This window comes from Nocardioides sp. NPDC000445 (assembly GCF_040300245.1).
In the GTDB taxonomy this organism is placed as follows: Bacteria; Actinomycetota; Actinomycetes; order Propionibacteriales; family Nocardioidaceae; genus Nocardioides.
Map to the genome: position 1 here is coordinate 1 of NZ_JBEPDH010000032.1, position 43,126 is coordinate 43,126.

Here is a 43,126-nt window from a genome sequence, read left to right on the forward strand (position 1 = left end):
CCGGGGCGCCGGCCGGGCGGCGGGGTTGGGGTTGCCCCCCCCCCTCCCCCGGCGCCGCCCCGCCCGCCCCGCTCCCCCCCCCCCCGGGCGGCCGAGTGGGCGATCCGATGCCCACTCGGCCGACGGGAGTGACGTCTCGACGGTCAGTAGTCGGTGCGGTCCTGCTTCGCGAGCCAGGCGTCGAACGGGTCGTACGCCTGCGGGATCCGCAGCTCGTCGACGCGGGTCGGCCAGTCGTGGTGCTCGTTGGCGCGGCCGGTTCCGAACAGGTCGTAGAAGGCGCGGTCGTCGAACCCGCCCTTGGCGGCGTCGTCACGGTCGGCGGCGTAGACGACGCGGTCCAGGCGCGCCCACAGTGCGGTCGCCAGGCACATCGGGCAGGGCTCGCACGAGGTGTAGAGCGTGCAGCCGGTTAGCGAGAAGCTGTCGGCCTCCTTGCAGGCGGCACGGATCGCGACGATCTCGGCATGGGCGCTCGGGTCCAGGTCGCGGGTGACCCGGTTCTGGCCCGTGCCCAGCAGGATGCCGTCGCGCAGGATGATGGCGCCGAACGGGCCGCCGCCGTTGTTCACGTTGCGCACGGCCAGCGCTACGGCCTGCTCCAGCCACATGGTGTCCGTCATGCCCAGTCCCCCTCGCACAGGCCCGAGGATCGATGTTCCTACTGTCATTCTGCTCCTCGACATCACTCGACCTCGTGGAGCCGGTCGTAGGTGGCGCTGATGGTCGAGACGCGGTCGCGTCCGGCCCGCCCCCGCTCATGGAGTACGCCGTCGGCGAGCACGCTCGCCAGCGACATCGGCGCGGCCAGGGAGTCGAAGGCGAGAGCGCCCTGGACCGGGCACTCCAGCGCGATGTCGGCACGGACGAGGTGGACCGTTCCGGTCGGGTCGGCGATCACGATCACGGTGCTTCCGGAGGCCGCGGCGGCGTCGACGAACTCGCCGAAGCCCGGCGGCCGGCGCCGCAGCCCGACCGCGACCACCACCGATCCTTCGCCGAGCTCGGCCAGCTCCTCGCCGATGACCTGCCCGGGAGCGGGCGCGAGCGTCACCCGCTCGCGGGTCTGGGTGAGCTGCTGGCGCAGATGGAGCGCGACCGGGTAGGAGTTGCGCCAGCCCGCGACCATCACGTCGCTCGCCTTGGCGATGGCCACGATCGCCTCGGCGATGCCGGCCTGCTCCACGACCCGCGTGATCGCGGCTGCCTCACCCTCGGCGTGGGCGCTCAGGTCCGGAGCGCCCTCGACCCGTCGCGGCTCGCCGGCCGTACGCAGCCCCCGCAGGTGGTCGCGTACCTCGTCGAAGCCGTCGAATCCCAGCGAGCGGAAGAGTCGGCTCATCGTCGCCTTGGACACCTCCGCGAGCGAGGCCAGCTCGGCCGCGCGGTAGGTCGCCAGGTCGTCGAGATGCTCCAGCAGCGTGTCGGCCGCCTTGCGCTCCTGGGGCGAGAGCGTCTGGTAGTTCGCGGCGATTCGCCGGTCGATCCGCTGGTCCGCCCGAGTCGTGCTCACGGTCATGCCGATCACGCGAAGCCCGGCACCGAGGCCCAGGCGTCCGGCTCGGTCGATCCGTCGCGCTGCAGCGTCGCCTCGATGAGCCCGTAGGGCCGGTCGGCGGCGAAGAAGACCTCGTTCTGGTTGTCGAGGTCGAAGGGGGAGAGGTCGACGAGGAAGTGGTGCTTGTTGGGGCAGGAGATCTTGAACTCCGCGATCCCCTCGAAGGCCTCCATCACGGCCCTGCCCATCTCGTAGATGGTCTGCTGCAGCGCGAGCGAGTGCACCTCGGCGAAGGTGTCGAGCATGATCGCGCGGATCCGGTCGTAGGCCTCGTTCCAGTCCTCCGGATGCGTCTCCCAGCGCCACCAGGCCGTGACCGAGGTCGCCAGGATCCGGTCGGTAGTCTCGGCGAGGGTGGTGTAGTGGTCGCGCGGGAAGCCGTGGAACTCCGAACCGGTCGACTTGAGCACCACCAGGTCGGTCAGGCCCGACAGAACGAACTCTCGTTCGCCGTAGCTGTTGACCACCGCCGTACGTGTCTCCTGACCGCGCCGGGCGAACGAGAACTCGTTGGCCGGGATGCGGTCCCAGGAGTAGGACTCCGCCTTCATCACCGACCCGGTCACCCACGGCTGATCGGCCCAGTAGGCGGTGAGGTCGAGCAGGAACGCCTCCGGCGAGGTGATGCCGAGCTCCTTGGCCTTCGCGTAGACCACGTTCTTCTGGGTGTCGGTGGCGTGCACGTGCACGTTGTCACCCTCGGTGAAGGCCGTCGCGAAGTCACCCCTGAGCTGGGTGGACACGTTCAGGTCGTGGATCGTGTGCCGTGCGCCCTCCCGGTCGACCTTGACCAGGCGTACCTCCGCCTTGCCGTGCTGGTTGGGGCCAAGAGTGATCGACATCAGCTTCCTCGATAGGTCGTGTAGGAGAACGGGCTGAGCAGGAGGGCGACATGGTGGTGCTCGCCGGCGGTGACGGTGAACCCGATGGTCACCTCGGGAAAGAAGGTCTCGCGATCCTGCTCGGCGAACCACGGCCCGGTCTCGAAGGTCAGGATGTGCGGCCCGGGCGGCACTTCGCCATCGAACCGCACCCGCCCGTCGGCGTCGGTGGTCGCGGTGCGCGCGCTGTCGTCGGGAAGGGTGAGGTAGAGCGCGAGCCCGGCGGCCGGCCGGCCGAGGGCGGCGTCGAGGACGTGCGTGGAGACGGTGGTCATGCCACCAAGCCTCGCAGCCGGAGCAGCGCGATCTCGGCGAGCTGGCCCTTGGTCACCGCGATTTCGGTAGCCGGGTCGTTCTCCAGCCGCTCCTCGAGCAGCGCGAGCATCTCCTCGGCGCTGCGTCCGGCCGCGCGCACCAGGTAGATCCGCCCGAACCGCTCCTCATAGGCCGCGTTCCCCGCCCTAAGCCGCGCCTGCACCTCGGCGTCGGCGGGGTCGACCCCGGCCTGCTCACGGGCGGAGAGCGCCGCGCTCGCCCCGTCTCCGGAGTGCCGTTCCCCGATCCTTGGGTGGTCGGCCAGGGCGCCCTCGACCTCCTCGTCGGTCCAGGCCGCGGCCAGCTGCCTCGCGGCGGCGAGCAGGTCCGGGATGTCCGTATAGGGCCGTCCCGCGACCAGCCCGGCCGCCCACGAGGGGATCGCGACGCAGGGTGCGACGACGCTCTCCGCCTCGTCGGCGGGCAGGGCGTGGAACTCGGCGAGCGTCATGGTCACCAGGGCAGCCTATGAAACGAGCGTTTCGGCGTCCGCAACGCAGGTTGCCTTTGTGTAACGCCCCGGCGGCTACCCCGCGAAGCTCTGGGCCAGGGCGAGAAGGTCGCGGTCGCGGCCGGGTGCCGCGACCAGACAGAGCCCTGCCGGGAGGTTGGTGGAGGTGCGTACCGGAATCGAGACGGCGGGGAGGCCGGCGATCCCGGCGACGCAGGTGAGGCGCATGGTGTCGTCGCGCACCCCGGCGGCGTCGGCCGCCGTCGGTGCCACCGACGAGGCGCTCGGGTAGGCGAGGATGCGGTCGCCGACGACGTCGAGGATCTCCGTACGCGCCTGCGCGAGCACGGTGCGCGCCTCGGCGGCCTGCTCCCGGGTCACCGACCGGGCCATCTCGAACCGCCCGCGCACCGCCTCACCGAGCGTGTCGAGCCGGGTCTCGAGCCAGGCCCCGTGGGCCTGCCACGCCTGGTAGGCCTGCCCGGTGACGAAGGCCTGGCGCCACTCGTCCAGTCTCGCCGCCTCCCAGTCCAGCGGCTTGGCCTCGGGCAGCGCCTGGTTCACCGCGGTGGCGACGTCCTCGGCGGCGAGCCCGACCAGCGACGGCACCAGGTGGACCTCGTCCACCGAGACGGATGACGACGCCGGAGCCTCCGGCAGCAGCACGTCACCGACTGCCTGCAGCAGGAACGCCGAACGCGTCATCCACCCGACGGTGTCGAAGGCCTTGGCGAGCGGAAGCAGGCCTTCGCGCGAGACGGCCCCGTGCGACGTACGGATCCCGTAGAGGCCCTGATAGGCGGACGGGACCCGGATCGAGCCGCCGGTGTCGGTGCCGAGCCCGATCGAGGCCTGGCCGAGCGCGACCGCGGTTGCCGACCCCGATGACGAGCCGCCGGGGATACGCCCGGGAGCCTTCGGGTTCGGCGGCGCCCCGTAGTGGGCGTTGAGCCCCGACAGCGAGTAGGCGAACTCCTCGGTGCGCGCGATTCCGCGCACCGACGCCCCGGCATCGAGCAGCGCGGCGACGGCGGCGGCATGCGACGGCGCCGTCGGCGCCTGCTCCAGCCAGGCCGGGCTCCCGGCGCCGACCGCGAACCCGGCGACCGCGTAGAGGTCCTTGACCGCGACGGTCTCTCCCGAGAGCGCGCCGTCGGCGGTGTGCGAGGAGACCAGCGGGTCCCCGACGACCCGCCAGATCCGGGTGTCGAAGGCCGGCGCGGGCGTCGAGACATGGGCCGCGGTGACCTGCCAGCCGCCGTACTCGATCCGCACCGGGTCCCGGGCCCACAGCTGCGTCTGGAGCCCACGTCCGCCGCGGTCGAGCTCCGTGACGGCCACGATCAGCGCGTGGTCGTCGTCGATCACCTGCACATGGGTCTGCACGATGCGCCGCTTCGGCGCGCCGCCGCGCGACCCGCGAAAGGCGGAGATCTGCTCGTGCCCGACGAGCAGCCCGGCGGCATCGCCTCGCAGGGTGGTCGGTGAGTCGGCGAAGAGCGCGTCCAGAGCGGCGACGTCGTCGGACATCAGCGCGCTCTCGTACGCCCGGAAGGCCTGCAGCAGCCCGTGCGGGACCGGTTTGAGCTGGGCGCCGGCATGTCGAGGGGTCATAGGGCGAAGTCTGCCTTGCGGATCGTGGCGTGTACGCCTTTGACGACGTCGACGACCTGGGAGATTCGGAAGTCGGTGGCCGCCGAGAGATAGGCGTACGCAGCCTCCGGCTCCATCCCGAAACGTGCGCTGAGCAGGGCGATCGCGGCACGGACGCAGTTCTGCGTGGCCACGTCGAGGGACTCGTCGAGTCCGGTGGGAATCAGAAACTCAGAGGTCTCCGCCAGCGGCCCGGCGAGCTCACCGAACCGCGTCGCGGCCTCCTCGCGAGCGACCAGGTCGAAGCGGAGCGTCGCCCGGAGCGACGCCTCCAAGGCCGTCAGCGAGACCTCGCCGTCGCCCTGCGCGAAGTGCGGGTCGCCGACGTAGGCCAGCGCCCCGGCGACCTGGACGGGCAGGTAGAGGGTCGGCCCCGGCCGTGAGCAGCCGGATGTCGATGTTGCCGCCGTGCGACCCCGGCGGAACCGAGTGCGGCCGCTCAGACCCCGGCACGGCGACCCCCATGATCCCGAGGAACGGGTCGAGGGCGAACGACGCCGGCCCGATCACCCCACGTCCGTCGACGACGGGCGTGAAGACGCTGTGCACCGGCGAGTCGCCTCGCGGGAACTCCTCCGGCAGCGCGCCGCGCCCGTGCCGGTTCGAGACGACGCCGTAAGGCACTCGCGGCAGCGTCTCCAGCACCGTGATCGCGAGCAGGTCGCCCACCTCGGCACCCTCGACCTCTATCGGCCGCGAGACCACGTGCGGCCCGTCGACTCCGAAGGTCCGCTCGTAGCCCGACGCCGCGAGAGCGACCGCGTCGGAGAGGACCTCCGAGACGCCGTGGGCCGAGAAGAACCGCTCCGGGTCCCGCCCCTGGTCCTCGAGGATGCCCTCGTGGGAGATCGTGTCGACGGTCACCGAGGTTCCCGGCGCGACGCTCAGCACGGGGGAGTCCGTCGCGCACGGCAGCCGTCCCCACAGCACGTTGTCGACCTCGGCCGGGAGGTAGGTCGAGGAGCTGATCGGTCCGGTTCCCGGCTGCAGTGCCGTCACGGTGGGGGCAGTCATGGTCGAAACCGTATGGAACGGATGTTTCACGCTCGTGACGAGCGGATCGGCCGGGGACTCAGAAGACGAGCGCGACGCCGAGGAGCACCGCGATGAGCAGCAGCGCCCCGGCGAGGATGAACCCGGTGGAGAAGGCCGGCAGCGGGCGCCGTTCCCGCATCGCGCGCTCGACCCGTGCCCAACGGACCATCGCGAGGACCGTGCACAGGATCGCGGTGAGCACCAGCAGGGCGACCACCCCGATGCGTACGCCCTCCGAAGTGGGGATCTGGAACGAGTGCAGCGCGACCGCGCCGGCGAGCAGGCCGAGAACGGTGCGTGCCCAGGCCAGGAAGGTGCGCTCGTTGGCCAGCGTGAACCGCGGGTCCGGCTCAGAGCCGTGGTGGTAGACCCAGTGCGGGTGCCGCGGGTCCTCCTTCGATGGCGTCTCGGTCATGACCCCATCGTCCACCACATCGGGTCCCGATCTAGATTATTACCCATGGGTAATAGGGAACCGGCCGAGTTCGACCGCGACATCGCGGTCCGTCGGGTCGATCAGAAGACGTACGCGGCCGACCTCGCGCCGGGCTGGGTGGTCGGCGGCGGGGTCAACGGCGGCTACCTGCTCGCCGTGATCGCCAACGCGCTGCGGGCTCACCTGCCGAACCACCCGGACCCGATCGTGCTGAGCGCCTTCTACGCCGGCGCGAGCACCCCGGGGCCGGCGGAGGTCCGCGTCGAGACCAAGCGCGACAAGGGCTCGCTGGCCATCGCGACCGCTGAGCTGTGGCAGGGCGAAGAGCTGCGGATCACCACCACGGCGACGTACGCGGACCTCGACGGCCTCCACGCCAAGAGCAGCGGCTTCGAGCGGGTCACCGCGACCGAGCCGGAGCTGCCGCCGCTCGATGAGTGCCTCTCCTCGACCACGGCGCCCGAGGAGATGAAGAAGTTCGTGCCGATGCTGGACCGCTACGAGCTCTGCGTGCCGAAGGAGCAGTTCGTCTGGGGCGGCGCGGCGCCGACCGGCGAGGCGGTCTTCACCGGCTGGTTCCGACACCACGACCGCGAGCCCGACCCGCTCTCGCTGCTGCAGGTGCTCGACGCGCTCCCGCCGGTCACCTTCGGGCTCGAGCTGCCGGGTTGGGCGCCGACGCTCGAGCTCACCTGCCACATCCGGCACAAGCCGGCACCGGGCTGGCTCAAGGTCACCCACTTCTCCCGCAACCTCTCGGGCGGGATGTTCGAGGAGGACTGCGAGGTCTGGGACTCCGAGGGCAAGCTGGTCGCGCAGGCGCGTCAGCTGGCTCGGCTGCCGCGCGCCTGACGGGTCAGATCCGCCGACTCGGCGCCACGATGTTCACATCGGGGCGCAGCGGTCCTTCCCGCCGTACGCGTCCCAGTGCCAGGCCTCGGCCGAGTACTGCTTCAGCCCGAAGTCCAGAGCGTTCTTGTTCAGGAACCGCCACACCGCGCTGGCCGGCTCCGAGGCCCGCGTCGCGCAGGTCTTGCCGCCGGTCGCGCTGGGCTGCTCGAAGTCGATGGCGATGCCGAGCTGGTGGGAGGAGTGGCCGGGCTGCGCGGTGAGGGTGTAGTCGCCGGACGGACAGCCGCCGGTGGCGTCGTCCTGGCACAGCGCCTTCTGCTTCTTCATCGTCCGGAACGAGCTGCCCGCGACCAGGTCGACGCCCTGCTTCGAAGCCCTCTTGACCAGCGCTGCCGCGGCTCCGGAGATGCGGGCGTTGACGACGGTCAGGCCGTCGGCGCCGTCGATGTAGTAGGGGTCGCCCTTGGTGCTCTCGGTGCCCGTGTTGGGCAGCCCCTCGACCGCGCAGAGCCGCACCGGGATCAGCCTGCCCTCGTCATACCCCTCGCCCTCGCCGATGTCCTTCGTCCCCGGCGCGCACACCAGCGCGGTCGAGTCGGCGCGTACGTTGCCGACCGGCCTCGTCGGTGCCGCGACCTCGAGGAGCTTGCCCTCTGCAGCGCCGGCGGCGCGCTGCTCGGAGGCCCTGACGGCCAGCTTGGCGAGATGACCGGTGACCCCGCCGGTGTTCGCGTCGGCATCGGTCTGACCGGCGTCCGGGGCCGTCTTCGGGACGTCCTCGGGGCAGGCCGTGATCGTCTCGCTCAGCGGCTTCTGGGTCCCGGATGCGAGGGTGATGTTCGCGCACACGACCGTGGTGTGGTCGCGCTTGGCGTAGGTGTCCTGCCAGGTCCGGTAGCCCGCCACCGAGAAGCTGTTGCCTGCCTCGTCCGCCTGCAGCGTACGCAGCCTCAGGCCGTCGCCGTAGGCGCCCGGCTGCTCCAGCCAGGTGCCGATGTCCGCGGCGGTGACCTCCCAGCCGACGCTGCGCAGCGACGCCACGGCCACCGACAGGTCGCTGCCGACGCCGTTCAGGCCATCGGTCGTGGTCTGCTCCCACTTCTGCCTCTGGTCGTAGAAGTCGTACGCCCCGTAGCCGCCCACCCCGACCAGCGCGAGCAGCAGCAGACCCACGACCACCTTCGGCCACCGCCGCTTCTTCGGCGGCTCTGGCCCGAACCGGCCGGGCCCGAAACCCTGCGGGTACGCCGGTGGAGGCTGGTGTCCGTAGGGCTGCTCGGCGTAGGGCTGGTCTTGGTAGGGCTGATCCGGGTAGGGCTGCTCCGGATACGGCTGATCCGGGTAGGGCTGCTGGTTCGGATACGCCTGCTGATCCGGGTAGGGCTGCTGGCCGTAGGGCGGCTGCTCAGACGGATAGGGCTGCTGTGCCGGCGGATAGGGCTGCTGCTGACCCGGGTACGGCCGCTGCTCGGGGTAGCGCTGCCCGCCCGGGTAGGGCTGGTGCTGCCCCGGATGAGGCCGTTGCTGACCTGGGTGCGGCTGCTGCGGCCGTCCCGGCGGCGCCTGTGGTCGCTGGGGCTGCCGCGGGCCGGGGAAGGGCTGCTGCCCCCGGTAGGGCGGGCGAGGCTCGCCGGGGCGCCGCGGGGGCCACTGCTGATCGCTCATGATCGGGCCCCGGACGGGGGCAGGCAGGCGATGAGCAGAAGACGGCGAGGCACGGCGTTGGAGCGTACCCAAGAGACACCACTTTCCGGGTGTCTAGGGAACAATCTCACACGTGAACAGCCCCAAGACCGTAGTGGCCGCGGCGATCCTCAGCGCCGACGGCAAGCAGGTGCTGGCCGCGAGGCGTACGTCTCCGCCCGAGGCCGCCGGACGCTGGGAGCTCCCCGGCGGCAAGGTCGAGGAGGGGGAGACGCCGGAGGCGGCCCTCGTCCGGGAGATCGGCGAGGAGCTCGGCTGCCTGATCGAGGTGCTCGACTGGATGCAGGGCGAGGCGCCCATCGGTGAGGAGGCCCGCCTGATCGCGGCCACCGCGCGGGTGGTCGCGGGGGAGCCGAGGCCGCGCGAGCACGACCGGGTCCTCTGGCTGGCGGCCGAGGACCTCGACTCGGTCGACTGGCTCGAGCCGGACCGTCCGTTCCTCGATGCGCTCCGCCACGTACTCGGAGTGCCCAAAGGGCCCACGCTGCGCGGCATCTTCTTCGAGGAGGAGGACGCCCGTTCGGCCGCCTCGACGCTGGAGCGCGAGGGCTGGACGGCCCGGGTCACCCGGGAGCGCTACCAGGGCGAGGACGACGACGAGGACCACCCCTGGTCGGTGGAGACCGACGCCCCGGAGATGGTTCTGGAGCTGCTGGTGGACCAGTACGACGGCTGGCTCGACATCCCCGAGGACGCACCGGACGACTCGATCGCCCCCGAACCCGTCGAGCTCCCCGACAACCCCAAGCGGATAAAGCGCCCCGACCTAGGATCGAGTTCGTGACTTCACAGAAGAGCCTGCTGCTCGTGCACGCCCACCCCGACGACGAGACGATCACGACGGGGGCGACGATGGCGAAGTATCTCGCCGAGGGCGCCCGCGTGACCCTGGTGACCTGCACGGCAGGGGAGATGGGCGAGATCCTGGTGCCCGAGCTGGCCCACCTCGCCGCGGACCGGGACGACGCCCTGGGCGATCACCGCCGGGGCGAGATCGAGGACGCGATGGCGGCCCTGAAGGCGCCCGACGGCAGCCAGGTCGACCACCGCTGGCTGGGCGGATTCGGCAACTACCGTGACTCCGGGATGACCTGGAGCGACGACCGCACCCATGCGCTCCCCGACCCCGACGCCCGCGAGAACGCCTTCTGGTACGCCGACCTCAACGAGGCCGCCGACCACCTCGTCGCGATCATCCGCGAGGTGCGACCGCAGGTGCTGGTCACCTACGACGAGTTCGGCAACTACGGCCACCCCGACCACATCCAGGCCCACCGGGTCGCGACGTACGCCGCCCATCTCGCCGCCGTGCCGACCTACAAGAAGGAGCTCGGCGAGGCTCACGAGATCGACCGGATCTTCTGGACCGCGATCGCGGAGAGCTGGATCCGCGAGGGTCTGCGGGCGGCCCGCGCGGCCGGCAACGAGGACGCGCTCGGCGGGATGGACCCCGAGGGTCCGCTGCCGATGGCCACTCCCGACGTCGACATCGCCGCCGCGATCGACGGCACCGCCTTCGCCGACCAGAAGGTCGCCGCGATGCGCGCCTACCCCACCCAGATGGACATGGAGGAGGGGATCTTCGCGATGACCAACAGCCTCGGTACGACCGCGTGGTCCCACGAGCACTTCCGGATCGCCAAGGGAGACGTCGAAGGGACCACCCTGACCGACCTCTTCGCCGGGTTGTGAGGCCGCTCGGCGGTGGCCTGGCTCGTGGTGGGGCCGGTCTTCTCCTCGGTCTCGTCGTCGGGGTCGCGGCGGTCGCGGTCCACCCCTGGTGGTGGGGCCTGCTGCTCGCGTTGGCCGCGTCCTCGGCGACGCTGCTCGTGCTGCCGCGCGGGGCCTCGAGGATCGCGTACGCCGTGGCCTGGGCGATCGTGGTCGCGCTGGCCGCGACGCCGAGGCCGACGGGCGGGTATGCCGTCGCGGGCGACGTGGCGGGATACCTGATGATCTTCTGGGCCGTGCTGATGGTCGTGGTGGCCGCCGCGACCGTGTCGAGGACCGCTTCCCGGGCCGATCAGGACCTCGCCGCGAAGTGACGAACGTCCCAAGATGGGCTACGGGTTCGGCCTAGGGGGGTATAGGTCCTAGGCTCTCCCGCATGTCCCATGAGCCCGAGGCCTCCAAGGCCCCCGAGCCCGCGAAGCAAACTGACGCGGCCGGGTCCAACGCCAGCCAAGCTGGCGCGGACGATGCTGCCATCGAGACGATCATGATCCCTCAGATCGAGATCGATGCTCGTGTTGCCGAGTCGACGGGTGCTGCGCCGGTCCCGACCGATGCCGATGAGGATCCCGCCGAGGAGACCCTGCTGCGCAGCACGATGCTGCGCTCGGAGCTGCCGAAGCGCGCGCCGCTGCCGGAGGACGAGAACTTCCTCTTCGTCTCGAAGAACCGGAAGTTCGCCCCGGAGCCGGACGCGGCCGACGCCGCACCCGACCTGGCTGACGACGCGGCGACCGAGATCGCCTTCGACCGCCAGGTCCAGGACGTCCCCGACTTCGATGACGAGCCTCTCGAGGCGACCGTCATGGGGGTCGGGCCGTTCGTCGTGGACGAGCCGGCGCCCGCCGAGCCTGCTCCTTTCGAGACGGCCTTCGAGCAGCCCGACTACGCCCAGCCGGTCGCGGCCGAGAGCAAGCCGCTCGGCACCGGCACCAAGGTCGCCGTCGCGGTCGCGGGCGGCGTCGCCATCCTGGCCTTCGCCGGGTGGGCTGCCGCGTACGCCGTGGCCGGGGAGAAGATCCCCGAGGGCACCACGGTCGCGGGCGTGGACATCGGCGGCATGACGGCCGACGAGGCGACGCCGCTGCTGGACCAGAAGTTCGCCCCGGCCCACAGCCAGCCGATCAACGTGACCGCCGGCGACAGCACGACCGAGGTCAACCCGGCCGACGCGGGCCTGAGCTTCGACGCCGAGGCGACGATCGAGAAGGCCGACGCCGTACGCAGCTGGAGCCCGGTGAAGCTGTGGAAGCACTTCACCGGCGGTGGCGAGATCGAGCCCGTCATCAAGGCCGACGACAAGCTGATCGCCAAGGTCGCGGCCAAGGTGAACAAGCGCGCCGGCACCCCCTTCAAGGACGGCGACGTCGTCATCAAGAAGGGCAAGATCAAGACCACCCAGCCGGTCGCCGGCGAGGGCGTCAGCGACGAGGCGCTCCGGACCGCGCTCGCCGGTCAGCTCCTCGTCGAGGGTGACCGCAAGGCCGACGTACCTCTCGCGGAGCTCACCCCCGACGTCGACGAGGCCGACGTCCAGGAGGCGGTCGACAAGGTCGCCACGCCGGCGGTCTCCGGCCCGATCACGCTGAAGTTCGAGAAGACCCCGGTGGAGCTGTCCCCGAAGGAGTTCGGCGACGCGATCCGGTTCGACCCCAAGGACGGCGAGCTGCAGGCCTCCGTGGCGCCCAGCAAGCTCAAGAAGGTGCTCAAGAAGGCCCTCGCCGACGACGCCGCGAAGCCGGTGGACGCGACCATCAAGATGGTCAACGGCGCTCCGAAGGTCATCCCCGCCAAGCCGGGTGTCACCTTCAACCAGAAGGACCTGGAGGCGGTCTTCCTCGACGTCGTCACCGCGCCCCAGGGCGAGCGCACCGTCGAGGTGAAGTCGAAGGTCGCCAAGCCCAAGGTCACCACCGAGGAGGCCAAGTCCTGGGGAGTGAAGGAGAAGGTCTCCACCTTCACCACCAACTTCCCCTACGCCGAATACCGCAACGTCAACATCGGCCGCGCCGCCGAGCTGGTCAACGGCACCGTGCTCGCTCCGGGCGACACCTTCTCCCTCAACGGCATCGTCGGGGAACGTACGGCCGCCAACGGCTTCACCAAGGGCTGGATGATCCAGAACGGGATCTTCCGCGAGGACTACGGCGGCGGTGTCTCGCAGATGGCGACGACCACGTTCAACGCGATGTTCTTCGCCGGTCTCCAAGATGTCGAGCACAAGGCGCACTCGCTCTACATCGACCGCTACCCGATCGGCCGTGAGGCGACCGTCGCCTGGCCCTCGCTGGACCTGAAGTTCAAGAACAACACCAAGTACGGCGTCCTGATCCGCTCCTGGGTCAACCCCGCCAGCGCCAGCGGCCAGGGCTCGGTGACCGTCGAGATGTGGTCCACCAAGATCTACGACATCAAGGCCCGCACCGGCGAGCGCTACGACTTCAAGTCGCCGGGCAAGCAGAAGATCACCGACGGCAACTGCGAGAACACCGTCGGCGCCCCGGGCTTCTCGATCAACGTCTGGCGCGACTTCTACAACGCCGGATCGGGCGCGAAGGTCGACACCGAGACCTTCAAGACCACCTACATCCCGCAGGACGAGGTCGAGTGCACCGACGAGTCGGAGAAGCCGCCGCCCGCCGACCCCAACTAGCGTTCAGCGAGAGCTGAGTCGGCGCAAACGGACCGGAGCGAAGCGAGGACCGTATTGCGCCGACTCGGCGCGAGCTGTCAGGGCGTCAGGCGGTGCAGGTCACGGGGGAACAGGGTGACCTCGCGGATGTTGGCGGCCCGGACGAGCCGAGCGACCCATCGTTCGAGGCCGAGCGCAAAGCCGCCGTGGGGCGGCATCCCATGGGCGAAGGCCTGCAGATACGACGCGTACGCCGCCGGGTCCTCGCCGCGCGCCCGGATCGCCTGCTCGTAGTCGGTGAGCCGGTGCAGGCGCTGCCCGCCGGTGACCAGCTCCAGGCCCCGGAAGAGCAGGTCGAAGCTGTTGGTCCAGCGCTCGTCACCGGGCTGCGGGTGGGTGTAGAACGGCCGCTTCCCGATCGGGTAGCCCTCCACGGCCAAGAAGTCCGAGGCGTACGTCTCCCGAGCCCACGCCCCGAGCGCGCGCTCGTGCTCGGGAGCGAGGTCAAGCTCGTCCTCGGCCGCCCCGACCAGCTTCAGCGCGTCGGTGAAGTGGATGACCGGGATCTCCTCCGGCACCACGGGAAGCGCTGCGCCCAGCCGTTCGACCGCGTCTGAGGCGTACGCCGTGATCCCTTCGACCATGCCCGCCACCACCGTGCGAAGGACGGCGAGCACGTCGCGGTGGTTGCGGATGAATCCGAGCTCGACGTCGAGGCTGACGTACTCGGCCAGGTGTCGCACCGTGTCGTGCGGCTCTGCCCGGAAGACCGGCCCGACCTCGTAGACCCGTTCGAAGACGCCCACCAGCTGCTGCTTGTAGAACTGGGGCGACTGGGCGAGGTAGGCGGACCGCCCGAAGTAGTCGATCTCGAAGACGTTCGCTCCCGACTCGGTCACCGACTCCACGATCTTGGGGGAGTGGACCTCGGTGAAGCCGGCGGCGTCGAGGGTCTGCCGGAAGCCGCGAAGGGACGCCGCGGCGAGCTCCCATCGGGCCCGGACCGCGGGATGACGCCAGGTCACCGGCGCGTGGTCGAGCAGGGTCGGCAGACCGGCCGCGAGCTCGGGTCGCCAGAGCTCGACCGGTGGGGTGATCGCAGGGTCGGAGAGAGAGGTGACCACCGGCGAGGTGACCTCGATCCCTCCCGGCGCCTGCGGGTTGGCGGTGGCGATGCCGATCACCTCGACCGGCGTCTCCTCGGGTGGTGTCTGCTGCCCGTCAGCCGGCTTGATCACCACTTGGGCAAGGCCGCTGTGGTCACGCAGCACGAGGAACGTCACGGCAGCGAGCTCGCGTCGTCGGTGCACGTGTCCGCAGAGCCGAACGGTGGTGCCTGGTGTGGCCGCGGTGAGACGGGCGGCGAGCGTACGGTCTATCGGTTTCATCATTCCTCCAGGTGGCGAGGCCCTGGAGGTGTGGGCGGGGGCTAGGTCGCGGTGCCACCACACCTTCGCTGATGTCTCATCAGCCTCTCGTCGATACGCCGTACGCGCGGGTGCCGCCGTGCCGCGGGGCAGAGGGTCGTCACTCCTCGGCGGTGCCACTGACGATCGTAGATCTCGCCACAGGCCGTCCGCCAACGCGTTTTCTGGCCGTGACGCGGATCACAGCTGTTCGTTGAGCGGTCATGCGCCCGTTCCTGCTGAGTCTTCTCGCTGCTGTCGCGCTCGTTCTTTTCCCGGCCCCGCCTGCCGCTGCTGCGGGGTCGAGCCCGACCGCGATCCCGCTGCCGGGGTCGCCCTATGGCGACCCTGCCGGGTCCAATGACTGGGCGTGCGCGCCGTCGGCAGCGCGCCCGACGCCGGTGATCCTGGTTCACGGCACCTTCGGCGACCGCCGCTCGCTGCTGGACCCGATCTCGCTGGCCATGAAGCGGGCGGGGTTCTGCGTCTACTCGTTCGACTACGGCAACCGCGCGACCGGCGACATCCGGGACTCGGCCGCTCACCTGGGTGAGTTCATCGAGCGCGTACGCGAGGTCACCGACGCCGACAAGGTGTCCCTCGTCGGCCACTCCCAGGGCGGGATGATGCCGCGCTACTACATCAAGAACCTCGGTGGCGCCGCCTACGTCGAAGATCTCGTCGGCCTCGCCCCGTCCAACCACGGCACGACTGTCGTCATGGACGGGACCGCGATCGGAGCCACCGGTCTGTGCCAGTCGTGTGCCCAGCAGGCGGCCGGCTCGCCGTTCCTCGTCGACCTGAACGCCGGCGACGAGACCCCGGGCGACATCTCCTACACCCAGATCGTCACCGCCACCGACGAGGTGGTCGTGCCTCACACCTCCGGCTTCCTCGCCGAGGGCCCGAACACCACCAACGTACGCATCCAGGACGCCTGCGCCCTCGACCTCTCCGACCACCTGCTCATCCCGATGAGCACCTCCGCCATCGCCCTCACCCTCGACGCCCTCACCCGCGAAGGCCCCGCAACCCCGGGCCTGAAGACCTGCTGACCGTCGCCGGGAGAGGGATCCCCGACGACGTGGTCACCAGACGGTGTGAATGGAGTCGTACGCCTGCAGCCTGCTGTCCTTGGTCACCAGGGGAAGGTTCTCGAGCATGCTCTGAGCTGCGAGCATTCGGTCGAACGGATCGCGGTGGTCCCAGTCGAGCTCACCGGCGAGGCGTGAGTGGTTGAAGTCCATCGGCAGCCGCTCCAGGACATGAAGGCGTGTGCGGTCCTCGAAGGTGGCGGCCAGGGTGCCTCCGCCGGGGAGCTTGCTGAGCCGAGCCTTGGTGGAGATCTCCCAGAGGCTCGCCGCCGAGACGAAGACCTCGGTGTCGATGTCGATGACGGCCTCGTAGGCAGTGGTGCTGAGCCGGTCGGGGTCGCTCACCAGCCAGATGTACGCGTGGGTGTCGAGGAGGACCCGCTCATAGGTCTTCATCGAGCGAGCCCTCCCAGGCGGCGATCTCGTCGTCGGGGAGTGGGTCGAAGAACTCGTCGGGCACGCTCACGCGCAGGCCGCCGAGAATCCGTCGGGTCGGCCTTTCGATCGGCACCAGGCGGGCGATGGCACGGTCGCCTCGGGCGATGACGACCTGGCCGCCCGCCTCGACCTCGGTGAGCAGGCTCGACAAGTGTGTCTTCGCCTCCTGCACCTTCACCACATGTGCTGCATCCATACATCCACGGTAGGTTGGTCAACCAGGTTGGTCAACCCGCCGTCGTGACCCACTGAGGAGGACAGGATGCATCTGGATCTGGTGACATTCGTCGTGCCCGACTACGACGAGGCGGTGGACTTCTTCCGCGACGTCCTCGGCTTCGAAGTGACCGAGGACGCCCCTGCGACGACGAATGACGGCCGCCCGAAGCGATGGGTGGTCGTCCGCCCGCCCGGCGGCGGCAGCGGGTTCCTGCTCGCTCGGGCCGACGGACCCATGCAGGCCGCGAGGATCGGTGACCAGACCGGCAGCCGGGTCACGTTCTTCCTGCGTGTGGACGACTTCGGCGTGGCGTACGAAAAGCTGGTCGCCGCCGGGATCGAGCTCGTCGGGCCGGTGCGCGAGGAGTCCTACGGCACCCTCCAGGTCTTCAGGGACCCCTTCGGGAACCTGTGGGACCTGTTGTCGGGATGACGCGCTACGGAGTGGGCGAGGCGTAGTAGCGGCAGCGGTGGTGCTCGGTGAAGCCGAGGCCTTCGTAGAGGGCGAGGCCGGGGGCGTTGGTGGTCTCGACGTGCAGCCAGGCGGCGCGGGCGCCGCGTTCGGCGCCCCATTCGAGCAGGGTGGCGAGGGCTTTGCCGGCGAGGCCCTGGCGGCGGTGTGCCTCGGCGACCTCGAGGTCGTGGATGGCCAGCCAGTCGCGTTCCATCGTGCCCATGATCCGGGCGGTGTCGCCGAGGGTGATCAGCACCTGGGCGCCGCTCTCGCCCACGGTCTCGACGTGGGCGTCCTCGACGGGTGGCGGCAGCAGTCGCCGGGTGGCGGCGAGCCCGGCGAGCTGGAACTCGACGGTCACGTCCTCGACCCAGCCGCGCGCGAGCACGGCCTCCTCGGCCGCGGAGCCGACCTCGATCTTCACCCTCGGTCGCTTGTGGCGGGCCCGGTAGAAGCTCTCGACACGATCGATCGCCGACTCCAGGTCGACACCGGGATCGCCGATGGCCAGCGCCGAGTTGGGGCGTCGGCGGACCGAGACCTCGTGGTCGAAGAGCACCCACTCGCCCAACGCCTCCGAGGTGGTGCCGGGGAAGATCGCGGCGCTGAGCAGCTCGGCCTCGCGCACCCCGATCCGCAGGCGTACGTTCGGCCGCGGTGGCACCGGTTTGCCGGAGACGATCTCGGCGACGGGCACGCTCACCTGCTCCCCGGACTCGCGCTCGATGACCGCGATGCCGTCTGCCCAGGACGTACAGACCCCGAGGATGTCGGTGAAGGCAGGGCCGCCGGTGGGGCCGGTCTCGCCGGGCACGAGGCGACGGATGACGATCCGCTTGCCGACGACATGTGGTCCCAGGAGATGAGCAGGCACGTGGGGATACTAGGCTGTTCCCTGAAGGGCCAGTCGTGCCCCTCTGACTTTCGTGATACCCCGCTTGGAGGAGCCCCGAATGACGTACGTCATCGCCCAGCCCTGTGTTGACGTGAAGGACAAGGCTTGCGTCGACGAATGTCCGGTGGACTGCATCTACGAAGGCAAGCGGATGCTCTACATCCACCCCGACGAGTGTGTCGACTGCGGCGCCTGCGAGCCGGTGTGCCCGCCCGAGGCGATCTTCTACGAGGACGACACCCCGGAGGAGTGGAAGGAGTACTACGACGCCAACGTCAAGTTCTTCGACGACCTCGGTTCGCCCGGTGGCGCTGCCCGCATGGGTGAGATCGACAAGGACCACCCGTTCGTCGCCGCGCTGCCCCCGCAGAACCAGGACTGATGCCGGCCTCGATCCCGGTCTCGCAGCGGCTGCCTGACTTCCCCTGGGACAAGCTCGCTCCGTTCAAGGAGAAGGCGTCCGCGCACGCTGACGGGCTGGTAGACCTCTCGATCGGGACTCCGGTCGACCCGACTCCCGTCGTGGTGCAGAAGGCCCTTGCTGCTGCTGCGGACTCGCCGGGCTACCCGACCACGATCGGCACACCCGCGGTGCGTCAGGCCGCGATCGACTGGCTCGCCCGCAACCACGGCGTCGACGGCCTCGGGCTGGACAACGTGCTGCCGGTGATCGGCTCCAAAGAGCTGATCGGCTCGCTGCCGCTGCACCTCGGCGTCGGCCAGGGTGACCTGATCGCCTACCCGGAGCTCGCCTACCCGACCTACGAGGTCTCCGCGGCTCTCGTCGGCGCCGACACCGTCGCCACCGACTCGCTGGTCGCGCTGGGCCCGAAGGCGCCGAAGATCCTGTGGATCAACTCGCCCTCCAACCCGAGCGGCCGGGTGCTCCCGGTCGAGCACCTGCGCAAGACGGTCGAGTGGGCGCGCGAGCGCGGCACGCTGCTGATCTCCGACGAGTGCTACATCGAGTGCGCCTGGGACGTCGAACCGATCTCGGTGCTGCACCCCGACGTCTGCGGTGGCTCCTACGAGGGCATCCTCGCCGTCCACTCGCTCTCCAAGCGCTCCAACCTCGCGGGCTACCGTGAGGCCTTCGTCGCCGGTGACGCCTCGGTCCTCGGCGAGCTCCTCGCGGTCCGCAAGAACCTCGGCCTGATGATGCCGGGCCCGCAGCAGGCCGCCATGGTGACCGCGCTCGGCGACGACCAGCACGCCAAGGAGCAGCACGCCCGCTATGCCGCCCGGCGCACCAAGCTCAAGGCGGCGCTGGAGTCGGCCGGCTTCCGCATCGACCACTCCGAGGCTTCCCTCTACCTCTGGTCGACGCGTGACGAGGACTGCTGGGCCACTGTCGAGTGGCTCGCCGAGCGCGGCATCCTCGCCGCTCCCGGCGTCTTCTACGGCCGCGCCGGCAGCCAGCACGTACGCATCGCCTTCACCGCCACCGACGAGCGCGTCGACGCGGCCGTCGCCCGCCTCTCGGCGTAGCCGGGCGGGGTTTGCCCCATACGTGAAGATTGGTGGAGTGAGCGCACAGCCGGGGACCCCGACGGGCCCGCCGACCATCCCGCCCCCGGGTCCGCGCCCTCCCGCGCCGGGCCCTCACGGGCCGAGACTCCCCGAGCCGGCGCGCGAGGCGCTGCGGAAGTCGGCGCGGGAAGCCCGCAAGCAGCTGCGGCCGGTACGCAAGCACCTCATCGTCCTCGGCGTCGTGATCGCCGTCGCCCTGGTCTTCGCGGGCCTGCGGCTCCTCGGTGTCGGGGTCGGCGGCATCCCGGTCCTCGCCCGCGAGGCCTGCACCGTGACCTCCGAGGGCGAGACCTACGACCTCTCCTCCGAGCAGGCCGAACGTGCTTCGGCGATCGCCGCCCAGGCCGTACGCCGCGGCCTCCCCGCCCGCGCGGCCTCCGTCGTACTGGCGGTCGAGCTCGCCGACCACTCGCTCGAGCGGGATCCGGCGAAGGCGGCCGGCCTCTACGACCGGCTCTCCGGGGTCGTCGACTATCGCCAACAGTCAGTCCCGGGCGTCGCCCAGCAGATCAGCGACGGCTCGCGCGACGGCTACCGCGACGCCGAACCCGAGGCACGGGCACTGGCCTCGGCACTGACCGGCAACACGCCTGAGGCGTTCTCCTGCGTGGTCAAGGGCGGTGCCGAGGAGGTCCCGGACAGGCTCAGCGGAGCCGGTCTCACCTCGCGCGCGGAGGCGCTGCGCGAGGACGTACGCAATGTCTACGGAGGCCTCCCCGAAGGCGGCTTCCAGCCCGGCGGCGTGACGACCGGCCACATGGTCGGCTCGGCCCACTACGAGGGCCGCGCGGTCGACTACTTCTTCCGGCCCATCAACGCCCCCAACAACATCAGGGGCTGGTCCCTGGCGCAGTACCTCGTCGCCAACGCCGACCGCCTCGACATCGAGACCGTCATCTACGACGACCGCATCTGGACCAAGTTCCGCTCCGGCGCCGGCTGGCGCGACTACGAGGTCCCGCCCCGTGGCGGCGACCAGGCCATCCTCGAGCACCGCGACCACGTCCACGTCGACATCGCCGACTGACGCCGAGGCGTCACGTGCGTCGGCCGAGAGGTCGCTCGCGTCGGACGAGTGGGCACTCAGCTGCCATCTCGGCCGACCGGGGTGACGCCTCGACCGACGGGGGTGACGCCTCGGCGGGTGGGTCAGGCGAGGGTGACGACGATCTGGTCGCTGGTGACCTTGGGGGTGTCGGCCCACTCCTCGTCCTTGCCGGCGGACCAGGTGCGGCCGTCGTAGGCGATGGAGGTGGCGCCGAACTCGCTGGCCCGGGCGAGTACGTAGTGGGCGACGGCCCAGCCGTTGCGCTGGCCGGTCTCGCCGGCGTCGACGGGGATGACCACCGTGCTGCCGTCGACCCTGGCGCGGCCGACCATCTGGCCGAGCAGCTGGTTGACCTCGGTCTTGGTCGCCTGGGGCTTTCCGGAGCCGGCCTCGGGCTCGTCGATCCGGCAGGTCAGCGCGGCGGGGGAGTAGCCGCTGATCGCGGAGGCGATCGCGCGGCCCTCGCCCTCGTGGTCGGCGTACGCCTCGGGGTAGGCCGAGCGCTGCACCTCCTGCGCAGCCTCCGTGACCACCATGTCCTCGTAGCCCTCGATCTTCACCAGCGCGTCGTAGAACTTGTTGGTGGCGTAGACGGGGTCCTGGACCTGCTCCTCGGTGCCCCAGCCCATCGACGGGCGCTGCTGGAAGAGACCGAGCGAGTCCCGGTCACCGTGGCTGATGTTGTAGAGCTTCGACTCCTGGATCGCGGTCGCGATCGCGATCGTGGCCGCCCGCGCGGGCAGGCCGCGCTTGAGCCCAAGCGCGGTGATCACGGCGGCGTTGCCCATCTGCTCGGGGTCGAAGCGCGCCTCGTACTCGCCCGCGACCGCCGTGCACTGCTGCAGGTCGGGCAGGATCGAGTCCAGCTTGTCCGTCGCGGCCTGGACGACCCAGTAGATGCCGCCGGCGATCACGCTGAGCACCACCACGGCGGTGAGAAGCTTCTTCAAATCGGCACTCTGCTCTTCGGTGAGTGTCAGTTGGCGTGGAGGGCGGCGTTGAGCTCGATGCCCTCGCCCTTCCACGGAACTGCCTCGATGGCGCCGCTGACGGAGTTGCGGCGGAAGAGGATGTTGGAGGCGCCGGAGAGCTCGCCGGCCTTCGTCACCGTGCCGTCGGGAAGCGTGACCTTGGTTCCGTACGTCACGTAGCACCCGGCCTCGACGACGGCGTCGTCGCCCAGCGAGATGCCGATACCGGAGTTGGCACCGAGCAGGCAGCGCTGGCCGATGGAGATGACGGCCTTGCCGCCACCGGAGAGGGTCCCCATGATCGAGGCGCCGCCACCGACGTCGGAGCCGTCGCCGACGACGACACCGCCGGAGATCCGGCCCTCGACCATCGAGGCGCCGAGGGTGCCGGCGTTGAAGTTGACGAAGCCCTCGTGCATCACGGTGGTGCCGGAGGCCAGGTGGGCGCCGAGGCGGACGCGGTCGGCGTCACCGATCCGGATGCCGCTCGGGACGACGTAGTCGACCATCCGCGGGAACTTGTCCACGCCGTAGACGGTCACGTGCTGGCCCGCGGCGCGCAGCCGGGCGCGGGTGACCTCGAAGCCCTCGACGGCGCACGGGCCGGCGCTGGTCCACACCACGTTGGTGAGCAGGCCGAAGATGCCGTCGAGGTTCTGCCCGTGCGGCTGCACGAGGCGGTGGGAGAGGAGGTGGAGCCGCAGCCAGACGTCCTCGGTGGTCTCGGGCGCCGTGTCGAGGTCCTTGACCTCGACGAGGGCGACCCGCTGGGTGACCTGACGCACCTCGTCGGCGCACTCGAGCGCGGTCAGCTCGGCCGGCGCGGTCGCGTCGGCGGGCTTCTCGCCCAGCTGCGGCGCGGGGAACCACACGTCGAGCACAGAGTTGTCGGCGGCGTACGTCACGAGGCCGAAGCCCCAAGCTGCATTCGTCACGGGGCGCAGTCTAGTGGCCGAGCCTGAGCGGTCCCTTATCGACGGTCTCGACGTGCGAACATGTGGAGGTGAGCAAGAAGACTGCGCCGCCGATGCCCCAGCTCCTCCAGGCGGAGGACGGCACCTGGACTCTGGACATCCCGGGGGTGGCGACCAGCAAGGGGCACCCGGCGCCGGAGTGGGCGATGGCGAAGGGCGTGGAGGTCGTCCGCCGCGCCGCCTCCGACATCGTCCGCAGCTGGATCAACGGCAAGCCGGTGAGCGACGCCGAGAAGCAGGTGGTCCTGCTCGTCACCCGAGGTGACTCGCAGGTGTACGCCTGGCTCGACGCCGCTTTCGCCGACGACAGCCCCCGCTAGTCCGCTAGCAGCAGCGGGCCTGCGGGTTGTGCTCCTTCTCGTCGGCCCGGTGACGTTCGAACGCGCGCCGGGTCATCGGCTCGACGCCCTCGCGTTCGCACCGCGCCACGTACTCGTCCCACTTCGCCTCCCCGGTCGCCTGGCGGAGCAGCCGCCAGGCGCCGGAGAAGCGATCGGAGACACGCTCGGTGAGCAGACTCATGAGACCGGCGTCTTCCGGGACGCCTCCCACTCGCGTACGGCTTCCTTCTCCTCCTTGGTGGCGAAGAAGTCAGAAGGCGCGACGATCTTCGACTCGACCTTCGGGACCTCGGTGGTCGGCAGCGAGCCGCCGGCGCGGATCGACTTGACCACAGTCACCGCGGCGCCGGCGACGATCACGATCACCAGCAGCGCGAACGCTGCCTGCAGGATGCCGCTCTGGGTCGAGTTGTAGATGATCTGGTCGACGTCCCCGGGAGTCTTCGCAACCCCGTAGAGCTCACCGGCGTCGCGTGCCTCGCGCGCGGCAGAGGCCTGGGCGAAGTAGCCGATCGCGGGGTTGTCGCTGAACACCTTCTGCCAGCTCGCCGTCATGGTGACGATGAGGTCCCAGACCAGCGGGATGCCAGGCACCCAGGCGAACTTGGCCAGACCGTGCTTGAACATCAGCACCGTGGCCAGGGTCAGGGCGACGGCGGCGAGCAGCTGGTTGGCGATGCCGAAGAGCGGGAACAGCTGGTTGATCCCGCCGAGCGGGTCACCGACGCCGATCCAGAGCATGTAACCCCAGGCCAGTACGACCAGCGCGGAGGCCGACCAGGCCGCCGGCCGCCAGGAGGTGTCGGCGTAGCGCTTCCAGACGTTGCCGATCGTGTCCTGGAGCATGAACCGGCCCACGCGGGTGCCGGCGTCGACGGCGGTCAGGATGAAGAGCGCCTCGAACATGATCGCGAAGTGGTACCAGAACGCGGCCAGGCCGCCACCGAACGCCTCGCTGAAGATCAGCGACATCCCGAACGCCAGGGTCGGGGCGCCACCGGTGCGGGAGATGATCGTCTCCTCAACGCTGGCCGCGGCTGCCTCGAGCTCGGCCGGGGTGATCGTGAAGCCGAGCCCGTTGACGAAGGCGGCCGCGGTCTCCGGGGTGCCGCCGGTCGCGCCCGCGGCGGCGTTCATCGAGAAGTAGATGCCCTGGTCGATGACCGAGGCCGCGATGAGGGCCGAGATCGCCACGAACGACTCCATCAGCATGCCGCCGTAGCCGATCATTCGGACGTGGCTCTCCTTGGCGACCATCTTCGGCGTGGTGCCGGACGAGATGAGCGCGTGGAAGCCGGAGAGGGCGCCGCAGGCGATGGTGATGAAGACGAACGGGAACAGCTTGCCGGCGAAGACCGGACCCTCGCCGTTGGTGGCGAAGTCGGTGACGGCCTCGTTCTGCAGCACCGGAGCCGCGAGGATCAGGCCGACGGCCAGCAGCACGATGACGCCCACCTTCATGAAGGTGGAGAGGTAGTCACGCGGGGTGAGCAGCATCCACACCGGGAGAATCGAGGCGATGAAACCGTAGACGACCAGGCAGATCACCAGCGTCTCGTGGGAGAGGGTGAGGGCGCCGGCCAGGCCCATCTCCTCGACGTACCCACCACCGATGATGGCCAGCAGCAGCAGCGCGACGCCGATGGCGGTCACCTCGCTGACGCGGCCGGGGCGCAGGTAGCGCAGGTAGAAGCCCATGAAGAGCGCGATCGGGATGGTGAGGCCGATCGAGAAGACACCCCACGGCGACTCCGCGAGCGCATTGACGACGACCAGCGCGAGCACTGCCAGGATGATGATCATGATCGCGAAGACGGCGATCAGCGCGGCCACGCCGGCGACGGTGCCGATCTCCTCGCGCACCATCTGACCGAGGCTTTTGCCGTCGCGGCGCATCGAGAAGAACATCACGACCATGTCCTGCACGGCGCCGGCGAAGATGACGCCGACGATGATCCAGATCGTGCCCGGCAGGTAGCCCATCTGCGCGGCCAGCACCGGGCCGACCAGCGGGCCGGCGCCGGCGATCGCGGCGAAGTGATGCCCGAAGAGCACGCGCCGGTCGGTGACGTCGAAGTCATGCCCGTTCTCCAGCCGCTCGGCCGGGGTGGCCCGGGTGTCGTCGACCTTCAGCACCTTGTTGGCGATGAACTTCGAGTAGAACCGGTAGGCGATCGCGTACGAGGCCAGCGCGGCGAACAGGATCCACAGCGCCGAGACCTCCTCGCCTCGGGACAGGGCGAGCATGGCCCAGCAGACGGCGCCGACGACAGCGACGGCGGTCCAGATGACAACAGACTTCACGTTGGGCCCGGACCCTGAGCCCGGGCTGGTGGGGTTGGCGGTCGACGTCGACATGGTCTCCCTCTGATTCAGCGCGCGGTAACGGTCGTTGTGACCGCTGTCTCAGCCTAGTCTCAGGAAACCGCCTGGTGGGCGGGGGAGGGGCTACTGCCCGGTACGCCCGTCGATGACCTCGCGCAGCAGGTCGGCGTGACCTGCGTGGCGGGCGTACTCCTCGATCATGTGGACCAGGATGTCGCGGATGCTGGTCGACTCGTCGCCGCGGCCGAGGTCTCGGGTCTCGCCGAGCATCGTGTCGTCGATCGAGTCGAGCCACTCGTCGGCCGCCGCGACCTGCTCGCGCCAGCTCGCGAACGCCTCGTCGACCGACTCCTGGGTCGGCTCCACCTTGTGGAACCCGCCGGTGGTGTCGTCGGCGTCGAGGCGGGGGGTCTCGAGGTTCTCCTTGAGTACGCGCTCGAACCAGCCGTGCTCGACCCGCGCCATGTGCCGGATCAGCCCGAGCAGGCTCAGGTCGCTGGGCGGCACGCTCTGCTTGACCAGGTCCTCCGGCCCGAGGTCCTGGCACTTGAGCTCGAGGGTGAGCCGGTAGTGGCGCAGGTAGTCCCGGTAGGTCGCCAGCTCGCCGACGGCCGGCTGGTCCTGGTGGCGTGGATCCTCGCCCTCGGGAAGCCAGATTCCGTTGAAGCCCACCTGTCGCTGATCGTTGCTCATGGGCTCACCCTCGCGGAACGAGCGCCTTTCGGCCAATGATTTCAGCCGGTGAAGCTGGGCGGCCGCTTCTCCAGGAACGCGTTGATGCCCTCGCGGCCGGAGGCCGAGCCACCGAGCGCGGAGATCGACTGCGCCTCGCGACGCAGCGCCGACTCGGGGTTGGGGTCGGCGACGTCACGGATCAGGTGCTTGGTGCTCGCCAGCGCCTCGGGGGAGCCGGCGAGGAGGGTCGCGACGACCTCGTCCACGGCGGCCGCGAGCCCGTCGGCCGGTACGACGCGGGCGACCAGTCCGGCCTCGAGCGCCTCGGTCGCGGAGAGCATGTCGCCCAGCAGGGTCAGCCGGAGCACCCGGTGCAGGCCCAGGGTGTGCACGAGGAGCGACCCGCCGCCGTCGACCGACAGCCCGACCTTGGCGTACGCGAGGCTGAACTTCGCCCTGTCGGCGGCGATCACGATGTCGGCGGCCGCTGCCAGCGGGAACCCGACCCCCGCGGCGGTGCCCTGGACGGCGCTGACCACGATCGCGTCGCAGCGGACGAGCTCGGTGATGATCCGGTTGGCGCCCTCGGCGAGCTCGAGGATGAACGGTCCCAGGTCGTCGGCGGCGGCAAACCCGGCCAGGTCACCCCCGACGGAGAAGTACTTCCCCTCCGCCGCCAGCACGATCACCCGCGCCGAGTCCGCCTTCGCCCGCAGGATCGCCGCCAGCATCTCCGCGCCCGCCTCGGGCGTGAAGACGTTGCCCCGGTCCGGGTTGGTCATCGTGATGCGCGCGCAACCGTCGGCGTACTCGTAGCGAATCAGGCTCATGCGCGCATCCTGCCAGGTGCCGAGGTGGCTTTCAGGCCGGGCGGGTGATTTCTCCTCTGCCGCAGTTGGGCGCCGTTATCGTCGCTCCGTGGCATCACCATCCGGGTTCACCGTCGCCCCGACCCCAGCCTCTGACACCTACCCGCTGCGAGCGGCGGTGCTCCACGGAGGTGCACCTCCCGAGGCTGCGAAGGTGGCCGGTGACGACCATCCTGGCGTGATCACTTTCGCTGCTCGGGATGTCGATGGTGCCGTGGTCGGATGTGCTGGATTGTTCCCGGAACGGTGCCCTGATCTGCCCGATCACCACGGCCAGGGGTGGCGCGTCCGGAGGGTCGCGACGGCGCCTGAGTGGCGAGGCCGAGGCGTGGGCGCCGCCGTCGTGAGCGCGGTCATCGCCCATGCCGAAGATCGTGGCCCGGGCCTGGTGTGGTGCAACGCGACGCCGTCCGGTCAACGCCTCTTCGCGCGTGCGGGATTCGAGCAGCTCGGTGAGCCGTGGGTGGATCAAGAGTTCGGGCCGAACGTGCGTATGTGGCGAACGGTCTCAATCCGGCCTGTCACAGAGGGTCCGACCTCGTGAACGGATTCACGAGGTCGGACCCTCTGTCATAGGAAGCGCGGCTAGGGTCATCGCGTGATCTCGGACGAGCGATTCACGGTCAGGCGGGTGCCCGTCGAGGACACCTATGCGCTGCGGGCGAAGGTGTTGCGCAACGGAGGGCCGCCGGAGGCGGCGCGGGTGCCGGGGGATGACAGTCCCGAGGTCGCCACGTACGCGGCGGTGGACGAGGACGGGAGTCCGATCGGGTGCGTCGGGCTCTTCCCGGAAGCATGCCCTGACCTGGCCGAACACCCCGGGAAGGGGTGGCGGATCCGGGGGATGGCGACGGCGGATGGGTGGCGCGGGAAGGGTGTCGGGGCCGAGGTGCTGCAGGCGGCGCTGGACCATGTCGCGGCCAGAGGCGGTGGGCTGGTCTGGTGCAACGCGCGTACGCCGGCGGTGCCGTTCTACAAGAGGGCCGGGTTCGTCGAGATCGGCGAGCCGTGGGACGAACCGGAGATCGGTCCACACGTGCGGATGTGGCGCGCGGTGTAATCGGGTTCGCGTGGCGGGCGCCGGTCGGCGTACTCTCTTCCTTACAGGCGTTCGAGCCGTCATCAGCGGCGAGCCCCGGGAAGAAAGCCTCCAGGTGGATCGAAGGCAAGTAGAACCCGGCGGGAGTGGCCCGTCACAGCCGTAACGAAGTGGTCCGGCAGGACAAGCAGGGTGGTACCGCGGTCGATAGATCGTCCCTGTGGTGAAGACAAACCCACTACCACCCAGCAGGAGATGCGTCGATGGCCTATCCGAAGGTCAACTCAGCCACAGTCCCGGCCAGCCCACGCTTCCCGGAGATCGAGACGCAGATTCTCGATTACTGGAAGAAGGACGGGACCTTCCAGGCGAGCATCGACAACCGTGACGCGGGCGAGAACGGCGAGAACGAGTTCGTCTTCTACGACGGCCCCCCGTTCGCCAACGGCCTGCCGCACTACGGCCATCTGCTGACCGGTTACGTGAAGGACATCGTCCCGCGCTACCAGACGATGCGCGGCAAGCGCGTCGAGCGGCGCTTCGGGTGGGACACCCACGGCCTGCCCGCCGAGCTCGAGGCGATGCGCCAGCTCGGCCTGAAGACGACCGACGAGATCGTCGAGATGGGCATCGACAAGTTCAACGCGGCCAGCCGGGCCTCGGTGCTGAAGTACACCGGCGAGTGGCGCGACTACGTCACCCGCCAGGCGCGCTGGGTGGACTTCGACCACGACTACAAGACCCTCAACCCCGACTACATGGAGTCGGTGATCTGGGCGTTCAAGACGCTCTACGACAAGGGCCTGGTCTACGAGGGCTTCCGCGTCCTGCCCTACTGCTGGCAGGACGAGACCCCGCTGTCCAACCACGAGCTGCGGATGGACGACGACGTCTACAAGGACCGCCAGGACCCCGCGGTCACCGTCGGCTACGCGCTCGACGCCACCGGTGAGGACGAGGTCCTCGACGACGCCCACATCCTGATCTGGACCACCACGCCCTGGACCCTGCCGTCCAACCTCGCTGTCATGGTCGGCTCGGAGATCGACTACGTCGTGGTCGAGGGCCCGGTCCCGGGCACCGACAGGACGGCCAAGTACCTCCTCGCGGAGGCTCGGCTCGCGGCGTACCAGAAGGATCTCGCTCTGCCCGATAAGGAGGGCGACGCCGACGAGCCGACGATCCTCGGACGATACAAGGGCGCCGAGCTGCTCGGCCGCAGCTACACCCCGCCGTTCTCCTACTACGCCGGTCACCAGAACGCCTTCCGGATCGTGGCCGCCGACGACGCGGTCACCACCACGGACGGCACCGGGGTCGTCCACACCGCCGGTGCGTTCGGTGAGGTCGACAAGGAGGTGACCGACCGCGAGAACATCGAGGCGGTCATGCCGGTCGGCAAGGACGGGCGCTTCACCGCCCCGGTGGTCGACTACGCCGGTGTCCAGGTCTTCGACGCCAACCTGCAGATCATCGACCACCTCAAGGCGGTCACCCGCGGCGAGGCCGGGGGATCGGTGACCGCGGGCACGATCCTGCTGCGCCGCGAGTCCTACAACCACTCCTACCCGCACTGCTGGCGCTGCCGTCAGCCGCTGATCTACAAGGGCGTCTCGAGCTGGTTCGTCGAGGTCACCAAGATCAAGGATCGGATGCTCGAGCTCAACCAGCAGATCCGCTGGGTGCCCGAGCACATCCAGGACGGCCAGTTCGGCAAGTGGCTGGAGAACGCCCGCGACTGGTCGATCACCCGCAACCGCTTCTGGGGCTCGCCGGTGCCGGTGTGGAAGTCCGACGACCCGGCCTACCCGCGCCTGGACGTCTACGGCTCGTTCGCGGAGCTGGAGCGCGACTTCGGCACTCTGCCGAAGGACGCCGAGGGCAATCCCGACCTGCACCGTCCGTACGTCGACGACCTGGTCCGTCCCAACCCGGACGACCCGACCGGCAAGTCGATGATGCGCCGCGTCTCCGACGTCCTCGACGTCTGGTTCGACTCCGGGTCGATGTCGTTCGCCCAGAACCATGTCCCGTTCGAGAACGAGGAATGGTTCCAGCACCACTTCCCGGGCGACTTCATCGTCGAGTACATCGGCCAGACCCGCGGCTGGTTCTACACCCTGCACATCCTGGCCACCGCGCTCTTCGACCGCCCGGCGTTCTCGAGCTGCATCAGCCACGGCATCGTGCTGGGCTCGGACGGGCAGAAGATGTCCAAGTCGCTTCGCAACTACCCGGATGTCAACGAGGTCTTCGATCGCGACGGCGCCGACGCGATGCGCTGGTTCCTGATGTCCTCGCCCATCCTTCGCGGCGGCAACCTGGTCGTCACCGAGCAGGGCATCCGGGATTCCGTACGCCAGGTGATGATCCCGCTGTGGAACAGTTGGTACTTCTTCCAGCTCTACGCCAACGCGGCCGGCCTGGAGACCACCGGCTCGACGGCGTCCGAGGACCCGCTGGACCGCTACGTCCTGGCCAAGCTGCGCGACTACGTCGGCGAGATGACCTCGGCGATGGACGACTACTACGTCGCCGAGGCCTGCGAGGCGACCCAGCGGTTCATCGACGTGCTCACGAACTGGTACATCCGCCGGAGCCGCGAGCGGTTCTGGAACGAGGACAAGGCCGCCTTCGACACCCTCTACACGGTGCTGGAGACGGTAACCCGCCTGGTCGCGCCGCTGCTGCCGCTGACCACCGAGGAGATCTGGCGCGGTCTGACCGGTGGCCGCTCGGTGCACCTGGCCGACTACCCGGTCGTCGAGGATCTGCCGGCTGATGACGACCTGGTCGCCCGGATGGACGCCGTCCGCGCGGTCTGTTCCTCGACCTCCGCTCTCCGCAAGGCGCGCAAGCTCCGCAACCGCCTGCCGCTGGGCGGCCTGACGGTTGTCGGCGCGGACATCGCGGGCTTCGAGGAGATCGTCGCCGACGAGGTCAACGTCAAGTCCGTCCGGCTGCTCGCCGCCGACTCGGAGGAGGCCGGCACCTACGGCATCGAGCAGAAGCTCGCCGTCAACGCCCGCGCCGCCGGCCCGCGGCTGGGCAAGGACGTCCAGAAGGCCATCAAGGGCTCCAAGTCCGGTGACTGGTCGGTCTCCGAGTCCGGCGAGGTCGTCGCCGGAGGCCTGGCGCTGGTCGAGGGTGAGTACACCCTGGAGACCGTCGCCGGTGCCGCCTCTGACGACGTCGCCGTCTCGATGCTGCCGAGCGGTTTCATCGTCCTGGACACGGTCGTCACCCCCGAGCTCGCCGCCGAGGGCCTCGCCCGCGACCTGATCCGCGCCGTCCAGCAGGCCCGCAAGGACTCCGGCCTCAACGTCGAGGACCGCATCACCCTCGCGGTGACCGGCTCCGAGACCGTACGCCAGGCAGCCACCACCCACGCCGACCTCATCTCCCGCGAGACCCTCGCCACGACGTACGACGTCGTCGACTCGCTCGAGGGCAACCCGGTCGACCTCGGTGATGGCGAAAAGGCCCAGATCGCGGTCACCAAGGTCTGAGCCTGCGACCCTGCGACGAAGGAGCAGGGTCGCAACGCGAAGAGATCGAGCGAGCGCAGCGGGTGAGCCTGCGAACCCGCGAAGCGGGTCGAGATCCGTAGCGGCACAACCTAGGAGGGCTGGAGCCATATATCGGCTCCAGCCCTCCTAGGTTTCTGAGCTAACGGTGTCGGTGGGCACCGTTAGCGTCATCGGCGTGGGTGCTGTTGCCGACCTCGAGTGGTACTCGACCCTCCTGCAGCTGCAGGCAGGGCTGGTCTCGCGCGCCCAGCTCACCGAGTCCGGCTGGACGAAGTCGGACATCAGGAGCGCCGTACGCCACAACGAGCTGCGCCGCGTGCACCCACGTGTCTATGTGAACCACACCGGCCCGCTGACGTTCGAGCAGCGCAGCTGGGCGGCGATCCTCTACGCAGGCAGGTCGGCGATCTGCGGGCCCACGTTGGCGGCGCCAGGGACGCAGCGGGAGAGCGATCCGATCCATGTCGCCATCGACCAGCAGCGTCGGGTCGACCCACAGCCGGGGATCGTTCTTCATCGCATGGTCGACCTCGCCGACCACATGTTCCCCGATGTCCTGCCTCGGTTGCGGTTCGAGGACAACCTTCTGCTGATGGCCGGCGAGGCCAACGACGAGATCGATGTGATCGGCGTGCTCGGTCGCGGAATCGGGCGACGGGGCGTGAGCGTGGGCGAGGTGCGCATGGCGCTGAGGCGGTTTCCGAGGCTCCGTCGGCGTGCCTGGATCGCCGATCTGCTCGAGGATCTCGCCATGGGGACCGACTCGGTCCTCGAGCACGGCTACCTCACCAGGGTCGAACGCGCCCACGGGCTCCCGATCGGCACTCGCCAAGCACTGAGACGCACCGGGGTCGGCAATCAGTATCGCGACATCGACTACCCGGTCTATGGGTTGGTGGTGGAGCTCGACGGGAGACTCGGCCATGACTCGTGGAACGACCAAGGCAGGGACGCCGACCGAGATCTCGACGACCTGGCCTTGGTAGACCGGGTGACGGCACGGCTCCGCTGGCAGCAGGTCTACGGAACCCCGTGCCGCACGGCGACGAGGATCGCACGCATCCTGGCCAAGGGCGGTTGGCCAGGCGTCCCGTTCCCCTGTGGTGACCTGTGCCAGCTCGGAACGTAGGAGGGCTGGAGCCGAATACGGGCTCCAGCCCTCCTACGTCGGGCTAGGGTTCAAGGGTGCAGGGGCCTTCGCTTCGTGAGCTCGCCATCCAGGCGCTGTCGTCGGTAGAGCGTGGCTACGATCTCCTGGCGCCGAAGTTCGACGCGACGCCGTTCCGGACGCCGGACTGGATGCTGGCCGCGACGATCACCGCGCTGCGGGAGTACGGGCCGTTCGAGCGAGGGCTCGACGTGTGCACCGGCACCGGGGCGGGGCTGGAGATGCTCGCGGAGGCGACCGCGGAGCGGCCGACGGGGGTCGACTTCAGCGTGGGGATGCTCGAGCAGGCCAGGGTTGCGCACCCCGACGCCGACCTGGTGCGGGCGGATGCTCGCGCGCTGCCGTTCGAGGCTGCGTACGACCTGGTGGTGAGCTTCGGGGCGCTGGGGCACTTCCTGCCGGAGGAGCGGCCGGAGCTCTTCGACGGTATCCATCGGGCGCTGCGGCCGGGCGGGGTGTTCGCGCTGCCGGTCAGCCGGGCGCCGGGGCCGACCCATCCGGCGTACTGGCTGCTCTCCGGCTTCGACCTGGTGATGCGGGTGCGCAACGCGGTGTGGCGGCCGAAGTTCGTCATGTACTACCGAACCCATCCCAGGCCGGCGCTCTTCGCCGACCTGGCCAACGCCGGGTTCATGGTCGAGACGACGCCGATGCCCGGCGTCGGCGAGCTGATCATCGCTCGCCGACCACCGGGCTGACGTCCGCAGACACCTCAGGCGCGGCGCGGGTTGCGCTCCGCCAGGCGGGCGGCGATGACGGGGACGATCACGACCGCGGCGACGAGGTGGGAGATCACCAGCATGATGTTGGTGGCGTAGGAGTCGGTGACCGCGATCAGGCTGGGGACGCACGAGAGCGCCGTCAGGGTCCAGGCGGTGCGCTTCCAGGTCGAGCGCGGACGCTTGGCGAAGCGGGCCAGGCAGACGGCGATGATGATGCCGATCAGGCCGAGCTCGGCGACGGCCCAGGCGAGTCCGGTCGCGGGGATCGCGGCGGGATCGACTCCGGTGCCGGGCAGTGCGACGTTGAACGGCACGCCGACCGCGCGGGCGATGAACTCGTAGACGCCGGTGACCAGGGCGCCGACAAGGACGGCGGTGACGCTGACGAGCCAGACCGGCATCCGCGCAGCGAACTGACCGCGGGAGGTGGTCGTGGCCTGGGTGTAGGTGCTGGTGCTCATGGTGGTGCCTCTCGTGCGGTGGTGGTGTGTCGCGGTCCGTACGGCCGCTTCTCACTCACTCCACGAACGGCTCGACACCGATCCGACAGGTTCCGCGAAAAAAGTTCTGCACGACGAAGATCACACCCGTCATGCCTATGATTCAAACGTAAACCAAGTGAGCCTTGGTCGGCATGACCCGCAAACCTCGGATCGCGAAGCTGCTGAGCCCCCTGATCGGGCTGTTCGGCCTCCTGTTCATCGCCAGTGGCGCCGTCACCTACTACCTGGCCCACACCCAACTGAAGGCGCAGGAGATCACCGTCGCCGACGACGCCTCCTTCCTCGCCGGAGACAACGTCGACGGTCCGTTCTCGGCCTACGCCCAGGCGGCCACCGTCGAGAAGCACGCCCTGGGGATCACCAAGGGCAAGACGTACGCCGAGCTGGACCAGGAGGACCCGATCCGCGCAGTCGCGGCGGAGTCGTCGTTTGTACGCGCCTCCCTGCTGACCGCGGTCACCGCCTTCGGCCTCTCGGCGCTGGTCGCGGGCCTGGGCGTCGTTCTGCTCTTCGTCGCCTTCGCACTCGGGTCGCTGACCCGGGCCGTCGTGCCGGCGAAGGAGAAGGCCACGGACGAGACCGACGGCCTCGAACCGGCCACCGCCTGACCCCACCCATTCGCCAACGGGCCCGGTAAGGCGTCGCCTTCCCGGGCCCGTTCTCCGTTCTCAGCCCAGGCGCCGGAACGCGCGGACGGAGAGCGGGACGAAGATCGCCAGCAGGACGGCCGGCCAGGCGAGCGCCAAGAGGGTCGCGTGGTCGGCGAGCACGCCGGAGGTGATCCCGGTCGGGTTGCCGAAGAGGTCGCGGCAGGCGGTGGCGGTCGCCGAGACCGGGTTCCAGGCGGCCAGGAAACCGAGCCATCCGGGCATCGTCTCGGGCGAGACGAACAGGCTCGAGCAGAACCCCAGCGGCCAGACCAGCACCTGCACCATCGTCAGCGCACCCTCCATCCGCAGGGTCAGCCCGAGGAAGATGCCCAGCCACAGCATCGCCAGCCGCAGCCAGAGCAGGAGCCCGACCGCGGCGACCGCCTCGAGGAAGGTGCCCTCGATCCGCCACCCGATGAGCAGCCCGCCGAGCATGAGGACGCCCAGCTGGACCGCCGAGTTGCCGAGGTCGGCGATCGCCCGCCCCAGCGGCACCGCGAGACCGCTCATCGGCAGGGACCGGAACCGGTTGGTGACGCCGCGCTTGGTGTCCTCGGTGACCACGGCCATGGTGCCGTCGATGCCGAACATCATCGTCAGCGCGAGCACCCCGGGCAGCAGGTAGGGCAGGTACGACCCGCCACCCGGCATCTCGATCGCGCCGCCGAACAGGTAGCCGAAGATCAGCAGCATCATGATCGCGAACAGGATCCCGAAGACCGGTCCCCACGGCTCGCGCTGCCAGTGCTTGAGGTCGCGGAGCGTGATCACCCAGGTCTGGGTCACGGTCTGTCGCAGGGTGGAGGCGATGGCGGTCATCGGGCGGCTCCTTCAGGATCGGGTACGTGATCGGGGGCGGTCAGGTGGAGGAACACCTCGTCCAGGGTCGGTCGGCGCAGCAGCACGTCGTCGACCGTGATGCCGGCGGAGTCGAGGGTGCGTACGACCTCCACGACCGCGGCACCGCCGCCGGCCGGGCCCGCCTCGACGGTCACCTCGTGCCGGTCGGGGTCGACGACGGCCACGGAGCCGAGGACGCCGGCCATCCGGGCGAGGTCGTCCGGGCCGGTCGCGGTGATGATCACCCGGTCGCCGCCCAGGTCGCTCTTGAGCGCTGACGGGGTGCCCTCGGCGATCACCCGGCCCGCGCCGAGCACGGTGACCATGCCGGCGAGCTGGTCGGCCTCGTCCAGGTACTGCGTGGTCAGCAGCACCGTCGTCCCGTCGGTGACCACCTGCCGCACCATCTCCCAGACCTCGTGACGGCCGCGCGGGTCCAGCCCGGTGGTCGGCTCGTCGAGGAAGAGGATCCGCGGACGGGTGACCAGGCCGGCGGCGATGTCGAGGCGCCGTCGCATCCCGCCGGAGTATCCCGAGACCTTCCGGTCGCCGGCCTCGGTGAGGCCGAACGCGTCGAGGAGCTCCCCGGCGCGGCGTACGGCATCGGGCTTCGAGAGGCCGTGCAGGCGGCCGAACATCACCAGGTTCTCCCGGCCGTGAAGTGCCTCGTCGAGCGCGGCGCTCTGCCCGACCAGGCCGATCGTGGAGCGGACCCGGGCGGGGTGGCGTACGGCATCGTGGCCGCCGACGCGCACCTCGCCGGCGTCGGGCCGGGTCAGGGTCGCGAAGACGTTCACCGCAGTCGACTTGCCGGCGCCGTTGGGCCCCAGCAGTGCGTGCACGGTGCCGGCGGCGACCTCGAGGTCGAGGCCGTCGAGCGCCTGGGTGTCGCGGTAGCGCTTGCGTACGCCGCGAGCGGACAGGGGAGTCGAGGTCATCGGCCCACCTCGATCCGGAACACGCCGCAGCGCCCGGCGACCGCCTCGAACGCCTCCGGCGTCACCGCCGTGACCACACCGGCGTCGAGCATGATCTTCGCGCCGTCCGTCATCCGCTCCGGCCAGGCCCGGAGCACGGTCAGCGCCTCCTCGCGCTCCACCTCCACGAGACGCACCTCCTCGGTGGCCCTGCCGATCCGGAGAGTCGCTCGGCCGCCGGAGGCACGTACGTTGCGGGCCCAGTCGGCTCCCGGAAAGCCCTCGAGCAGATAGCGGTGTCCGTCCAGGTCCAGCACCGAGAGCGGGGTGCTGCGGGGCTTGCCGCTCGCGCGGCCCGGCACGGTGAGCACCGGCAGCTCCTTCATCCCGAGCCCGGTCTTTGACAGGGTCATGAAGACCTTGTTCATCGGCTTGAGCCAGCGCGGCGGGACCGGCTTCGCGTCGTTCGGCATACACGTTCCTCCAATTTCGTACGTTGTACGAAGATGTCAACGGAGCGACTGTAGCATTTGTTCCGTACGATGTACGAAGTTATTTCGGATGAGGTTACGATGAGCGACGTGCCGGATCAGTCAAACCAGTCGGATCCCTCCCTGCGCCTGCTGTGGCGCCATCGGGCGGGTGCGCGCGAGGAGCCGAAGACCAAGCGCGGCCCGAAGCAGAAGGTGAGCGTCGACGAGATCGTCGACGCCGCGATCGACCTCGCCGACGCCGAGGGCCTGGCCGCCGTCACGATGCGCGCGATCGCCCAGCGCTTCGGTCTGGGGGCGATGACGCTCTACTCCTACGTGCCCAACCGGGACGCGCTGCTGGTCCTCATGGCCGACCAGGTGACCGGACGGGCCGAGCTGCCGGAGCTGCCGGCGGATCCGCGCAAGCGCCTCGAGCTGGTCGCCAACCACACGCACGACGAGCTCCGGGCCCATCCGTGGCTGCTCGAGGTGCAGGACGTACGCCCCTGGCTGGGGCCCAACATGAGCGAACGCTACGAGTGGCAGCTGCAGGCCGTCGACGGACTCGGGCTCTCGGATCTGGAGATGGACCAGACGGTCGCCGTGCTGGTCGGTTTCGCGGGCAACATCGTCCGCGGCGAGCTCATGAAGCGCCGCGCCGAGCAGGTCACCGGGATGACCGAGGCAGAGTGGTGGGAGGCCAACTACGACACGCTGAACGAGGTCATGGCGGGCAGCCACTATCCGCTGGCCAACCGCGTCGGTACCGCCGCCGGCGAGGCCTATCAGGCGGCCAGCGACCCCGCCCGCGAGCTCGACTACGGGCTGGCCAGGATCATCGACGGGGTGCTCGCGCACGTCGAGCGCCGATCATCCGGTGCGGCCGACGAACTCTCATGGACGGCTGGTTGACTAGCGCCTGTGACAACCAGTCCTGACACTCCCGAGATCGACCTGACGACCGACGTGGTGACGCTGACCCGGCAGCTGATGGACATCGACTCGGTGAGCCTCAACGAGCTCGAGCTGGCCGACGCCGTGGAGCGGGCGCTGGCTGCGTACGACCACCTCGTCGTCGAGCGGCGGGGCAACTCGATCGTGGCGCGCACCGACCTCGGCCTCCCCGAGCGCGTCGTCATCGCCGGCCACCTCGACACGGTGCCGGTCAACGGCAACTTCCCCAGCCGCCTCGACGAGGCCACCGGCATCCTGCACGGCCTCGGCGCGTGCGACATGAAGTCGGGCGACGCGGTCATCCTCAAGCTCGCCGCGACCCTCCGGACGCCCAACCGTGACGTGACGTACGTCTTCTACGACGCGGAGGAGATCGAGGCCGTCCACAACGGTCTCGGCAAGCTCGCGGCCAGCGAGCCCGACCTGCTCGCCGGAGACTTCGCGATCCTGATGGAGCCCTCCAACGCCGGCGTCGAGGCCGGCTGCCAGGGCACGTTGCGGGTGGAGGTGCGCACCACCGGCGAGCGCTCCCACAGTGCCCGTTCCTGGCGCGGCGTCAACGCGATCCACAAGGCCGGCGAGGTGCTCCGCCGCCTGGAGTCGTACGTCCCGCGCAAGCCGGTCATCGACGGGCTGGAGTATCACGAGGGCCTCAACGCGGTCTTCGTCGCCGGGGGAGTGGCGGGCAACGTGATCCCCGACGAGTGCGTGGTGACGGTCAACTACCGCTTCGCGCCGGACCGGAGCGAGGAGGAGGCGCTGGCGTTCGTAACCGAGTTCTTCGAGGGCTACGACGTCACCCTGACCGACTCGGCCCCGGGCGCGCTGCCCGGCCTCGACCGCCCGGCCGCCAAGGCCTTCATCGAGGCGGTCGGCGGCGAGGTCGGACCCAAGTTCGGGTGGACCGATGTGGCGCGGTTCACGGTTCTCGGCATACCGGCGGTCAACTATGGTCCAGGTGACCCGATGTTCGCCCACAAAGCCGACGAGCACGTGCGGATCTCCGAGATCACCGCGTGCGAGCAGGCCCTTCGTGATTGGTTGACCGCATGACCCGACGCAGCGGCTCCGGCCCACGCCCCACCAAGGGGCGCCCCGCCGGTAGCACCACCGACCAGCGACTGCTGGACAGCTCCGGCGACGGCGACTGGGTCCACACCGACCCCTGGCGGGTCATGAAGATCCAGGCCGAGTTCGTCGAGGGGTTCAACGACCTCTCCCAGGTCGGCCCGGCGGTCTCGGTCTTCGGCTCGGCGCGCACGCCGAAGGACCACCCGACCTATGCGCAGGCCGAGGCCGTCGGTCGAGGTCTGGCGGAAGCGGGCTTCGTGGTGGTCACCGGCGGCGGCCCGGGCACGATGGAGGCGGCCAACAAGGGCGCCCTCGAGGCCGGCGGCGAGTCGATCGGTCTCGGCATCGAGCTGCCCTTCGAGGCCAGGCTCAACGACTACGTCAGCTTCGGGCTCAACTTCCGCTACTTCTTCGTGCGGAAGATGATGTTCGTGAAGTACTCCCAGGGCTACGTCGTCATGCCCGGCGGTCTCGGCACCATGGACGAGCTCTTCGAGGCGATGACGCTCTCCCAGACCAAGAAGATCACCCAGTTCCCGATCGTGCTGATGGGCGTACAGCACTGGAAGGGGCTCCTCGACTGGATGCGCGAGACGATGCTGGCCGACGGCCGGATCAAGCAGAGCGACCTGGACATGATCACCCTCACCGACGACGTGGACGAGGCGGTCGAGCTGATGTTGAAGGCGCGTGACTGACGCATGGGTTGGATCTTCGCGGCACTCATCGTGCTGGCTCTCGGAGGAGTCGCCCTCGTAGCCGCCGGGACAGGCGCGCCGATGGGGGAGGAGTACGGCGACCAGCCCGACGCTCTGGTGCCCCGCGACCGCGTCCTGGAGGCGGCAGACCTGCGTCACGTACGTTTCTCGGTAGCCTTCCGCGGCTACCGGATGGACGAGGTGGACGCTCTGATCGCCCGCCTCGCCGAGGAGGCAGAATGGCGTGAGTCGACCGCGGCCGGGGATGCCGGTGCCGAGGTCGGAGTCGGGGGACTCACATCACATACGCCCGAGCCCGATTCGGGCTCGCCCGACGTCTAGGACAGAATCGCTGCCGTGAGCTTCGCTGCCGTACTCGTCTACGCCGTGACCGCCCTGGTCGCGGTGATCGTCGCGCTCACCTATCTGAAGCCACATCTCCTGCAGCCGCAGGAGGCGGGGCTGCCGTCCAAGATCCACCTGTACGCCGGTGCAGCCGGCCTCCTGGTCTGGGTCCTCTTCCTCGCCTCGCCGTCGTCGTTCTTCCTCGGCGGCGACATCCCGGGTGTGATCGGGCTCTTCGGGATCTGGCTCGCCGCGATCGCGGGCCTCTACCTGCTCGCCCGCCGGCTCAAGGAGCAGCGCGCCGCAGCCTCGGGCCACGACGACTACGGCTATGACGACGACTACGACGACTACGCCGATGAGTACGCCGAGGACGGCTACGGCTACGACGAGGCCGGCTATGCCGAGCCCGGTTACGACGACTACGCCGAGCCTGACGGCCGGGCGGGCTACGCGGACCCGCGCCGACCGGCCCAGCAGCCTGTTCCTCAGCCGGTCGCCCAGCAGGGACGTCCGGCCGAACGCCGGCCCGAGCCCCGGCGAGCAGCCTCGGGGGTCGACGAGACCGCGGTGATGGCGCCGATCGAGCGTGACCCTTCGCCTGCGCCGCCGCCAGCTCCGGCCCCCGCTCCTGCTCCGGCCCCCGCTCCGGCACCTGCTCCTGCTCCGGCCCCCGCTCCGACGCGGGACGGGCAGATCGGTCGCCGTGTGGCCGGGCGGCAGACGCCGCCCCCGCCCGCGCCGCAGCCCGCACCGCAGCCGGCGCCGCAGCCCCACCCGTCCCCACAGCGGCCTCCCCGGCGGGCAGCCGCACCCCAGCCGCCGGCGCCCCAGCCGCCGCAGCAGCCCGTACGTCCCCAGCCCGTGCCCCAGCCGCCGGCCCCGGCGGGTCCCGCCCGGCCGCGGCAGGACCGCCCTGCTCCCGCGCGACCCGCGCAGGAGCGGCGAGCCCCGGAGCAGCCGATGCGCGAGCGTCCGGCGCCTCAGCGTCCCGCCCCTCAGCGTCCGGCTCCTCAGCGGCCGGCGCCCGAGCAGCCCCAGCCGAGCCAGGGCGAGCCGGGCCGGAGCGGCCAGGACCCGTGGGGTCGCCGTCAGGAGCCGCCGCAGCGCCGCTCGCGCGGCTACGACGATCGCTACGACGACCGCCGCAACGACAGCCACGACGAGTTCGCCGACCGCCGCTACCGGCGCGACAGCAGCTACTCCGACTACCCGGGCCAGCAGCAGCCGAGCCCGCCGCGCGCACCGCGCCCCGCGCCCCGGCCCGCGCCCCAGCCCGCACCCGCGCCCCAGCCCGCACCCGCGCCCCAGCCCGCACCCGCACCTGCGCCGCCGCCGCCCGCGCCGAGCCGGCCCGCCGGCCGCCAGCCGGGGCAGCGGCCCGAGACGTACGATCCCTACTCCTTCGAGTCCTACGGTCCCCGCGACCGCGACCGCGAAAGGGGCCGGGGCCGCGACCGGACCGAGCCCCCTGCCCCGACCCCGCCCGCGCCCGAGGCGCAGCCGCGTCGACGGCAGCGGGACCAGGGCTACGACGAGCCGGCCCACGCGGGCTACGAGCAGGGCTACGACCAGGCGTACGCACAGGGCTACGACTACGACGAGGCCTACGACCGTGGCTATGACGATCGCTACGACGAGCGCTACGACGATGCCTACGATCGGCCCGTCGGAGGCGACCGTCGGGACCGGGACGGAGCGTTCCACGAGTCCTCCGGAGCGGCCATCGTGGTGCACCTCACGCTGGTGATCCTCGCGATCTGGCTGACCTGGGCCTACGGAACCTCGGTCATCTGACAGGTTCGATGGCAGGTCAACCCGCCGAAACTCGCACCTTGCCGTCAGGTCTGCTGACCTGATGAGGGATAATGGACGTGCAATGCGCGCTCCGAGGCCATCCGGCAGGTGAGCGCCGACACGCGAGACACGGAAGAAGGTGCCGCATGGCGGCGATGAAGCCGCGGACGGGAGACGGTCCGCTGGAGGTCACCAAGGAAGGTCGGGGCATCGTGATGCGCGTCCCGCTCGAAGGTGGTGGCCGGTTGGTCGTCGAACTGAACGCCGAAGAGGCCGCCGCGCTCGGCGAAGAGATCAAAGGCCTTGGGCTGAACGCGTAGATGACCACAACGCTGCCGTCACCGGCTCTGCCGTCGCAGGTCGGGCCGCCCACCTTCACGCTCAATCCGCTCGGCCCGGAGAGCCTGGATGCCGAGATCATCGCGCTCCCGGTCATCCCGGGCGAGGACGAGTTGGTCATCGGTCCAGGCGCCGCCGACCTCGGCGACCAACACGACCTCCTGGGTCATCTCGAGTTCGAAGGTGCCACCGGCAGTGCCGGTGAGGTGACGACGTACGCCGTCACCGGCTCCGGCACCCTGCGACAGATCCTCCTGATCGGTGTCGGCGCGCAACGTCGCGACGACTTCCGGCGGGCGGGAGCCGCGCTGGCTCGCGCCGTGCGGGATCGGTCCGAGGTGGTCACGACCATCCCGGCGGCCGACCCGGAGGTCGGGCTCGAGCCGTTCGTGGCCGGTGCGACGCTGGGGTCCTTCCTCTTCCACTGGCGCTCCGAGGGGGCGCCGTGGAAACCGGTGGAGACGATCACTCTGGCCGACCTCGGCGACGACCAGGCGGCAGCGTTGGACCGGGCCCAGGCGATCGCGCGCGCCAGCTGGCGCGCGCGGTTCTTCTCCTCGGTCCCGAGCAACTTGAAGAACCCGGCCTGGCTCGCGGAGCAGGCGACGACACTGGCAGCCGAGGCGGGCCTGAAGGTCAATGTCTGGGACGAGGACCAGCTCGCGGCCGAGGGCTTCGGAGGCATCGTCGCGGTCGGCCAGGGCTCGGCGACCCCGCCGAGGCTGATCCGGCTCGACTACACGCCCCGCAAGACGGGGCGGCTGAACTCGTTGAAGACGGTGCCGACGGTGGTGCTGGTCGGCAAGGGCATCACCTTCGACACCGGCGGGCTCAACATCAAGCCCGGCGACGGCATGCTCAACATGAAGCGCGACATGACCGGCGGTGCGGTGGTGCTCGCGGTGATGTCGGCGCTGGCCGAGATCGGCTGCCCGGTCAAGGTGGTCGGCCTCATCGCCGCCGCCGAGAACGCCATCTCCGGCTCGGCACTGCGCCCCGGCGACGTGGTCACCCACTACGGCGGCCGCACCTCCGAGGTCACCAACACCGACGCGGAGGGCCGCCTCGTGCTGGCCGACGCGATGGCGTACGCCGTGGACAAGCTCAAGCCGGCCGCCCTGGTCGACATCGCCACCCTCACCGGTGCGATGCGGGTGGCGCTCGGGCAGACTATGGCCGGCTACTTCGCCGACGACGATGCGCTGGCCACGCTGCTGGCCGAGGCGTCCGAGGTCTCCGGTGAGACGCTGTGGCGGATGCCCCTCGTCGCCGACTACGAGGACAAGCTCTCCTCGAAGGTCGCCGACGCCGACAACGCACCCGGCGGGCCCGGCGCCATCACTGCCGCGCTCTTCCTCCACCACTTCACCGGTGGCATCCCGTGGGCCCACATCGACGTCGCCTGCGGTGATGCGTACGCCGACGTCCACGAGCTCACTCCCGGCCCCACCGGCTTCGGTGCCCGGGTCCTCCTCAGCTGGCTGGCGAGCGCAGACCCGCTCTCCGGCGTAGGTTCCTGACGAGACGTCACCCGCGTCGGCCGAGAGGTCACGTACGTCGGCCGAGATGGCATGCAGATGCCATCTCGGCCGA

General features: G+C 70.1%; 47 protein-coding genes and 1 pseudogene. 24 read left to right on the forward strand and 24 right to left on the reverse strand.

What is annotated here, in order from left to right; all coding sequences use genetic code 11:
* Positions 1 to 143 precede the first annotated feature (143 nt).
* From ABT304_RS29070 to ABT304_RS29110, 9 genes and pseudogenes are all read right to left on the reverse strand, one after another.
* On the reverse strand, positions 144 to 623 hold the full coding sequence (locus ABT304_RS29070; protein ID WP_350720682.1) for a nucleoside deaminase: 480 nt from the start codon (positions 621 to 623) through the stop codon (positions 144 to 146).
* A 62-nt stretch (positions 624 to 685) separates the two neighbouring features.
* Positions 686 to 1,519: a MurR/RpiR family transcriptional regulator gene (locus tag ABT304_RS29075; protein WP_350720684.1), complete on the reverse strand. Its 834-nt coding sequence runs from the start codon at positions 1,517 to 1,519 to the stop codon at positions 686 to 688.
* Between the two features lie 5 nt (positions 1,520 to 1,524).
* The gene (gene pucL, locus ABT304_RS29080; protein ID WP_350720686.1) at positions 1,525 to 2,400 is read right to left on the reverse strand and encodes a factor-independent urate hydroxylase; all 876 of its coding nucleotides are present in this window, start codon (positions 2,398 to 2,400) and stop codon (positions 1,525 to 1,527) included.
* Positions 2,400 to 2,714 carry a hydroxyisourate hydrolase gene (gene uraH, locus ABT304_RS29085; RefSeq protein WP_350720688.1) on the reverse strand — a complete coding sequence of 105 codons (315 nt, stop codon included), beginning with the start codon at positions 2,712 to 2,714 and terminating at the stop codon, positions 2,400 to 2,402. The genes pucL and uraH overlap by 1 nt, the downstream gene beginning before the upstream one ends.
* Positions 2,711 to 3,205, reverse strand: a complete 495-nt coding sequence (gene uraD / locus ABT304_RS29090) for a 2-oxo-4-hydroxy-4-carboxy-5-ureidoimidazoline decarboxylase (RefSeq protein WP_350720763.1) — start codon at positions 3,203 to 3,205, stop codon at positions 2,711 to 2,713. The genes uraH and uraD overlap by 4 nt, the downstream gene beginning before the upstream one ends.
* Before the next feature lie 75 nt (positions 3,206 to 3,280).
* Complete coding sequence (locus tag ABT304_RS29095) at positions 3,281 to 4,819, reverse strand: AtzH-like domain-containing protein (RefSeq protein WP_350720690.1); 1,539 nt, start codon at positions 4,817 to 4,819, stop codon at positions 3,281 to 3,283.
* A complete protein-coding gene (locus tag ABT304_RS29100; protein ID WP_350720765.1) occupies positions 4,816 to 5,301 on the reverse strand; it encodes an acetamidase/formamidase family protein in 486 nt (161 codons plus the stop codon). Before ABT304_RS29100 ends, ABT304_RS29095 begins: the two co-directional genes overlap by 4 nt.
* 70 nt (positions 5,302 to 5,371) lie before the next feature.
* Positions 5,372 to 5,872: pseudogene (locus ABT304_RS29105) on the reverse strand (acetamidase/formamidase family protein); the annotation flags it as partial.
* 58 nt (positions 5,873 to 5,930) lie between these two features.
* On the reverse strand, positions 5,931 to 6,308 hold the full coding sequence (locus ABT304_RS29110; RefSeq protein ID WP_350720692.1) for a YidH family protein: 378 nt from the start codon (positions 6,306 to 6,308) through the stop codon (positions 5,931 to 5,933).
* Positions 6,309 to 6,353: 45 nt separating this feature from the next.
* Here ABT304_RS29110 and ABT304_RS29115 point away from each other — a divergent pair, with 45 nt between their 5' ends.
* Positions 6,354 to 7,181: a thioesterase family protein gene (locus ABT304_RS29115; protein WP_350720694.1), complete on the forward strand. Its 828-nt coding sequence runs from the start codon at positions 6,354 to 6,356 to the stop codon at positions 7,179 to 7,181.
* A gap of 33 nt (positions 7,182 to 7,214) precedes the next feature.
* Here the strand turns inward: ABT304_RS29115 and ABT304_RS29120 are convergent, their stop codons facing one another.
* Positions 7,215 to 8,846 carry a M15 family metallopeptidase gene (locus ABT304_RS29120; RefSeq protein WP_350720696.1) on the reverse strand — a complete coding sequence of 544 codons (1,632 nt, stop codon included), beginning with the start codon at positions 8,844 to 8,846 and terminating at the stop codon, positions 7,215 to 7,217.
* 112 nt (positions 8,847 to 8,958) lie between these two features.
* On the opposite strand from ABT304_RS29120, the gene ABT304_RS29125 reads away from it, so the two are divergent.
* From ABT304_RS29125 to ABT304_RS29140, 4 genes are all read left to right on the forward strand, one after another.
* Positions 8,959 to 9,669: a (deoxy)nucleoside triphosphate pyrophosphohydrolase gene (locus tag ABT304_RS29125; RefSeq protein WP_350720697.1), complete on the forward strand. Its 711-nt coding sequence runs from the start codon at positions 8,959 to 8,961 to the stop codon at positions 9,667 to 9,669.
* Positions 9,666 to 10,577, forward strand: a complete 912-nt coding sequence (gene mshB / locus ABT304_RS29130) for an N-acetyl-1-D-myo-inositol-2-amino-2-deoxy-alpha-D-glucopyranoside deacetylase (protein WP_350720698.1) — start codon at positions 9,666 to 9,668, stop codon at positions 10,575 to 10,577. Before ABT304_RS29125 ends, mshB begins: the two co-directional genes overlap by 4 nt.
* On the forward strand, positions 10,574 to 10,930 hold the full coding sequence (locus tag ABT304_RS29135) for a hypothetical protein (RefSeq protein ID WP_350720700.1): 357 nt from the start codon (positions 10,574 to 10,576) through the stop codon (positions 10,928 to 10,930). The genes mshB and ABT304_RS29135 overlap by 4 nt, the downstream gene beginning before the upstream one ends.
* A 62-nt stretch (positions 10,931 to 10,992) precedes the next feature.
* Positions 10,993 to 13,269: a VanW family protein gene (locus ABT304_RS29140; RefSeq protein WP_350720702.1), complete on the forward strand. Its 2,277-nt coding sequence runs from the start codon at positions 10,993 to 10,995 to the stop codon at positions 13,267 to 13,269.
* 77 nt (positions 13,270 to 13,346) lie between these two features.
* On the opposite strand, the gene aspS is transcribed toward ABT304_RS29140, so the two are convergent.
* Positions 13,347 to 14,636 (reverse strand): aspartate--tRNA(Asn) ligase, encoded by a 1,290-nt coding sequence (gene aspS, locus ABT304_RS29145; RefSeq protein ID WP_350720704.1) that lies wholly within the window; start codon positions 14,634 to 14,636, stop codon positions 13,347 to 13,349.
* Between the two features lie 242 nt (positions 14,637 to 14,878).
* Here aspS and ABT304_RS29150 point away from each other — a divergent pair, with 242 nt between their 5' ends.
* Positions 14,879 to 15,709, forward strand: coding sequence for an esterase/lipase family protein (locus tag ABT304_RS29150; RefSeq protein ID WP_350720706.1), 831 nt, complete (start codon positions 14,879 to 14,881; stop codon positions 15,707 to 15,709).
* 33 nt (positions 15,710 to 15,742) lie between these two features.
* On the opposite strand, the gene ABT304_RS29155 is transcribed toward ABT304_RS29150, so the two are convergent.
* Positions 15,743 to 16,144: a type II toxin-antitoxin system VapC family toxin gene (locus tag ABT304_RS29155; protein ID WP_350720708.1), complete on the reverse strand. Its 402-nt coding sequence runs from the start codon at positions 16,142 to 16,144 to the stop codon at positions 15,743 to 15,745.
* Complete coding sequence (locus ABT304_RS29160; RefSeq protein ID WP_350720710.1) at positions 16,131 to 16,382, reverse strand: type II toxin-antitoxin system Phd/YefM family antitoxin; 252 nt, start codon at positions 16,380 to 16,382, stop codon at positions 16,131 to 16,133. The genes ABT304_RS29155 and ABT304_RS29160 overlap by 14 nt, the downstream gene beginning before the upstream one ends.
* A gap of 66 nt (positions 16,383 to 16,448) precedes the next feature.
* Between ABT304_RS29160 and ABT304_RS29165 the strand changes: the two genes are divergently transcribed.
* Complete coding sequence (locus ABT304_RS29165) at positions 16,449 to 16,838, forward strand: VOC family protein (protein WP_350720712.1); 390 nt, start codon at positions 16,449 to 16,451, stop codon at positions 16,836 to 16,838.
* A 4-nt stretch (positions 16,839 to 16,842) separates the two neighbouring features.
* On the opposite strand, the gene ABT304_RS29170 is transcribed toward ABT304_RS29165, so the two are convergent.
* Complete coding sequence (locus tag ABT304_RS29170; protein WP_350720714.1) at positions 16,843 to 17,733, reverse strand: GNAT family N-acetyltransferase; 891 nt, start codon at positions 17,731 to 17,733, stop codon at positions 16,843 to 16,845.
* Between the two features lie 79 nt (positions 17,734 to 17,812).
* Between ABT304_RS29170 and fdxA the strand changes: the two genes are divergently transcribed.
* From fdxA to ABT304_RS29185, 3 genes are read left to right on the forward strand one after another with little or no spacing between them, the layout of a single operon-like run.
* Positions 17,813 to 18,136 carry a ferredoxin gene (fdxA, locus tag ABT304_RS29175; protein ID WP_008358813.1) on the forward strand — a complete coding sequence of 108 codons (324 nt, stop codon included), beginning with the start codon at positions 17,813 to 17,815 and terminating at the stop codon, positions 18,134 to 18,136.
* Positions 18,136 to 19,242, forward strand: coding sequence for a succinyldiaminopimelate transaminase (dapC, locus tag ABT304_RS29180; protein WP_350720716.1), 1,107 nt, complete (start codon positions 18,136 to 18,138; stop codon positions 19,240 to 19,242). The genes fdxA and dapC overlap by 1 nt, the downstream gene beginning before the upstream one ends.
* A 37-nt stretch (positions 19,243 to 19,279) precedes the next feature.
* Positions 19,280 to 20,311 carry a VldE C-terminal domain-containing protein gene (locus tag ABT304_RS29185; protein ID WP_350720718.1) on the forward strand — a complete coding sequence of 344 codons (1,032 nt, stop codon included), beginning with the start codon at positions 19,280 to 19,282 and terminating at the stop codon, positions 20,309 to 20,311.
* Between the two features lie 122 nt (positions 20,312 to 20,433).
* Here the strand turns inward: ABT304_RS29185 and ABT304_RS29190 are convergent, their stop codons facing one another.
* Together ABT304_RS29190 and dapD are read right to left on the reverse strand one after the other, a co-directional pair.
* The gene (locus tag ABT304_RS29190; protein ID WP_160024787.1) at positions 20,434 to 21,282 is read right to left on the reverse strand and encodes a hypothetical protein; all 849 of its coding nucleotides are present in this window, start codon (positions 21,280 to 21,282) and stop codon (positions 20,434 to 20,436) included.
* A gap of 26 nt (positions 21,283 to 21,308) precedes the next feature.
* Entirely contained in the window at positions 21,309 to 22,238 is a 930-nt protein-coding gene (dapD, locus tag ABT304_RS29195) for a 2,3,4,5-tetrahydropyridine-2,6-dicarboxylate N-succinyltransferase (protein ID WP_350720720.1), read from the reverse strand.
* A gap of 68 nt (positions 22,239 to 22,306) precedes the next feature.
* Here dapD and ABT304_RS29200 point away from each other — a divergent pair, with 68 nt between their 5' ends.
* The gene (locus ABT304_RS29200) at positions 22,307 to 22,597 is read left to right on the forward strand and encodes a hypothetical protein (RefSeq protein ID WP_350720722.1); all 291 of its coding nucleotides are present in this window, start codon (positions 22,307 to 22,309) and stop codon (positions 22,595 to 22,597) included.
* A gap of 4 nt (positions 22,598 to 22,601) precedes the next feature.
* On the opposite strand, the gene ABT304_RS29205 is transcribed toward ABT304_RS29200, so the two are convergent.
* The 4 genes from ABT304_RS29205 to ABT304_RS29220 form a co-directional block, all read right to left on the reverse strand.
* The gene (locus ABT304_RS29205; protein WP_350720724.1) at positions 22,602 to 22,799 is read right to left on the reverse strand and encodes a YbdD/YjiX family protein; all 198 of its coding nucleotides are present in this window, start codon (positions 22,797 to 22,799) and stop codon (positions 22,602 to 22,604) included.
* Positions 22,796 to 24,976: a carbon starvation CstA family protein gene (locus ABT304_RS29210; protein WP_350720726.1), complete on the reverse strand. Its 2,181-nt coding sequence runs from the start codon at positions 24,974 to 24,976 to the stop codon at positions 22,796 to 22,798. Before ABT304_RS29210 ends, ABT304_RS29205 begins: the two co-directional genes overlap by 4 nt.
* Before the next feature lie 90 nt (positions 24,977 to 25,066).
* Positions 25,067 to 25,636, reverse strand: coding sequence for a DinB family protein (locus ABT304_RS29215; RefSeq protein ID WP_350720728.1), 570 nt, complete (start codon positions 25,634 to 25,636; stop codon positions 25,067 to 25,069).
* A gap of 41 nt (positions 25,637 to 25,677) precedes the next feature.
* Positions 25,678 to 26,448: an enoyl-CoA hydratase/isomerase family protein gene (locus tag ABT304_RS29220; protein WP_350720730.1), complete on the reverse strand. Its 771-nt coding sequence runs from the start codon at positions 26,446 to 26,448 to the stop codon at positions 25,678 to 25,680.
* On the opposite strand from ABT304_RS29220, the gene ABT304_RS29225 reads away from it, so the two are divergent.
* The 5 genes from ABT304_RS29225 (at position 26,447) to ABT304_RS29245 (ending at position 32,922) form a co-directional block, all read left to right on the forward strand.
* Positions 26,447 to 27,031 carry a GNAT family N-acetyltransferase gene (locus tag ABT304_RS29225; RefSeq protein WP_350720732.1) on the forward strand — a complete coding sequence of 195 codons (585 nt, stop codon included), beginning with the start codon at positions 26,447 to 26,449 and terminating at the stop codon, positions 27,029 to 27,031. The two genes, ABT304_RS29220 and ABT304_RS29225, sit on opposite strands and share 2 nt — an antisense overlap.
* 54 nt (positions 27,032 to 27,085) lie before the next feature.
* Positions 27,086 to 27,547: a GNAT family N-acetyltransferase gene (locus ABT304_RS29230; RefSeq protein ID WP_350720734.1), complete on the forward strand. Its 462-nt coding sequence runs from the start codon at positions 27,086 to 27,088 to the stop codon at positions 27,545 to 27,547.
* Between the two features lie 242 nt (positions 27,548 to 27,789).
* Entirely contained in the window at positions 27,790 to 31,035 is a 3,246-nt protein-coding gene (gene ileS, locus ABT304_RS29235) for an isoleucine--tRNA ligase (RefSeq protein ID WP_350720736.1), read from the forward strand.
* A 196-nt stretch (positions 31,036 to 31,231) separates the two neighbouring features.
* The gene (locus ABT304_RS29240; RefSeq protein WP_350720738.1) at positions 31,232 to 32,185 is read left to right on the forward strand and encodes a type IV toxin-antitoxin system AbiEi family antitoxin domain-containing protein; all 954 of its coding nucleotides are present in this window, start codon (positions 31,232 to 31,234) and stop codon (positions 32,183 to 32,185) included.
* 56 nt (positions 32,186 to 32,241) lie between these two features.
* On the forward strand, positions 32,242 to 32,922 hold the full coding sequence (locus ABT304_RS29245) for a class I SAM-dependent methyltransferase (protein ID WP_350720740.1): 681 nt from the start codon (positions 32,242 to 32,244) through the stop codon (positions 32,920 to 32,922).
* Between the two features lie 14 nt (positions 32,923 to 32,936).
* Here the strand turns inward: ABT304_RS29245 and ABT304_RS29250 are convergent, their stop codons facing one another.
* Positions 32,937 to 33,407 carry a DUF6069 family protein gene (locus ABT304_RS29250; RefSeq protein WP_350720742.1) on the reverse strand — a complete coding sequence of 157 codons (471 nt, stop codon included), beginning with the start codon at positions 33,405 to 33,407 and terminating at the stop codon, positions 32,937 to 32,939.
* Positions 33,408 to 33,580: 173 nt separating this feature from the next.
* Between ABT304_RS29250 and ABT304_RS29255 the strand changes: the two genes are divergently transcribed.
* Entirely contained in the window at positions 33,581 to 34,057 is a 477-nt protein-coding gene (locus ABT304_RS29255; RefSeq protein ID WP_350720744.1) for an aromatic ring-opening dioxygenase LigA, read from the forward strand.
* A gap of 60 nt (positions 34,058 to 34,117) precedes the next feature.
* Here the strand turns inward: ABT304_RS29255 and ABT304_RS29260 are convergent, their stop codons facing one another.
* From ABT304_RS29260 to ABT304_RS29270, 3 genes are read right to left on the reverse strand one after another with little or no spacing between them, the layout of a single operon-like run.
* Positions 34,118 to 34,918 (reverse strand): ABC transporter permease, encoded by an 801-nt coding sequence (locus tag ABT304_RS29260; protein WP_350720746.1) that lies wholly within the window; start codon positions 34,916 to 34,918, stop codon positions 34,118 to 34,120.
* Complete coding sequence (locus ABT304_RS29265) at positions 34,915 to 35,877, reverse strand: ATP-binding cassette domain-containing protein (protein ID WP_350720748.1); 963 nt, start codon at positions 35,875 to 35,877, stop codon at positions 34,915 to 34,917. The genes ABT304_RS29260 and ABT304_RS29265 overlap by 4 nt, the downstream gene beginning before the upstream one ends.
* Positions 35,874 to 36,329, reverse strand: a complete 456-nt coding sequence (locus ABT304_RS29270; protein ID WP_350720750.1) for a nitroreductase/quinone reductase family protein — start codon at positions 36,327 to 36,329, stop codon at positions 35,874 to 35,876. Before ABT304_RS29270 ends, ABT304_RS29265 begins: the two co-directional genes overlap by 4 nt.
* A 108-nt stretch (positions 36,330 to 36,437) precedes the next feature.
* Between ABT304_RS29270 and ABT304_RS29275 the strand changes: the two genes are divergently transcribed.
* The 7 genes from ABT304_RS29275 to ABT304_RS29305 all read left to right on the forward strand — a co-directional run bounded on the left by ABT304_RS29275 (position 36,438) and on the right by ABT304_RS29305 (position 43,053).
* On the forward strand, positions 36,438 to 37,241 hold the full coding sequence (locus ABT304_RS29275; RefSeq protein WP_502890452.1) for a TetR/AcrR family transcriptional regulator: 804 nt from the start codon (positions 36,438 to 36,440) through the stop codon (positions 37,239 to 37,241).
* Between the two features lie 9 nt (positions 37,242 to 37,250).
* Entirely contained in the window at positions 37,251 to 38,336 is a 1,086-nt protein-coding gene (gene dapE / locus ABT304_RS29280; RefSeq protein ID WP_350720754.1) for a succinyl-diaminopimelate desuccinylase, read from the forward strand.
* Entirely contained in the window at positions 38,333 to 39,052 is a 720-nt protein-coding gene (locus ABT304_RS29285; protein ID WP_350720756.1) for an LOG family protein, read from the forward strand. The genes dapE and ABT304_RS29285 overlap by 4 nt, the downstream gene beginning before the upstream one ends.
* A gap of 3 nt (positions 39,053 to 39,055) precedes the next feature.
* Positions 39,056 to 39,394: a DivIVA domain-containing protein gene (locus ABT304_RS29290; protein WP_350720758.1), complete on the forward strand. Its 339-nt coding sequence runs from the start codon at positions 39,056 to 39,058 to the stop codon at positions 39,392 to 39,394.
* Positions 39,395 to 39,409: 15 nt separating this feature from the next.
* Positions 39,410 to 41,194: a hypothetical protein gene (locus ABT304_RS29295; RefSeq protein ID WP_350720759.1), complete on the forward strand. Its 1,785-nt coding sequence runs from the start codon at positions 39,410 to 39,412 to the stop codon at positions 41,192 to 41,194.
* 146 nt (positions 41,195 to 41,340) lie between these two features.
* Positions 41,341 to 41,514: a DUF3117 domain-containing protein gene (locus ABT304_RS29300; protein ID WP_008358749.1), complete on the forward strand. Its 174-nt coding sequence runs from the start codon at positions 41,341 to 41,343 to the stop codon at positions 41,512 to 41,514.
* On the forward strand, positions 41,515 to 43,053 hold the full coding sequence (locus ABT304_RS29305; protein WP_350720761.1) for a leucyl aminopeptidase family protein: 1,539 nt from the start codon (positions 41,515 to 41,517) through the stop codon (positions 43,051 to 43,053).
* Positions 43,054 to 43,126 lie beyond the last annotated feature (73 nt).

Bases quoted from the DNA above. Each gene is read 5' to 3' on its own strand.
- ABT304_RS29095 (WP_350720690.1), bottom strand. From the start codon at position 4,819: ATGACCCCTCGACATGCCGGCGCCCAGCTCAAACCGGTCCCGCACGGG.
- ABT304_RS29205 (WP_350720724.1), bottom strand. From the start codon at position 22,799: ATGAGTCTGCTCACCGAGCGTGTCTCCGATCGCTTCTCCGGCGCCTGG.
- aspS (WP_350720704.1), bottom strand. From the start codon at position 14,636: ATGAAACCGATAGACCGTACGCTCGCCGCCCGTCTCACCGCGGCCACA.
- ABT304_RS29220 (WP_350720730.1), bottom strand. From the start codon at position 26,448: ATGAGCCTGATTCGCTACGAGTACGCCGACGGTTGCGCGCGCATCACG.
- ABT304_RS29165 (WP_350720712.1), top strand. From the start codon at position 16,449: ATGCATCTGGATCTGGTGACATTCGTCGTGCCCGACTACGACGAGGCG.
- ABT304_RS29270 (WP_350720750.1), bottom strand. From the start codon at position 36,329: ATGCCGAACGACGCGAAGCCGGTCCCGCCGCGCTGGCTCAAGCCGATG.
- dapC (WP_350720716.1), top strand. From the start codon at position 18,136: ATGCCGGCCTCGATCCCGGTCTCGCAGCGGCTGCCTGACTTCCCCTGG.
- uraD (WP_350720763.1), bottom strand. From the start codon at position 3,205: ATGACGCTCGCCGAGTTCCACGCCCTGCCCGCCGACGAGGCGGAGAGC.
- pucL (WP_350720686.1), bottom strand. From the start codon at position 2,400: ATGTCGATCACTCTTGGCCCCAACCAGCACGGCAAGGCGGAGGTACGC.
- ABT304_RS29210 (WP_350720726.1), bottom strand. From the start codon at position 24,976: ATGTCGACGTCGACCGCCAACCCCACCAGCCCGGGCTCAGGGTCCGGG.
- ABT304_RS29215 (WP_350720728.1), bottom strand. From the start codon at position 25,636: ATGAGCAACGATCAGCGACAGGTGGGCTTCAACGGAATCTGGCTTCCC.
- ABT304_RS29150 (WP_350720706.1), top strand. From the start codon at position 14,879: ATGCGCCCGTTCCTGCTGAGTCTTCTCGCTGCTGTCGCGCTCGTTCTT.
- ABT304_RS29285 (WP_350720756.1), top strand. From the start codon at position 38,333: ATGACCCGACGCAGCGGCTCCGGCCCACGCCCCACCAAGGGGCGCCCC.
- ABT304_RS29070 (WP_350720682.1), bottom strand. From the start codon at position 623: ATGACGGACACCATGTGGCTGGAGCAGGCCGTAGCGCTGGCCGTGCGC.
- ABT304_RS29160 (WP_350720710.1), bottom strand. From the start codon at position 16,382: ATGGATGCAGCACATGTGGTGAAGGTGCAGGAGGCGAAGACACACTTG.
- ABT304_RS29265 (WP_350720748.1), bottom strand. From the start codon at position 35,877: ATGACCTCGACTCCCCTGTCCGCTCGCGGCGTACGCAAGCGCTACCGC.
- fdxA (WP_008358813.1), top strand. From the start codon at position 17,813: ATGACGTACGTCATCGCCCAGCCCTGTGTTGACGTGAAGGACAAGGCT.
- ABT304_RS29305 (WP_350720761.1), top strand. From the start codon at position 41,515: ATGACCACAACGCTGCCGTCACCGGCTCTGCCGTCGCAGGTCGGGCCG.
- uraH (WP_350720688.1), bottom strand. From the start codon at position 2,714: ATGACCACCGTCTCCACGCACGTCCTCGACGCCGCCCTCGGCCGGCCG.
- ABT304_RS29260 (WP_350720746.1), bottom strand. From the start codon at position 34,918: ATGACCGCCATCGCCTCCACCCTGCGACAGACCGTGACCCAGACCTGG.
- ABT304_RS29110 (WP_350720692.1), bottom strand. From the start codon at position 6,308: ATGACCGAGACGCCATCGAAGGAGGACCCGCGGCACCCGCACTGGGTC.
- ABT304_RS29120 (WP_350720696.1), bottom strand. From the start codon at position 8,846: ATGAGCGATCAGCAGTGGCCCCCGCGGCGCCCCGGCGAGCCTCGCCCG.
- ABT304_RS29155 (WP_350720708.1), bottom strand. From the start codon at position 16,144: ATGAAGACCTATGAGCGGGTCCTCCTCGACACCCACGCGTACATCTGG.
- ABT304_RS29255 (WP_350720744.1), top strand. From the start codon at position 33,581: ATGACCCGCAAACCTCGGATCGCGAAGCTGCTGAGCCCCCTGATCGGG.
- ABT304_RS29290 (WP_350720758.1), top strand. From the start codon at position 39,056: ATGGGTTGGATCTTCGCGGCACTCATCGTGCTGGCTCTCGGAGGAGTC.
- ABT304_RS29300 (WP_008358749.1), top strand. From the start codon at position 41,341: ATGGCGGCGATGAAGCCGCGGACGGGAGACGGTCCGCTGGAGGTCACC.
- ABT304_RS29225 (WP_350720732.1), top strand. From the start codon at position 26,447: ATGCGCGCATCCTGCCAGGTGCCGAGGTGGCTTTCAGGCCGGGCGGGT.
- ABT304_RS29075 (WP_350720684.1), bottom strand. From the start codon at position 1,519: ATGACCGTGAGCACGACTCGGGCGGACCAGCGGATCGACCGGCGAATC.
- ABT304_RS29250 (WP_350720742.1), bottom strand. From the start codon at position 33,407: ATGAGCACCAGCACCTACACCCAGGCCACGACCACCTCCCGCGGTCAG.
- ileS (WP_350720736.1), top strand. From the start codon at position 27,790: ATGGCCTATCCGAAGGTCAACTCAGCCACAGTCCCGGCCAGCCCACGC.
- ABT304_RS29115 (WP_350720694.1), top strand. From the start codon at position 6,354: ATGGGTAATAGGGAACCGGCCGAGTTCGACCGCGACATCGCGGTCCGT.
- ABT304_RS29140 (WP_350720702.1), top strand. From the start codon at position 10,993: ATGTCCCATGAGCCCGAGGCCTCCAAGGCCCCCGAGCCCGCGAAGCAA.